Origin of the sequence: Rhodoferax sp. (genome assembly GCF_034520025.1) — a bacterium.
Lineage (GTDB): Bacteria > Pseudomonadota > Gammaproteobacteria > Burkholderiales > Burkholderiaceae_C > Allorhodoferax.
Window position 1 is genome coordinate 57,672 of record NZ_JAXHNZ010000001.1, and the last position, 57,403, is coordinate 115,074.

The window sequence follows — 57,403 nt, forward strand, 5'->3', positions numbered from 1 at the left end:
GCTGATGCTATTGGTCATTCTTCTAGCCGCGATGCTCGATGTACCACTGCAACTTTTCTTGCACAAAGACCAGATGAAGATGTCACATCAAGAGGTCAAAGAAGAAGGTAAAGAGACGGACGGGAACCCGCAGCTGAAAGGCAAGATTCGTCAAAAGCAACGCGAAATGGCTCAGCGCAGCAGCGTGGGCGCGGTGCCTAAAGCCGACTTTATCGTGATGAACCCGACTCACTTTGCGGTGGCTATCCGCTACGACGAGGCCACCATGCGAGCGCCACGGGTGATTTCCAAGGGTGCAGATTTGCTGGCCATGAAGATTCGCGATGTTGCTAAGCAGCACTCTATTCCGGTGCTGCAGTCACCGATGCTGGCTCGCGCGCTCTACGCCAATGCCGAGCTGGATCAGGACATTCCAGCGACTTTGTACACCGCCGTTGCGCAGGTGCTGGCCTATGTTTACAGATTGCGCGCTGCCCTGCGTGGGGAGGGTGTGATGCCGACAGAGGTTCCACAGCCATTTGTTCCCCCAGAACTTGACCCCTTGTCTAAGACCGTGAAGGCATCCACCCCATGAACGCCCAACTCAAATCATTTCAGCAGTGGTATGCCAGCAATGCAGGTGTGATGCAAGGTGCAGCGGCGCCTATACTGGTAGTGGCCATTCTGGCCATGATGGTCTTGCCCATGCCACCTTTGTTGCTGGACATGTTTTTCACTATCAATATTGCAGTGGCATTGATGGTGATGATGGTCGCGGCATACATGATCAGGCCCTTGGACTTTGCCGCATTCCCCTCGGTGTTGTTGCTCACAACCCTGATGCGGCTCTCGCTCAACGTGGCTTCGACCCGTGTGGTCTTGCTTGAAGGCCACACCGGCCCGGGCGCTGCAGGCGCTGTGATTGAGGCATTCGGCCACTTCTTGATCGGAGGCAACTTTGCGGTCGGTCTGATTGTTTTCGCTATTTTGGTGGTGATCAACTTTGTGGTGATTACCAAGGGATCTGAGCGTATCGCGGAGGTTTCTGCGCGCTTCACATTGGACGCGATGCCCGGTAAGCAAATGGCGGTCGATGCCGACCTGAACGCCGGCCTGATTGACGAAAAAGAAGCCAAACGACGCCGGGCAGAAATCGGCGAAGAAGCTGAGTTTTTCGGCTCGATGGACGGTGCATCCAAATTCGTACGAGGCGATGCCATCGCGGGAATCTTAATTCTGCTGATCAACATCTTCGGAGGACTTGCTATCGGCCTGTTGCAGCATGACCTGAGCGCATCCCAAGCAGCTAACACCTACATCCTGTTGGCGGTGGGTGACGCGCTCGTCGCCCAGATTCCCGGCCTGCTGATTTCCGTAGCGGCTGCCATGGTGGTGTCTCGAGTGGGCAAAGACAAAGACATCGGCAAACAAATCGTCGGCCAGATGTTTGTGTCTCCGAAGGTGCTCGGCATCACCGCGGTCATCATGACCATTCTGGGCATGATACCCAATATGCCTCACTTTGTGTTTTTGAGCATTGGCGCGGTGCTGGGCTACGGTGCCTGGCTTCTTGCCCATAAGCCGGTGCCGACAGAAGCTGACACAGCCCCTGTGGCCCCCACCGGCGACGGCGACGCCACCTGGGATGACCTGCAGCCGGTAGACCAACTGGGCTTGGAACTGGGCTACCGCCTGATTGCGCTGGTTGACAAAACCCGCCAGGGCGACCTGCTGAACCGCATCAAAGGTGTGCGCCGCAAGTTCGCCCAGGAGGTAGGCTTCCTGCCGCCTTCGGTACACGTCCGGGATAACCTCGAGCTCAAGCCCAGCGCCTACCGGATCACGCTGCGGGGTGTCATCGTTGGTGAAGGCGAGGCCTTTCCCGGCAACTACTTGGCGATCAACCCGGGAGGAATCACAACCCCATTGATCGGAACCGCGACAACAGACCCTGCTTTCGGACTCCCCGCACACTGGATCGATGAACGCCAGAAGGAAGCCGCACAAATGGCTGGATTTACGGTGGTTGATTCTGAGACTGTCATGGCAACCCATTTGTCACACTTGATGCAAGTCCAGGCCTCCAAGCTCTTGAGCCGGACAGAAACACAACAACTGGTGGAACACGTGGCGAAACTGGCTCCTAAACTCATTGAAGAGGTCGTCCCCAAGATGGTGTCGATTGCCGTCTTCCAAAAGGTGCTGCAGCTGCTTTTGGATGAGTCGGTGCACATCCGGGATATTCGCACCATCATCGAGTCGATTGCGGAGCACGCCCCCTCCACCACAGACCCTGCTGAGCTGGCCAAGCGTGTTCGCGTAGCGCTGTCGCCCGCCATCGTGCAGCAGATTTACGGGCCGACACGTGAACTCAATGTCATCGCCATCGACCCCGGCCTCGAGCGGCTGCTGATGCAAGCCTTGGGCAGTGCATCCGGATCTGCTTTGGATCCGGGCGTAGCCGACATGCTCAGCCGCAACGCAGCAGAAACAGCGATGAAGCAAGAGGAGGTCGGCGTCCCGGCCTGCCTGCTGGTGCCAGACCAGATCCGCGGCGCGATTTCCCGCCTGGTCCGCCGCATCGCGCCCCGCTTACAAGTGCTTGGCCACAGTGAAATTCCAGAAACCCACACCATCCGTATCGGTCCGATTTTGAGAGGCGCCACATCATGAACGTCCAACGCTTTACAGCCGCCACCTCACGCGAAGCGTTAGCCAAGGCCCGTCAGGCCTTTGGTGAAGGCACCCTTATCCTGTCCAACCGCCCCACTGCCAACGGCGTTGAAGTTGTCGCCACAGCTGAAGACAGCTTGGCCACACTAGATGCAGCCGTTAGCCGCACCGCGGCTCGCTCAGGTGGAGGCTCCCAGCAACGCCAGCAGCCCCCTAGCTACCGCGAAGTGGCTAGCAAAGTGGAAGAGGACGCAGAACAGCTGGCGATGAGCACCCTCTCCTTCCAGGACTACGTGCGGGAGCGCATGTTGCGCCGCCGGGCCGAGGCACAGCAGATCCCGGTCTTGCAGCCAGAAATAACGCCCATGCCGATGCCTGCACCGGCGCCCGTGCCGCTCGAGCGCCCGCAACCCACTTTGACTCAGCGCATTGCGATCGACATCGAATCGCAGCCCAAGCGGGCGGTCCCCATGCGGCAAGCTGCACCCGCACCGCAAGCGCCGGCAGTAAACAAAATCGTCATGGACGAGTTGCACGCCATGAAGGAACTGATCGAGGACCGTTTCAACACCCTCACCTGGTTGGGTCAAGCGAAACAAAATCCGATCCAGTCCAACATGATGCTCAAGATGATCCGGGCCGGCTACTCCCCGACGCTTTCACGGGCGATCTTGGAGCGCTTGTCAGATGACATGGATGCACCCGAATCCGTGCGCTGGGTGATGGACGTGTTGGAACGTAACCTGCATACCGATGCCGCCATTCCGGCACTCCACGAAGAGGGTGGCGTGTTTGCACTCATGGGTGCCACAGGGGTTGGCAAAACCACCACAGCGGCCAAGCTCGCGGGCTTGTGCGCTCGGACCCATGGTCCCGGCAGTGTGGGCCTGATCACCTTGGACACCTACCGCATAGGCGCCCACGAACAACTGAGGGCTTATGGAAAGATGCTGGGCGTAGTGGCCCACCTCGCCCATGACAAAGCGGCTCTGCAAGATTTGCTGGGCCTCCTGTCGAATAAAAAAATGGTGTTGATTGACACCACCGGCATCGCACCGCGGGACCCCCGCAAGCGCGAGCTGCTGGAGTTGCTCGACCTTCCAGAAATCAAACGCTTGTTGGTCCTGAATGCCGGAGGCCATGGGGACACCATGGACGAAGCGGTGGCCTGCTTCAAAACCGGAGAAACACAGCAAGTCATCCTGTCGAAGACCGATGAAGCGGTCAAACTCGGACCATCCATCGATGCCTGCATTCGTCACCAATTGATGTTGCGGGGCACCACTACCGGTCAACGTGTTCCCGAGGACTGGGAAGCTGCAGTTGCCAGCAAGTTGGTCCGCACCTCCATGCGCAGCACTGGGGCCTCTGCCTACGACCCGAAAGCGACAGACCTGGGCTTTTTCTTCAGCCAACCTGCCAACACCACTGCACACAAGGGGCGTATGAATGCTTGAAAGCCCCCCGAATCAGGCTGCAGGCCTTATGGACTTTGCCGTCCCTCAAACGCCGAAACTACTGGCCATGGTGAGCCATGGAGATGAACAGGCAGAACTCCCGCTGCTGTTGCGAGTGTGCGCCGCACTCGTCGGATTCGGCTACACCGTGACGGTGCTGGACGGGTCGGTACTGGAAACCACCGACAATCCCGGCTTAGAACAATTGTTGAATTTCACGTTCACCCAGAGTACGGGAACCGAGGCCCCATCCTGGAGCATCCTTCCTGCGGGTTTGGGGCTACAAAGTCTTGCAGCGGCTCACCGACATGGCGGCCCAGGTCTTGGAGACTGCGGTTCATTTTTTCCGCTTGAAAGCGTGGTGATCATTTATGCCAACGCACACAGCCTGACCCCGTTGATCAAGGGAAGTCAGACTCGCCCGCTGCTGGCCATGTCGGCGGCAAAAACTTCATTACTGACCACGTACCTCGCCCTGAAGCGCTTGTTGCTCAAAGCCAAGGTTGAGCCTACTATTGTGAACATGGTGGATCCTTCGAAGCCGGCCCAGGCCCACTCCACCACACCCACCAGCTTGAGCGACTGCGCCAAGTACTTTTTGAACTACGACGTGTTTCCGATTCACATCACAGCACCCATGGGGGATGAGCGCCCGTCACCGTCCATTGAGCGATTGGCGCTTGGCCTGCTGGAAAACGCCATGTCACTCGAAACGGGCTGGGCCTATGCGCCCCCCCAACAGAATCGTCAGTCTTTTAGCAGCCTAGCAGCCTCAGGGAGACATTGATGTACACCGCCAAAGGGCAGCTCGACCGCTCCGCATTGATCAAACAGTACCAGCCCCTGGTACGACGTTTGGCCCATCATATGATGGCCAAGCTACCGGCAAGTGTTGAGGTGGATGACCTGATCCAGGTGGGCCTTATCGGCCTATCAGATGCCTTGTCCCGCTACGAGGCATCTCAAGGTGTTCAGTTCGAAACCTTTGCCACCCAACGCATACGCGGCGCCATGCTCGACGAGCTCCGCGAAAACGATTGGATGTCACGCGGCTCGCGCAAGAGCCAAAAAGAAATTGAAACTGCATTGCGCCGCCTGGAGCACAGGCTTGGGCGCAGCCCTGCAGAGTCCGAGATCGCTGCAGAACTGGGGATGTCTCTCGCGGATTACCAGTCCCTGCTGGGCAAAGTGCGGGGCACCCAGTTGGTATATCTGGAGGACATGTCGCGCCGCAATGAAGACGATGACACCTACCTCGACCGCCATGTGGCTGATCAGGATGCAGATCCGCTCAACATGCTGCGCGATCAGCGCCTGCGGCAATCGTTGGTCGACGCCATCAAGGGGCTCCCCGAAAGAGAGCAGTACATCATGAGCATGTATTACGAACAGGACATGAACCTGAAAGAAATTGCGGCGGTGCTGGACGTTACCGAGTCACGGGTTTGCCAGTTGCACAGCCAATCGATTGCCAGGCTGCGCGCCAAAATGCGGTCCCACTAAGTTGAATGAACTGCATAAAAAAAGGGCCCGTGTGAACTGACCCCAAGAAGTTGGACGGTTGGAAGCTAGGCGCCCAAGGCCTGGGTTCGGTACTCCACCGGGCTCAGGCCTTTTAGTTTGAGCTTAATACGCTGGTGGTTGTAGTAGTGGATGTAGCGGCCTAGTCCCTGTCGTAGCTGCTGGACGTTGTCGAATTTGTTGAGACGGAAGAACTCCGATTTCAGCGTGCCGAAGAAGCTCTCCATCGCTGCGTTGTCCAGGCAGTTACCCCTGCGGGACATGCTTTGCGTCAGGCCTCGCTCGAGTAGCCGCTGTCGGTAGGCCTCCATCTGGTACTGCCAGCCTTGATCTGAGTGCATCATCGGAGCCTCCTGCGCAGTGAGTCGCGACAGCGCCTTCTTGAGCATGTTTCCCACCAGCTGGAAGAGCGGACGCTCGTTCATTTCATACGCCACGATTTCTCCGTTGAACAGGTCCATCACGGGCGACAGGTACAGCTTCTCGCCGCGCACATTGAACTCGGTCACATCGGTCACCCATTTCTCGTTCGGACGCTCGGCCTCAAACCGACGATTGAGTAGGTTGGGCGTCGAGGCCATCTCGCCCCGATAGGAGCGATATTTCTTGGGTCGCACCAGCGACTTCAGGCCCAGGCTCTGCATCAGACGCTGCACCGTCTTGTGATTCACTATTTGGCCGCTGCGTCCGAGCTCGGCCGTGATGCGCCGATAGCCATAGCGCCCCTTGTGGCGTTCGTACACAGCTTGAATGCTGCCCTTTAATCCGGCGTATCGGTCGCCAGCCTGCAGCACCTTGGCTTGGTAGTAGAACGTGCTTCGCGACAGGCCTGCGGACTGCAGTAGTCGACGCAGCAGGAACTGTGGCCTCAGTTCGAGGACGGCTTGCACTTTTTCAGCGCAGCTTGCCGATTGGCTCGAACCAAGGCCTCCAACTTTTTTAGGTAGGCCACCTCCGTACGTAGTTGCTCGTTCTCCTCGTGCAACTCTTGCAGCGAGCGCTTGTCGTCCTTCTGCGCGGGGGCGGCTGGCGCGGATTTGGGCTTGGGGGACTTCATGGGAGGGCGGCCTCGGGGTTTGGGGTGGAGCGCTTGCAGGCCACCCTCATCGTACTGGCGCCGCCACAAACCCACGATGCCTCCACCGCCACGCACGTCAAAGAGCGTGGCCGCTTGCGTGTTCGACAACTCCCGAAGCTTGGCTTGGCGCAGTACGTTCAACTTGAACTCTGCGCTGTAGTAGCCCCCCGGCTTTCTGTGCAGTCCATTCAGACCATGGGCCTTATAGCGGTGCACCCAGTTCGCGATGCTGTTACGACCTATCCCGTACTGCTTGGCCAAAGCCTTGTGGCCCAGCGGTCCGTCCAGATACTTTTGAACAACTTCGAGCTTGAAGCTCTCACTGTGTTTCGTCATGAAAAACACCCCATCGGTTGGATTGATGTCCAACCTTTGGGGTGCAGTTCAGAGGGCCCTATTTTTACGCTCGGCAGGCCTTCAGGCACTTACCGCAGCCAGTCGTCCTGAAGATTTGGGGCCTGCGCCGTAATTGCCGCCACCCGCATAGGTGGGATCCACGGAGGCAGGCACCACCAGACTCAGTGCTTGCTCCACCAACATGGCACGGCGTAACAAACTGGATCGCACTATTTGTAAACCCTCTGCCAACGCTTTGACACGTTCTACAATGGCTGGCTCGACCAAGCCTTGGCGCTGCCATTGCTGCCAAACCCCGGCAAGACTGACGGCTGTTTTCTGGATCTGCTCTGACAAAGCCGGCAAAGTTTCCGCGTCGCCGGTTGCAACCGCTAGTGCAAGGCCGTTGAACTGGACCTCCAGCGCATCGAAGTAAGAATCAGGTTGGATGGTGATCATTGGGTCCCCCTCGTATCAAAAGCGATACGCAGGAGGCACGCACTTACCGGGTCGTTCGGTTCAGCATTTCCTGCGCGTTGGATAACAGCTTGTCGGCGATTGCTTCCGCATTCACGGAAAACGTGCCGTCTTGGATAGACGCCCGCACCGACTCCACTTTGGCGAGATCGACGTCTGAGGCTTCGCTGCGCTCGGGCTTCTCCAAAGCGCGCGCCGCGGTCGACACCGTCACAGCCACGCCGGCGGATCGGGTGCTCTGAGTGGCGTTGGTGTTCGCATTGGCCGCCGCATTGCTGCTCTGCGCAGCCTTTTGGGCAGCACCGGACACCGTAGTAGATACGGAAGCGGGTAATTCTGAGGGTTGACCAATTTTCATCGCGTTCTCCAAAACTACGGTAAGCGTAGCCTCGTACGATGTTTATCGGTCGGGTTCGGGCTAACTTTAGGGCTATTTTCACGATTTTCGCCTCTAAAGGTCTATCTTGACTGTACGCATATCCAGCACAGTCCCCGATGTCACCCGACCGTTGTCCATTTTGACGCGGGCCTGCTGCCCCACCACCCCAGCGGAAAGCGCCTGGGCCTCACTGGAAATATGAAAACCGGGACCCTGCGCCACAATTTTGACGGTAGCCCCGGCCTGAAAAACTTGGGCCGGCCGCAACATGCCTTGGCGCAGCGCTTGTCCGGTCGTCAACGCGCGGGACGCTGTCTGCCCCAACCAGGCAGCCCGGTCCGTGAGGATCGCGCCCTGCTCTTCCGCCCAATCAACCTCGCCGCGTGTGACATCACTCTCCGTGACTGCCGTGCCCGCCGCGAGCTGTGTTTTCACGACCCACGCTTCACCGAGTGCCCGCACAGTGACCGGCAGCGTGACGTTCCAACGGCTGATGCCGTCTACACAACGCACCCCGACGCGACTGCGCCCCCAAAGTCGCGCACCCGGCGGCACATAAGCCTCCATGTTGCCGCATGCCGCCAAGCGCACACGCGCATCGAGCGCACCTACAGTGACGTCCATCCGCAAAGGCGTCGGCTCAGTGCGTTGACTTTTCTGCACCGCCTCGACCGCCCATTGCTGCGCAAGAGCCTGCACGCCCTGCGCCACCGGCTCTTGCGCGAAGACAGGAGCCGCGCAAGCAACCAAACCTATCAACAGGGCGCGCGCGGGTTGAAGAGATGTGCGGATTACGGGCATGGGAGGCTCCAAAAGTTGCCTCAACTTTAGGAAGCAGCGCCCACGAAGAAGCCCGCAAATACACAGCTTTCCGCGCCTTATTCCAAAGCTCAAAAATTAAAGCTTTTCCCATAATTGCCCCACGTCACCAGCCGGCCCACCTGCTGAGGCCCGACGAACAACCGTTGAGGTATCTATGTTTTCGAAACTAACCAATGCTTTAGATTTCCAATCAAAGGGGTTGGTGCTGCGCGCAGAGCGACAACGCGTCATCGCCAGCAACATCGCAAACGCCGATACGCCTGGGTTCTCCGGCCGCGACTTTGACTTCAAAAAAGCCATGGCGGAAGCGACTTCCGGCCCTGCTTTTCCCTTGGCCACTCCCTCTAGTGGCCCCAACAGTGACGGGACTACCAATGCCCGCCACATACCGATCAGCAATATTGACAGCTCCACGCTAGGCGACAACAGCAGGCTTGCCTACACGCTCCAGACACAGCCCGCCATGGACGGCAATAGCGTGGATATGGACCGTGAGCGCGCCAACTTCGTCGACAACTCCGTCCGCTATGAAGCCACGCTCCGTTTTATTAACGGCTCTTCCCGAACAATCTTGAGCGCGATTCAAGGTCAGTAAGCACTGAATTAGCCAGAGGAGACCCTCCATGTCCATGTTTTCCATCTTCAACGTCAGCGGCAGTGCCGTCAGCGCACAGTCCCAGCGCCTCAACGTCGTGGCCAGCAACCTGGCCAATGCAGACGCCGTGGCAGGCCCGGACGGCCAGGGTTACAAAAGTCGCCAAGTGGTGTTTGAAACCGTGCCCATGGGCTCAGAGGCTTCGGCAGGCGTCAAAGTAAACGCTATCAAGGAAAGCAACGAGCCCCTGCGCAAAGTGCACAACCCGATGCACCCCTCGGCAGATGCAGAGGGTTACGTCACCCAATCCAACGTGAATCCCGTCGAAGAAATGGTCAACATGATTTCTGCGTCGCGCTCGTACCAGAACAACGTGGAAGTTATGAACACGGCCAAGAGTCTGCTGCTCAAAACGCTGCAGATGGGTCAATAAATTCAAGGACGTTCACCATGGCCACCGCAGTCAGTAACAACACCGCACTCTCAGGCACCAGCGCCACATCGAGTGGCACCGTCAGCGCCCAAGAGCAAACAGACCGATTCATGAAATTGTTGGTTGCACAACTCAACAACCAGGATCCCATGAACCCGATGGACAACGCCCAGATGACCAGCCAGATCGCGCAGATCAACACGGTCTCGGGCATCCAAGAGCTCAACGCCACCATGCAAAGCATGGCCGCCCAGTTCACCTCCATGCAAGTGTTGCAAGGCGCCAGCATGGTGGGGCATGGGGTACTGGTCGAGTCAAACACCCTGTCGATCGATGGCGGCACAGCCAAGGGCGCTATCAACTTGGCCAGCAAGGCGGACAAAGTCACGATCGACATCAAGACCGCCGGCGGCCAATTGCTCGAGACCATTAACTTGGGCTCTTTGCCGGCTGGGCAGAGCAACTTCCAGTGGGACGCCTCCAAATACAGCGGCCTGAGCAGTGTCAACTTCAAGGTGAACGCGACCCAAGGCGGAAACACCGTCAAAAGCACCGATCTGGCCCAAGACACCGTAACGGCAGTCGGCACAGAAAACGGAGCCATGTCGCTCCAGCTCAAAGGTCGCACGGAAGTCGCCTACAGCGCCATCAAATCCATTCTCTAACCCCCCATTTCCCAAGAGGTAACCACCATGAGCTTTCAAACAGGACTCTCCGGCCTCAACGGCGCCAGCAAAAGTCTGGACGTGATCGGCAACAACATCGCCAACGCCAATACCGTGGGAATGAAATACTCCCGCACAGAATTTTCAGCACTGGTCGCAGGCCAGCTGGGCGCTGCAGGCGGAAGCACCGGCAACACACCGGGTATCGGGGTGGCCGTAGGCACAATTGCGCAGCAGTTCACCCAGGGCAATATCAGCATCACCGGAAACAACCTCGACGTAGCGGTCAACGGCGGTGGTTTCTTTCAACTCACCCAGCCTGACGGCTCCACGGCGTACACCCGTGACGGCCAGTTCAAACTGGACTCCGACGGCAACCTCGTCACCAACAGCGGCGCCAACGTAATGGGCTTCCCCACCGATTTGCTGGGGAACCGTACCAGTATCACGCCCCAGCCCATGGTGATTCCGACCAGCGCCCCCATTCCCGCACAACAAACCACTGCTATCACCGCAGAGTTCAATCTGGATGCCCGGACCAAGCCAGCCATCCAAACCACACCGCCCACGCCGATTTCGACCTACGGCACCACACTCACCGCGTTTGACTCGCAAGGCAACGAAGTCCCGGTGAGCCTGTACTTCGTCAAGCGCGGCCCGGACACCACGGCGAACCCGGCGGTTACGACGGACACATGGGACGTTTATGACGCAAGCACCGTGGCTGCAGGCACCACCGCGCTCAACACCAATGCAGCGGTCTATGCAACGCACCAAGCCAACGTGGCCTACAACACCACCACACCGCCACCGACAGACCTGAAACCCACCTTTGCAGCCGCAGGTACCGGCGCTTTTGCCGCACCTGCGCTCACCACGGTGGCGACCGGCGCGCTGTTTCAGTTGGAATACGACGTGAACGGCAAATTGACTTCGCCGCTGGCCGCTCAAACCCTGACTTTGACCTCTCCCAACACGGCGATCGGCACCTTTAGCACCACGCTGGATCTGACAAAAACAACGCAGTACGGCACCACCTTTGCCGTCTCCAACCTGACCCAAGACGGCTACACCGCAGGGGACCTGACCGGTATCTCGATTGACCCGAGTGGCGTGATTACCACCCGGTACTCGAACGGTGAGACCCAGTCCCGCGGACAACTCCTGCTGGCGGACTTCCGCAACGTGCAGGGTTTGACGCCTATCAGCGGCGGAAACTGGACGGAGTCGTTTGCGTCCGGGCAGCCGGTGCTTGGCAACCCGGGTCTGGGCAAGTTCGGTGGCCTGCGCTCAGGCTCCCTCGAGGACTCCAACGTCGACCTCACGGGTGAGCTCGTCAACATGATGACCGCCCAGCGCAACTACCAAGCCAATGCACAGACCATCAAGACCCAGGACCAGATCCTGTCGACCCTGGTCAATTTGCGTTAATCAACAGCAGGACTGAAGCACCATGGACCGCCTGATATACACCGCCATGACCGGCGCCAATGCGGCGGCGAGCCGGCAGTCGGTCATTGCCAACAACCTTGCCAACGTTTCCACCAATGGCTTTCGCGCGCAGCTGGCAACTTACCGTGCGGTACCCCTGCGCGGCGAAGGCGCCACCACCCGGGTTTTTGCCCTCGAAGCAACCGCCGGACACCTCGATACCCCCGGCCCCGCCATGCGCACCGACCGCAGCCTCGATGTCATGGCCAAAGACGGTGCCTGGTTCGCGGTGCAAGGTCTGGACGGCACCGAGGCCTACACCCGCAACGGGCATGTGGAAGTCGCAACAGACGGCACCCTGACTACGGGCAACGGGCTGCAGGTCCTGTCCAGCGACGGCTCGCCCATCACTTCGCCCGCCGGGGCTGAACTCACCATTCAACCGGACGGCACGGTCAGCGCCAAAGTCGGCAACCAGCCGGCCAACGCCATCGGCAGGCTCAAACTAGTGGTTCCCACCCCGGATGACCCGCTCGTGCGCAGCGGCGATGGTTTGTTCCGCGCCTTGTCCGGCGATCCGCTGAACAACGAAGACACCGCGCGCGTGCAGGCCGGCATGTTGGAAGGCTCCAATGTCAATGCGATCGAAGCCATGGTCGGCATGATCCAAACCGCACGCCAGTTCGAAGCCCAAACCCGCCTCATGCAAACGGCCGAGTCGAATGACCGTTCTGCTGGGCAACTCTTGAACATGCAAGGATAAACACCATGATCAACTCGCTCTGGATTTCCAAAACGGGCATGGAAGCCCAACAAATGCAGTTGGACGTGATCTCCAACAACTTGGCCAACGTGTCCACCAATGGCTTCAAAAAATCGCATGCGGTCTTTGAAGACTTGATGTACCAAAACCTGCGACAGGTCGGCTCCAACACGTCTGAACAGTCCACCCTGCCCACCGGCTTGCAGCTCGGCTTGGGCGTGCGCACCGTAGCGACCAGCCGTTCGTTTGCACAAGGCAACCTGCAACAGTCCAGCAACAATCTGGACGTGGCGATCCAGGGCAACGGCTTCTTTCAGGTCACCATGCCCGACGGCACCACCGGCTACACCCGCGATGGCGCATTTCAGGTCGACAACACCGGCCGCATGGTCACCTCCAACGGGCTGCCGATCTTGAACGGCATCACCGTCCCGGCCAACGCCACCAGCCTGGCGATCGCGCAAGACGGCAACGTGACCGTCACCATCCCCGGTAACGTGGCACCCCAACCGATCGGCACCATCACCCTTGCCAGTTTTATCAACCCGGCAGGCCTGGAGCCCAAAGGGCAAAACATTTACGCCGAAAGCGCAGCATCAGGCCAGCCCAACGCCGGCACCGCAGGCGCCAACGGCCTGGGCACTTTGGCCCAAGGGTTTGTCGAAACCTCCAACGTCAACGTGGTCCAGGAGCTTGTCACCATGATCCAGACCCAGCGGGCCTATGAAATGAACTCCAAGGCCATTCAAACCTCTGACCAGATGCTGCAAAAGCTCGGTCAGCTGTAAGGAACCACCATGACACAGCGAAGCCTACACCGCATCGCGGCAGCCATAGCCACCGGCGTGCTGGCTGCCGGCTGCCAACAAATGCCGCAAAAAGTCGCCGTAGACTTTGTGGAGCCACGGATTCCTGCTGCGCCGATCGTGTCGGTGGCATCCAAACCGGCCAACGGCAGCATCTACCAAACCGCTGCCTACCGTCCAGCCTTTGAAGACCGGCGCGCACGGCTGGTCGGAGACAACGTCACGATCCAGATCGTCGAAAACGTCACTGCCAGCCAGAAGTCCACCTCCACGGTCAACCGCAACACCTCCATCGACTCCGCCATCACCGCCCTGCCGGACCAGACACTGGCAGGCTTGGGCAAACTCAACATTGGCGCTGCAACCAACAATAACTTCTCCGGCAAAGGTGGCACCGAGAGTGCTAACACCTTTGCCGGTTCGATTACCGCCACCGTCATTGAAACCCTACCCAACGGACACCTGATCGTGACCGGTGAAAAGCAGATCGGCGTCAACCAGAATGTGGACGTGCTCCGCTTCTCCGGCACCATCGACCCGCGGATGCTGCAACCCGGCAGCGTCATCAGCTCCACCCAGGTGGCGAATGTGCGCGTAGAGTCCCGCGGACGCGGCGCACAGGGCGAAGCGCAAACAGTTGGCTGGTTATCACGGTTCTTTTTGAGTTTTCAGCCCTTCTAAAGAAATCCAGAATAGTGCCGAGGGGTAACAGATCCAGTCGGATCGCCCCGTTAACCGACTCGGCACATGACACACTGGAACCACTTAGCGAACACCTTCCGCTCACAGCGCTGGGGCGGCTTGTTGGTGGCAATCGCCATGGCCGCAGCACCTGCGGCCCATGGCACAAAACGCATCAAGGAAGTCGCCGCCATCGAGGGCGTGCGCAGCAACCAGTTGACGGGCTTTGGCTTGGTCATCGGCCTCGATGGCACCGGTGACCAAACCACCCAGATGCCTTACACCACGCAAGGCCTCAAAAACTACATGGAGCAGCTCGGCCTCACCCTGACGCCCGCCTCCCAAAACCAGTTGCAAATGAAAAATGTGGCGGCCGTGTTGGTCACCGCGCAGCTGCCGGCATTTGCCCGGCCAGGGCAAATGCTCGACATCAATGTCTCCTCCTTGGGCAACGCCAAATCCCTCAAAGGCGGCACCCTGATCGCCACACCCCTCAAAGGGGCCGATGGCGAGGTTTACGCCATGGCCCAAGGCAATTTGATCGTGGCCGGCGCCGGAGCAGCCGCAGGCGGCAGCAAAGTGCAAGTCAACCACTTGAGCGCCGGGCGCATTCCGGATGGTGCGCAAGTCGAGCGCAGCGTGCCCACCAGCTTACAGGACGGCCCCACTATTAACTTGAGCCTGAGCGCTTCGGACTTTCAGACCGCGCGCAAAGTAGCACAAGCCGTCAACACCCGTTTCGGCCCCGGCGTGGCTCAAGCTCTGGACGGACGGACCGTGCAGGTCAAAGCCCCCACCAACCCGAACGACCGCGTCAGCTTCATTGCCGATATGGAAGAACTGCCGGTCGATAACTCGGTCGCTGCTGCCAAAATCATCATCAACTCGCGCACTGGCTCTATCGTCATGAACCAGGCGGTCACCCTGGGTGCCTGTGCGATCGCCCACGGCAACTTGTCGGTCAGCGTTTCATCCAGCCCCGTGATCAGCCAGCCCAACCCGCTCTCGGGTGGACAGACTGTGGTCGGTGAAAAGGCCAATATCGAGATCAAGCAAGACGCCGGCAAACTCATCCAGCTGCCCCAAGCGGCCCAGCTCACCGATGTGGTCAAGGCCCTGAATTCGCTGGGTGCGACCCCTCAAGACTTATTGGCCATCTTGCAAGCGATCAAATCGGCCGGTGCCTTGAACGCGGAGTTGGAGGTGATTTGACATGAGCTACGGTTCTGCCCTCGGCTCTACGCCGATATCCAGCGCCCAAGACCTGGTCGCTGATGCCCGGTCCCTGAGCGCCCTCAAGGCCGGTGCCGACAAAGCCACGCCGGACACCATTCGCGAAACCGCGAAACAGTTCGAGTCGCTGTTCATGCGCGAGCTCCTCAAGAGCATGCGCGAGGCGAACAGCTCCATGAAGTCCGGCATGCTGGACAACGCCGGCAGTGACCTCGGCACGGATCTGTTCGACCAGCAAATGTCGGTCAGCATGTCCGGGCAGCCCGGTGGCCTGTCCGACCTGATTGCCCAGCAGCTCAGCCGCCAGATGGGCGTAGAAATGCCAGGCTCCACCGTCGGTATGGCTAACAGCAGCAGCCTGCAGCCCGTCAAGGCACCCGACACGCTGACACCGAAAAGCAGCGTCGGCAAACTCACCGCCTCTGATATGGCACTGACTCCGGTCGCCCCCAAGAAGGCGCCCACCAGCACTCAGGCGGAATTCGTGTCCAAGCACACCGACGCTGCCAACAAAATAGAGAAAGCCACCGGCATCCCGGCCAGCTTTATGCTCGGCCAGGCAGGTCACGAAACAGGCTGGGGCAAGCACCAGATCAAGAACAAAGACGGCAGCAACTCCTTCAACCTGTTCGGCATCAAGGCCGGATCCAGCTGGACCGGCAAAGTCGCCGAAATCACGACCACCGAGTATGTGAATGGCGTGGCGCAAAAGAAGGTCGCCAAATTCCGAGCCTACGACTCTTTTGAAGACTCTTTCAAAGACTACGCGCGCCTGATCTCAGACAGCCCGCGCTATGCCAAAGCACGCCAGCAGACGCAGTCCGTCACAGCCTTTGCCACCGGCCTGCAAAAAGCTGGCTACGCCACCGATCCCGAGTACGCCGCCAAACTGAGCCGCGCCATCAACACCACCCTGCATCTGCGCCGTGCGCAAGTGCAGGCGTAACCGAGCCAGCAGCAGACTATGAGCGTCCTCAATATCGGCACCCGCGCCCTGCAGGCCAACCAGATTGCCTTGCAGACGGCCGGCAACAACATTGCCAACGTCAACACGCCCGGCTATTCGCGTCAAAGCGTGGTGCACACCGCGGTGGAGGGCCAGTTCACCGGAGGTGGCTACATCGGCAAAGGCGTGGATGTGCAAACCATCCAGCGCAACTTCAGCGCCTTCCTGACCCGCCAGGCCACGCTGGCCACTGCGACCCAAAACGCGGATGTCGCCCGCTCCAACAAGCTCAACCAGCTCCAGGACATCTTCTCAGGCGGCAGCACCGGTTTAGGGGCCGCGGTCAGCGACATGATGAACGCGTTTTCTGACGTCGCCAGCGCCCCGACCGACCTCACCGCCCGCACTGTGGCACTCACCCGTGTGGACGAAACAGCGGGCCGCTTCCGCGCAGCCTCGCAAGCCATCCAGGACTTGCAAGCCGGCGTGGCGCAAGAGATCAGCCAAAAGGTCAACAACATCAACACACTGGCCCGCAATATTGCCGATGTGAACCAGGAAATTGCCCGCGCACAAGGCAAGGGACAGCCACCTAACGACCTGCTGGACCGCCGCGACCAATTGGTGCGCGAGCTCAACCAATTTGTACAAACCACCTCCATCCCTGCAGATGACGGCACGGTCGGCATCTTCCTGGCGGGTAGCCAGCCGCTGGTGTTGGGCACAAACGTGTCCCCTGTCACGGTGGTGAGTGATGACTTTGGTGATCCGCTCAAAACCAAACTCTCGATGACCCGGGACGGACAGCAGGTCTTGCTGGACGAAAACGCCCTGGGCGGCGGCGAAGTCTCCGGCCTGCTGCGTTTCCAGAACGCCGATCTTGCCGAGGGTCGCAACCTGCTCGGGCGGCTCACGCTGGCGATTACTACAGAAATGAACGAGCAACATGCGCTCGGTCTGGACCTCGATGGCAACGCTGGCGGACCTTTGTTTTCGACAGCAGCGTTCAAGGCGCCGGACAACATCCGCACGCCCACCGCACCGGCAACACCCAACTCCAACCCCTTGGTGGAAGTCACTATCGCCATCAGCGACTCCACCCGTTTCGCCGCGTCGGACTACACCATCAATTTCAACTCGGCCACAAGCGGCAGCATCATCCGGCTCTCGGACGGCCAAGTCACCAATTTCAACCAGACACTGCCCGACACCACACTGGCCACTGTAGACGGCATCACCTTCGGAATGCCCAGTGCAATCGCCGGCCCACCCGCCCAAGTGCCGGCCGCAGGCGACCGCTTTTTGATTCAACCGTTTGCCACCGCCGCGAGCAACGTCGAACGGGTGTTCTCCACCCCCCGCCAACTGGCAGTTGCCAGCCCGATTGCCGGCGCCATGGGCACCACCAACAAAGGCAGCTTGCAACAGGTGTCGCTCATCGCGTTAAGCAACGTCCAAACCGCGACCCCTCAAGCACCCGTCACCCTCACATTTGCGGTGGACGCTGTCACCAATGCGGTCACCTACACCCGCTCTGACGACGCGGGTGTTCCCCCTACGTCGTTCGCCTTTGACCCCAGCACGGCGATCACATCTTCGGCATGGAGCCTCAAACTCACCGGCACCCCCAAGAATGGGGACACCTTCAAAGTGGTGGATATCAAAGACCCGGCCTTCAAGCTCGACCTCAAGCTCAACGGCGGCAATGCCACGGCCATGATGAACCTGCGCGACAAGGCCATGTTCGATGGCTCGGTCATGACCGACGGCTATGCCAGCGCGATCTCGCAGATCGGCATCCGCACCCAAAGTGCCGGCTACTCCGCTACGGTTTCGAGCACGATTGCCGCTAACCTAGAGCAGGACCGCAGCGCGGTCTCCGGCGTCAATCTTGACGAAGAGGCCGCCAAACTCATCCAATACCAGCAGGCCTACCAGGCCTCTGCCAAGATGATCCAGATTGCACAGAACATTTTCGACACCCTGATTCAGGGCCTGGGCCGTTAAGGCCTGAAGGAGTCACCACATGGCCGTCAACCTCTCCCGCCTCGCATCTGCCAACACCTACGACAACGCGATCAGCAACCTCGCCAAGCGGCAAACCGCGTTGTCGAACCTGCAAGAAAACCTTACCTCCGGCAAAAAGGTGGTGCGCGCCAGCGACGACCCCACGGGCGCAGCCCAAGCCGAACGCGCACTCACCCGCCTGGCCCGCATTGCGACCGACCAACGCGCCCTCGAATCCCAGCGCAACACGATTGCCAACGCCGAAAGCACCCTGGGCGATGTAGTGGACGCGATTCAACAGTTCCGCGAACTGGTGGTCAGTGCCGGTAACGGCAGCCACACCCCCGCAGAGCGTAAAACCATTGCCAACCAACTGCAGGGGCTACGCGAGCAAATCCTGACCTACGCCAACCGCAAGGACACCAATGGCCAACCCCTGTTCGGCGCATTAGCCAGCGCCGCGGAGCCGTTCACCGGCCCCACCACAACCGTGCCTGACTACACCTACAACGGCCTGCCGGGTCAAACCGCCACCAGCGAAATCGCGATTGCCAGCACCCTGGATGGCGAAAGCGCATTCATGCACCAGACCTCGCGCGATGGTGTCTACAACGTCAGCACCAGCACCATCCCCAGCGACCGGGCACTCACCACCAGCAATGTGACCGTGGCCGACTCCAGCCTGGTTAGCCGCGCCAGCTACAAAATTACTTTCGGCCCGGTGACCGCCGGTGCCACTGCCGGAACCAGTTCCATCAGCTACACCGTGGAAGAGATTCCGGCCACCGGAGACCTGCCCACCTTCCCCGGCCCGCCTTATCAGGTCGGCCCCTTCACCGTGCCCGACTACCCCACCGGCAAACCGGTCTCCGTGAACCAGGCGCCTGCAATCAACGGCATGCCCGGCCTGTCGCTCACCATTACCGGTACACCTGCCGCCGGTGATGTGATCACGGTCGACCCGAACCCCAGCATCTTCAGCGTCATGGACGACGCCATCCGCGACATCGGCGGTGCCGCCAACTCAAATGCCGCCACCCAAGCTGTCGGCCAGGCGATCTACAACCTCGATATCGGCATGAACCGGGTGTCCGCCATCCGGGGCCAGGCCGGTGACTTGCTGAACCGGGCCGACCGCATTACCTCGAACCAGGAGAGCAAGAGCATTCAGCTCGAAGCCGACCGCTCACGCGCGGAAGACCTCGACATGATCAAAGGCATTGCCGACTTCCAGAACCAGCAAACTGGCTACCAGGCCGCCTTGCAGTCGTACGCGCAAGTGCAAAAGCTCTCGCTGTTCAACTTCATCAGCTAAGGCCATGAGCAGCTCGGTCCTTGGCAGCATCACCATCGGGTACGAAGCCCTGTGGGACCAATGGCGCAAGCGCCTGGGGGTGAGACTCTGGCTGGACCCGGACAGCAGCAGCGCGGTCGATGCCACCCACCTGATCGAGTCCCTCCAGGAGCTCTGGCCGGCGTCCCGCGAGATTTGCCTGCTCCATGCGCGCACCCCCAGTCTGCTGGCCGACTTGCTGGACCACAGCAGCGCGCCCAACATCTGGGTCGAAGTGCCCGAGCACTGGCTCAACGACGCCCTGTTGGCCGGGCGCGTGCGCAAGGCCCAACAACGTGGCGTCAAGCTGGTGTGGTGTGGCGAGCCGGGCGAGCGCCCGCAGGCTGACATGGCGCAGTGGTTCCACTTGAGCGTGCTTTCGCTCACGCCAGCCCAAGCGCTGGGTGCCCTGCGCGCAGCCCTGCAACGCAGCCAAGACGGCAGCAGCGCTGTGTCGCGCCCGCCAGAGAGCCCGGTGCAAAGCGGTCAACTGTATGAATCGCTGGCCAGCCAAGCCCTGATAGAGCACGCGCTCGACCAGCAGCATGTGCGCGCGGTGTCCGGCTGGCCAGCCGAAGAGGTGCTGTACGCCTACCGCTACCGCCAGATCCAGCCTGCCCGCCAAGCGCTGCTGGACTTGGTCAAGGCGATCGATGCGGACGAATCCCTCGACGCCCTGGAACACGCCATGGGCCGCGAGCCTTTGCTCTGCTACCGCTTCATGCGCTTCGCCAACTCGGCCGCCTTGGGCCTGCGCAACGAAATCGGCAGCCTGCGCCAAGCCTTGATGACCCTCGGCTACAGCCGCCTACGGGCGTGGCTGATGGAGCACCTGCCCCACGCCAGCGCCGACAGCAACATCGACCCCATCCGCCATAACATGGTGCTGCGCGCCCGCATCATGGAGCACCTGGCAGATGCCGGTGTCGAAGACGAGCTGCGCCGGGAGGTATTTTTGTGCGGTGTGTTTTCGCAAGTCGATGTGCTGCTGGGCGAAAACCTGGGCGCAGCACTGCACCGCTTGCCCCTGCCGGGGCGGGTCGCGTCAGCGGTGGTGGGCCAGACTGGCCCTTACGCGCCGTGGTTGGAAGTCGCAGCTGCCCTGGAGGGCCGCAATACCAAGGTCATCCGCGAGGTCTGTCGCGCCCACCAGATACCGGCCGACGAGGTCAACCGCGCACTCTTGCGGGCACTGGCGCAGCACTAGCCTACACCGCCAACTGCCCATCCAGCTTGAAGATAGACACGGTCTGGACCAGCGCTCGGGTTTGGGTTTCCAGGTTCTGGGACGCCGCAGCGCTCTCTTCTACCAAGGCTGCGTTTTGCTGGGTGGTCTGGTCCAGCTGGGTAACGGCCTCGCCGATTTGGGCAATCGCACGCTCCTGCTCCGCGCTGGCGTGGCTGATTTCTTCCACCATGTGGCCGACCCGCTGCACCACCTCCACCACGTCGCGCATGGTGGCGCCCGCCTCGGTCACTAGGTTGGTTCCGGAGTTGACCTGAACCACACTGTCCTGGATCAGCTGCTTGATCTCTTTGGCCGCCTCGGCGCTGCGCTGGGCGAGGTGGCGCACCTCACTTGCCACCACCGCAAACCCGCGGCCCTGCTCGCCGGCGCGAGCCGCTTCGACTGCGGCATTGAGGGCCAAGATATTGGTCTGGAAGGCAATACCATCGATCACGCTGGTGATTTCACCAATACGCCGTGAGCTCGCGCTGATGCCTTGCATCGTGTCCACCACCTGCGCCACTTGGGCACCGCCCCGCTGCGCCACCGCGCTGGCGTTGCTGGCGAGTTCGTTAGCAGCATGGGCGCCCTCGGCGCTCTTGCGCGCCGCGCCATTGAGCTCCTCCATAGTGGCGGCGGTTTCCTCCAGGGCACTGGCCTGCTCCTCGGTGCGCTGGCTCAGGTCCATACTGCCGGTTGCGATCTGCTGCACACCGGTGGCAAGGTTGTCACTCGCGGAGCGCACCCGCCCCACGATTTCCACAAGGCTCCCCTGCATCGCTCCCATGTAGGCCAGCACACTGCCTTGGGGTGCACGGGCAAATTGCGCTTTCGTGCTCAAGTCGCCATGGGCCACGCTCTCGGCAGTCGCCCGCAAATCCGAGGGTTCAGCGCCCAGCGCCCGACCCAGGTAGCGGATGATGGCGGCGGCCATGATCACCGCTGCCAGCAGTGCCACCAGCGCAATACCCGCCAGTAACTGCAGGTTGCGGTGGAAAGAAGCCTCCGCATCAGCAACCATCATTTGCGAGCGCTCGGTCGCATACGCGGCGTATTCCTCCGACTTACGCACCAAGGCCACCAGCAGCGGGCGGCACTCGACATTGATTTTTTCGATAGCTTGGTCGCGTTGCCCTTTCATCCCGAGGTCCACTACCGCCAACGCTACCGGCTCGTATTGAGCCTCCAGCTTGGCGATGTCTGCGGCCAAGGTGCGCCCGCGCGGGGTTTCGTCGGCGTCTTGCATCCGTGCGGTCAACGCAGCCAGCTTGGCACCCACTTGCTTGTTGGCCGCCACCACCAACGTGAACTCTTGTTGCTTGTCAGACTCGTTGGCCGCATTGACCAGGTTTCTGGCGTGCACTGCGCGCTTGAACACTGCGGCTTGCAGTTCCTCGGCCAACGTAGAGCGCGCGTTCACGCCCTGCACAAAGCTGGACATGTCGGCATGCATCGCATTGGTTGAGCGATAGCCCATCCACGACACCAGCACCAAGAAGCCGATCATCAGTCCGAAAGCAAGACTGAGTTGGGCGCGGATCGTGAGTGGAGAAGACATGGCAACACCTTGTAAAAGCAGGTGCCATAACTTTACGCCCAAATTACCGTTTTAGTCAAATTTATGGTTTATTGATTAAATTTACCTAATTCGACTTTTGTTTGAAACGCAGTGATTCATCGCGCAAACGGGCAAACGTCTTCCAAAACTGCGCTTCCTGAGTGCTCGCAAAGTTAATACGCATCAGGCTACTGGGTGTACGCTGCGCATGAAACAGGGCACCCGGTGCGAGCAGGTAGCCCTCGTCCAACATGCGCTGACTCAGCGCATCGGTGTCCACCCCGGTTTCCACCCAGCCGAACAGGCCTACCGGGTCCGCTGCAAAGGTGCAGCCGTGGGCGAGCGCCAGTTTTACGCTGCGGGCGCGGGCCGCGTCCAGCTGGGTGCGAATGCGCTCGGCGTGCCGGCGCAGCTGGCCCTGGTCGATGCACCAGGCCATCGCTTTTTCCAGCAAGGCGGGCGTGGTCAAGGTGGAGAGCAACTTGGTGTCGAGCAAGCGCTCGGCCAAGTCTTTGGGTGCGGCCAGGTAGCCCACGCGCCAGTTGGGCGCGAGGATTTTGGCAAAGCCCGCCACGTAGATAGTGCGCTGCAAGCCATCAAGCGCGCACAGCCGGGTGGCGTGCTCGGGCGCGAAGTGGCTGTAGGTGTCGTCTTCGACGATATGAAAATCGTGCTGGTTCGCCAACTGCAGGATGCGATACGCACTGCTGGGCGAAAGGCAAAACCCCGTGGGGTTGTGGAACACGCTCACGCTCACAAAAAGCTTGGGTTTGTGCACCTCGCAGTATTTGGCCATGACCTCCAAGTCGGGCCCGTCGGCGCGGCGCGGCACTGGCAGGATGCGCATGCCCAAGGCATCCAACCGCGCAAACTCCACGGCCCAGCCGGGCTCTTCGACCATCACGTAGTCGCCCGCGCGCAGCAGGGTGCGGCTCACCACGTCCAGGGCATGGGTCGCGCCCATGGTGGTGATGATCTGCTCCGGCGCGGCGTGCACCGCCAGCCCCGCCAGCTTGGTCGACAAGGCGCGGCGCAGCCCGATGTCGCCGGCCGGCTCGCCGTATTGCAACGAAAAGGCGTTCAGCGCCTCCACACTGCAACTGCGGCGCACCGCGGTGGCCAAAAAGGTAGTCTCCAGCCATTCTTTGGGCAGCACGCCCATGCCGGGCTGGGGCTTGTTGCTCACCCCGTGGAACATGCCGCGTATCAGCGCCGTGGCGTTGAGCGGCGCGCGCTGGCGGGGCATGGTCAGCATCAAACTGCCAGCTTCAGCGCCGGCCTCATTTGCTCCTGAAATAGTAGCTACTTGCGCACTATCCATGGGCGCCAGTGGCACTTCTCGCACATAAAACCCACGGTTGCGGCGCGCCTCGATCAGGCCCTGCGCCAGCAGCTGGTCATAAGCGGCCACCACGGTGGACGGGCTCACCTTTTGTTGCTGTGCACACAGACGCACCGAGGGCAGACGCGCGCCGGGCGCCAACAAGCGGTCGCGAATCCGTTGGGCGAACACAGCGCAGAGCTGCTCGGCCAGGGTCTGGGCGGCGGTTTTCATCAACATAGGGAGGCTCTCAGGGCAAGGCTGTAACGGTCGTGCCAGCAATACAGATTGCAGGCTGTTTAGCAAAACTGTACTGTAAGTGTGCTGTTTTTCAAAGTACAGTGAATCGCATGAATTCCAAAAACGAAACACGCGGCCTCTGGCTGGGCCTGCTGGGCGTGGCGATCTTTGCTGTCACTCTACCCATGACCCGTCTGGCCACTGGTACCGCCGATGCACCCCAGCTTTCGCCCTGGTTTGTCACGCTGGGCCGCGCAGCGCTGGCTGGCGGTTTGTCGATCGTGTTTCTGCTGGCTACCCGCTCCCGCTGGCCCACCCCCGAGGAGTGGCGCCCACTCAGTATTGCCACGCTGGGCAATGCGCTGGGCTTCCCGGTGCTCATCGGCTATGCGCTGCGCACCATCAGCGCCAGCCATGCCGCCGTCATCATTGCGCTGCTGCCCTTGGCGACCGCTGTGGTGGCGGCCCTCGTCATGCACCAGCGTGCGCGGCTGGGCTTTTGGCTCAGTGCCTGCATAGGCGCTGCGCTGGTGATGGGCTTTTCGCTCTGGCGCGCCATGCAGCATGGCCCGGGCTTGGGCTTGGAGTGGGGCGATGTGCTGATGCTGGGCGCTGTGGTGTCTGCCGCGCTGGGCTATGTGTACGGCGCCAAGGTCACGCCTACGCTGGGTGCAGAGCAGGTCATTTGCTGGGTGTGTGTGCTGGCGCTACCCGTCACCCTGCCGGGAGCTTTGCTGACCTGGCCGGAGCAGACTATTCGTGCCAGTTCCTGGTGGGCACTGGGCTACGTGGGCGTGTTTTCCATGTGGGCGGGATTCTTTGCCTGGTACCGCGGCCTGGCGTTGGGCGGCACGCTCAAGGTCAGCCAGGTGCAGCTACTGCAACCGTTCTTGAGCATTCTGGCGGCCATTCCGCTCCTGGGTGAGTCGCTCGATCTGGTGACCGTGGGCTTCTGCTTTGCAGTGGTGGCGACCGTGTTCATCGGCAAACGTTTTGCCTCCAGCCCGGTACCGCCGCCGCTGCGCGCCACCCCCACCCACCTGCCGGGGGCTGCGCCATGAACACCGAAACCCTTGTGGCCGCCGGCGTTTTTGCGGTGGTCAGTGCGGTCACCCCGGGGCCTAACAACACCATGCTCATGGCATCGGGGGTGAACTTCGGCTTCCGGCGCTCGCAGCGTCACTTGTGGGGCGTGAACCTGGGCTTTACCTTCATACTGCTATGTGTGGGCTTGGGGTTGCATTCGGTGCTCGACCGGTTTCCGCAGTTTTACGATGTGCTGCGCTACGTGGGCTCCGCCTACATGTTGTGGATTGCCTGGAAACTGGCCAGTGCCCGACCGGCAGCACCCGCGCATGGCACCCAAGGCACCGAGCCCGCAGCGATTCACCAGCCCATGGGTTTCTGGGCGGCAGCAGCGTTTCAGTGGGTGAATCCTAAAGCGTGGGTCATGGGCATTACCTGCATGAGCACCTACCTCGCGGCCGACGCACCGGTCAGTCAAGTGGCACTGCTGGCTGGCGTGTTCATGGTGCTGGGCGCCCCGTGCTCGGCCTTCTGGCTCGGCTTTGGCCAAGCCATGCGCGGCCTGCTGCAAGACCCGCTGCGCCTGCGCATCTTCAACATCACCATGGCGCTGGCTTTGGTGGCCTCGCTCTACCCTATGCTCACGGGTTGACCCGGAATTTTTCAAGAGACGACAACCATGACGAATACCACCCACTGGACCCTGGCCGAACGTGCCGCCAAGATGAACCCCTCGGTGATCCGCGAGATCCTCAAAGTCACCGAGAAGCCCGGCATCATCAGCTTCGCCGGCGGCCTGCCCAGCAGCAAAACCTTCCCCGTGGCCGAGTTTGAAGCGGCGTGTGCCAAGGTGCTCCAAGACGACCCTGCAGGCGCACTGCAGTACGCGGCCTCTGAAGGCTATGGTCCGTTGCGCGAACTGGTGGCCGCCCAGTTGAAGGCGCAAAGCGCCGCCGCCGGCGTGACCTGGAATGTGGACCCCGCGCAAGTGCTCATCACCACCGGCTCGCAGCAGGGCCTGGACCTGGTCGCCAAAATCTTGATCGACAAAGACAGCAAAGTGCTGGTCGAGTCCCCCACCTACCTGGGCGCGGTGATGGCATTCACGCCCATGGAACCGAACGTGGTGAGCGTGGCGAGCGACGCCGAAGGCATTGACATCGCCGACCTGGCCGCCAAGTCTGCCGACGCCCGCTTTTTGTATGTGCTGCCCAACTTCCAAAACCCCACCGGCCGCAGCATGACCGAGGCGCGCCGCGCGGCACTCAGCGCAGAAGCCGCCCGCAGTGGCCTGCCCATCATGGAAGACAACCCCTATGGCGACCTGTGGTTCGACCAGGCGCCCCCTGCGCCGCTGACTGCGCGCAACCCCGAGGGGGGCATATACCTTGGCTCGTTCTCCAAGGTGCTGGCACCGGGTTTGCGCATGGGCTTTATCGTGGCGCCCAAGGCGGTGTACCCCAAGCTGCTGCAAGCCAAGCAAGCGGCGGACTTGCACAGCCCCGGCTTCAACCAGCGCCTGATTTTTGAGGTGATGCAAAACGGTTTCCTGGACCGCCATGTGCCCACCATCCGCGCACTCTACAAGTCGCAGCGCGACGCAATGCTGGAAGCGCTGGCCAAGCATTTCCCCGAGTCGAATGGCCCGGACTCTGTCAATGCCGACAGCACCTTCACCTGGAACACCCCGGCCGGTGGCATGTTCTTGTGGGCGCGCCTGCCTGCCGGCATGAACGCCGTGGACCTGCTGCCCCACGCGGTGGACAAGGGCGTGGCCTTTGTGCCCGGTGCGCCGTTCTACGCGGGACAGTCGGATGCCCGCGCCATGCGCCTGAGCTTTGTGACCCCCAGCGTGGAAGAAATCCACCGCGGTGTGGCCGCCCTGGCCGAAGCCATCCACGCCCAAAGGAGCTGAACATGACGGTCCATATCTGGGGGCGCCTGAGTTCGCTCAACGTACGCAAAGTGGTGTGGGCCGCGCAAGAAACCGGCGTCGCCTTTACCCGCAGCGATGCGGGCATGGCCTTCGGGGTGGTCAAAACCCCCGAGTACCTGGCCATGAACCCCAATGCCCTGGTACCCACGCTGCAAGACGGCGACTTTGTTCTGTGGGAAAGCAACGCCATCGTGCGCTACCTGTGCGCCAAGTATGGCAATGACCATCTCTACCCCCAGGACCTAGCCCAACGCTTCAACGCCGAGCGCTGGATGGACTGGCAACAAACCACCCTGAATCGTGACAGCGGCGCAGCGTTTTTGCAGTGGTTCCGCACCCCGGAAGACAAGCGCGACGCGGCCGTGATTGCCCGATCGGTGGCCGCCACCGAACCCGCCATGGCCCAGCTCAACGACCATTTGGCCACCCGCACTTGGATGTGCGGCGAGCGTTTTAGCATGGCCGACATTCCGGTGGCATGTGATGTGCACCGCTGGTTCGCCTTGCCCCAGCCGCGGCCTGCTTGGCCGCACCTGGAGCGCTGGTTTGCGGCCATCCTGGCGCGCCCGGCCACGCGCGGTGTGCTCGACCTCCCTATTTCATAACGCTCCACCCTAGAAAGGCTCCTCGTGCCCCAGCTTCGCCCCTTCGCCCAAGTCGATGTGTTCACTGCCCAGCCGTATCTGGGTAACCCGCTCGCCGTCGTGCTCGACGGCAGCGGCCTGAACGATGCGCAGATGCAGGGCTTTGCACGATGGACGAACTTGAGCGAAACCACCTTTTTGCTGCCACCCACGCCAGAGGCGGCAGCGCTTGGTGCGGACTACCGGGTGCGCATCTTCATCCCCGGCGGCGAAATGCCCTTTGCCGGTCACCCCACGCTGGGCAGTTGCCACGCCTGGCTGGAGGCCGGTGGCACGCCCCGAGCCAAGGACCGCATCGTGCAAGAGTGCGCCAAAGGCCTGGTGCAAATCTGCCGCGATGGCAGCCGCCTGGCCTTTGCGGCCCCCTCGTTCCAGCGCAAAAACCCCAGCCCCGGCCTGCTGGCACAAGTAGCCCATGCACTGGGCCTGACGGCCAAGCAAATCATCTCGGCCCAGCACTTGAGCAACGGCACCGACTGGCTGGGCGTGCTGGTGGACGACATGCAGTCCGTGCTGCAGCTGCAGCCTGACCGCCCCGCGCTCAAGAACTTAGGCGTCAAAGTGGGTGTAGCCGCCGTAGATAGTGCGCGGGCAGCTCCTGATTCCATAGCAGATAGGCTAGAGGTGCGCGCCTTTGCCGCACTCAACGGCATCAACGAAGACCCGGTCACCGGCAGCCTGAACGCCAGCTTGGCCCAGTGGCTGATTGCGGACGAATACATGCCCTCCAGCTACGTGGTGCACCAGGGCACCTGCATCCAGCGCGAAGGCCGCATCCACATTCGCCAAGACGCCAGCGGCCAAGTCTGGGTGGGCGGTGACTCGGTCACCTGCATCCGTGGCACCGCCACGCTCTAAAACCCCACTTCCGTTTCCGGAGCTTTTATGCGCCAACGCCTTTTCAAGCAGGTGGACGTGTTCACCGCCCAGCCCTACCTCGGCAACCCACTGGCCGTGGTGCTGGACGGGGGCGATCTCAGCACCGAGGACATGCAGTCCTTTGCCCGCTGGACTAACTTGAGCGAGACCACGTTTTTGCTGCCCCCTACGCCCGAAGCCGCTGCCCAAGGCGCGGACTACCGGGTGCGCATCTTCACCCCCGGCAGCGAACTGCCGTTTGCGGGTCACCCCACATTGGGTAGCTGCCATGCCTGGCTGCAGGCCGGTGGCATGCCCAAGGCGGCTGGCACTATCGTGCAAGAGTGCGCCAAAGGTTTGGTCCAACTCAAGCGCGACGGCACCCGCCTGGCCTTTGCCGCCCCCAGCCTGGAGCGCCGCACGCCTAATGCGGATTTGCTGGCCCGCGTCGCCCAAGCCCTGGGGCTGCAGGCCCAGCAGATTCTGGCCGCGCAGTGGCTCAACAACGGCCCCACCTGGCTGGGCCTGCTGCTCGACAGCATGGACACCGTGCTCAGCCTGCAGCCGGATGCTGCCGCGCTCAAAGGTTTGGTGCCTGGAGTAGGTGTAGCCGGCGTGGACATTGCGCTAGCCGCTCCTGATTTGATAGTACGCAGTAACCGCGAGGCGCGCGCCTTCATCCACCCGGACGGTGCCCGCGACGCTAGCGCCAGCACCGCAGATGACGACACGCCCTCCGTGGAGGTGCGCTTTTTCGCGCCCGACATCGGAGTGCTGGAAGACCCAGTTACCGGCAGCTTTAACGCCAGCCTCGCCCAATGGCTCATAGCCGATGGCATCACCCCAGCCCGCTACGTGGCCGCCCAAGGCACCTGCATTGGCCGCGCCGGTCGCGTGTTTATTGAGCAAGACGCGCAGGGCCAAGTGTGGGTGGGTGGCGACTCGGTCACTTGCATTGAAGGGAAGGTCACCCTGTGACTACGCCGCTGGATGCCTGGCTGCACGCCCCCATGGCCGCGCAACTGGCGCTGGCGTGGACCACCTACCTGATAGGCACCGCCAGCCCCGGCCCCAGCAACATGGCCATCATGGGTATGGCCATGAACGCCGGGCGCCGCCCCGCGCTATGGCTGACGCTGGGCATTTTGAGCGGCTCCTGGTTCTGGGGCGTGCTGGCGGCACTAGGTATTTCGCAGCTGCTGGCCAGCTTCGGCGCCGGGCTGATCGCCATGAAAGTGCTGTGCGGTTTGTACCTGCTGTGGCTGGCCTTCAAGTCGGGCCGCTCGGCCTTGCGGCCTCACGCCTCTGCAGTAGCGGCCACATCGCAGGCGGTGGATGCCCGCAGCCTCTATTTGCGTGGTTTGGCCATGCACCTCACCAACCCCAAAGCCGTGTTGAGCTGGCTGGCCACGGTCACCGTGGGCATTCCTGCCGGCGCTTCGCCCCACATGGCATGGGTGGTGGTGGGCGGCTGCATGGTCATGGGGGTGGGCATCTTCGGCGGCTATGCGCTGGCGTTTTCTACCCCGACCGCGCGCCGCGTCTATGCCCGTGCCCGCCGCGGGCTGCAAGGCCTGCTGGCCGCCGTGTTCGGCATGGCCGGGCTGCAGCTGCTGCGCACCAGCACCCACGCACATTGAATTTCACACTGCTTCAGGATCCACCATGACAGCCAACGCCCTGCTCCCCACCCTGCAAGACATCGAAGCCGCGGCCCAGGTGGTGTACCGCGAATTCGGCCCTACCCCGCAGTACCGCTGGGGCCAGCTCTCCAGCCTGCTGGGCGCGACCTGCTGGGTCAAGCACGAGAACCACACACCGGTGGGCGCCTTCAAAATTCGTGGTGGCCTGACCTACTTTGACCAGCTGGCCCAACGTGGCGCCATGCCCGCCCAAGTAGTGGGTGCCACACGCGGCAACCACGGTCAGAGCGTGGGCTGGGCCGCACGCGCCCACGACGTGCCCTGCACCATCGTGGTACCGCACGGCAACTCGGTGGAAAAGAATGCCGCCATGCGCGCACTGGGCGTCAACCTCATCGAACACGGCACCGACTTTCAAGAGAGCCGCGAATTCGCCATCCAGCTGGCCCAAGACCGTGGCGCCCACATGGTGCCCAGCTTCCACCCCGACCTGCTGCGCGGCGTAGCCACCTACTGGTGGGAACTGCTCAAGGCGGCGCCGGAGTTGGATGTGATCTATGTGCCCATCGGCCAGGGCTCAGGCGCCTGCAGCGCCGTGGCCGCCAAGCGCGCGCTGGGCCACCGTGCCCGCATCGTCGGCGTGGTGAGCGCGCACGCCACCACCTATGCCGATTCATTCGCAGCCGGCAAGGTCATTGAGGCGCCAGTCACCACCCAACTGGCCGACGGCATGGCCTGCCGCGTGGCTGACCCCGAGGCGCTGGAGATATTGATGGGCGCCATCGACCACCTCGTACAAGTGACCGACGCCGAAGTCGCCCAAGCCATGCGCGACATCTTCGCCTGCACCCACAACGTGGCCGAAGGTGCGGGGGCTGCCAGCTTTGCTGCCGCCATGCAAGAGCGGACAAGCCTGCAGGGGCAGACGGTGGGAGTTACCTTGTGCGGAGGGAACGTGGACTCGGCGGTGTTTGCCGGGGTGCTACGGAATTAATAGCTGCTTGCACAGTGTCTATGAGCGCTGGGGGCTTTAAGCTATAGAAATCCACACCAATTTAGCTCAGGAAAAAACCGATTCAGACAGATAAACTGGGCGGCATCGTCGGGGTGTACTGTGACCACTTGAACAGCCGGAATGCAACAGAAGCTAACGTTTAAAAGAATCACCCGATTGGGGGATGTTCAAACTGGTTCCTAGACGGAACAATCCACCTGAAACCTGTTAATTCTTTCCTTTCTATCGGGTGTCTTCGTTATGCATCTACTCGCAGCCTACCAGACCATTGCCCTATTGATTTTTTGCTTAATTGTTTGCGGGTTTTGGCAACCGAACCAAAACAGAAGTAAAGCGAATCTAGCAATTTCCCTAGGGCTTGTTGTCTTGGCCTGTTTACATGCTCAATACATGGTCGACCTCTCTGAATTGATGGACGTGCTAGCTTCAGCAGGCAAAGCCACAGCAGAAGAGACCGCCAAAGCAAAGGCAATAACGAGCATTTGGGCTGGCATAGCATCCTTGATTGTTGGCGGTATAGGTGTGAACTTAATGAGTAGTTGGTTCGACTCTTGAACTCATCATCGCCTCGACCGAAAATTCCTTGTTGTCATACCCGATTCCGCTTAATTGATTGCTCAAAGGCTATGCAGTAGGGAAACGCTTATGGAACTAAAAGATTTCGTCAGAGAAACTCTCGCACAGATCGCAGCAAGTGTTGAGGCGGCTCAAACTGAAGTGAGAGATGCCGATGGTTTTGTCAATCGCGCCGCATCGGTCTGGAACGAGCAGGAGCAGGACAAGTCACGGTTTCTGCGCGCTAGCTTCTGGGCAAAATATCTTTCTTGTCGATTTCGATGTAACCGTGACTGTGATTGAAGCTACAGAAACTGAAGGCAAAGCGAAGCTAAATGTGGCAGGCCTGCTCAATATGGGCACTGGCGGCCAGTCAAATGCCTCAAGTACGGCTACCAATCGCATTTGTTTCAAGGTACCACTTGCAATGCCCGTAGATGCCGTCTCGCTGGAGGAATTGCAGCGGCAAGATCAAGCGCTTGCTGAAAGGCGTCGCCGACAAACAGAGCAAATTCGGGCGCACAACCAAAGCATTTCTGCACGGTGGCCGTAAGGCAGAGCCTAACGTGTGAGATGGACGCAGCAGAAGCGCAGGGCCCCTCAACTTTATGTTGCCGGTTACTTCAAAGCGCACCTGGTGTCTTCAAGCAGCCTACTTCTGCCCAAGCTGCCTAAAGTCGCTTCAGAGCAACTCGCTAGCCGAACCCCTTCAGATCAAAGGCCGAAAAGCAAACGGCCAGCAAGTGGCACCCCCCGTTCTGGGTGCTGACCATGGTGACTTCGCGGCTCTCGGTCTAGCTCCTTGACGCAATTTGTGCTGCGTAAGGCTTTTGAGGTAGCTGATGGGTTTGATGTGGGTATGAAGTTGCATAGTTCGGCGTCCTGGAACACTTGAGTGGGCTTGCCAGACTGATTTTAGTTCTTTTATAGTTCGACTCAATTGCTCTTAATTTCATAGCTGCTGTCGCACATTTAACAAGCGCCAAGTGCCGATTGGGCTTAAATCCACCCCATGGGAAATCTCTATCTGGTGCGCCACGGGCAGGCCTCTTTCGGGGCGGCTGATTACGACAACCTGAGCGAACTCGGCCACCGGCAGAGCGTGCGGCTGGGTGAGTACTTGGCGGGCAAAGGCTTGCAGTTTGAGGCGGTGATCACCGGCACCCTCAAGCGCCACGCCCAAACCTGGGCGGGCATTGCCCAAGGCGCGGGCTACACCCACCAGCCGCTCGCATGGCCGGGCCTGAACGAGTACGACAGCGAAGCTGTCATCAAAGCAATTCATCCCGCGCCCCTCGAAAAACCCGATACGCCCGAGATGTACCGCCACCACTTCCGGCTACTGCGCGACGGCCTGACCCAGTGGATGAATGGGGTGGTCAGCCCGCAGGGCATGCCCAGCTACGACGACTTTGTGCGCGGGGTCACCAGCGCGCTGGAGCATGTGCGCAAGTCGCACACCGGCAATGTGCTGATCGTCAGCAGTGGCGGACCTATCTCTACCGCGGTGGGCCACGTGTTGGGCACTACGCCCGAGACCACGATTGAGCTGAACCTGCGTATCCGCAACAGCTCGGTGACCGAACTGGCCTACACCCCCAAGCGCCACATGCTGGTGACCTACAACACCCTGCCCCACTTAGATGACGCAGCCTATGCGGATTGGGTGACTTACTCCTGAAGGTGTCGCGCTCGCGCCGCTGAAGAAGCCCTTGGCGGCTCTGGCATAGCTCGTGCTTGGTGACCTGTGTTGGAAAACACAGAGGAACACAATGCACCAAAAAGGTCTGCCCTCCATTGCGCTATGGATGGGCATCGTCGCGCTGAGCTGGTCGTTAAACACCCACGCACAAACAACAGCGTCCATTCCAGAGGTAGCACCGGTTGCCACCGTTGCCACAGAACCTTCTCCGGCACCCGTGCCACCAGTTGCGGCACCCACACCCACCCGGCCCTACATGGCCAAGCAAGACAGCATCAATGCGGCCGACACCGCCTGGATGATGACCAGCACCGCACTGGTGTTGCTGATGACGCTGCCCGGTATTGCCTTGTTTTACGGCGGCATGGTGCGCAAAAAGAGCGTCATCAACACCATGGCCAGTGTGGTGGCGGTGGCGGCCTTGCTGAGCCTGCTCTGGTTTGCAGTGGGCTACTCGCTGGCCTTTACGCCGGGCACGGCCTGGCTGGGCGGGACCGAGCGACTGTGGTTCAGCGGGCTGGGCTACCTCAAAGAGGCCGGCATGGTGGCCGTGAGCCATGTGGCGCCGAATATTCCGGAGTCGGTGTACGCGATGTTTCAGCTCACCTTTTTCATCATCACCGGGGCACTCATTGTGGGCGCGCTGGTCGAGCGCATGCGCTTCTCGGCCATGCTGCTGTTTATTGGCATGTGGTCGGTAGTGGTGTACGCCCCGATAGCCCACTGGGTGTGGGAGCCGGGCGGCTGGCTGGTGCAAATGGGCGTGCTCGACTTTGCGGGCGGCGCGGTAGTGCACATCAACGCGGGGGTTTCGGGCCTGGTGTGCGCCTACATGCTGGGTGCCCGCAAGGGCTATGGCAAAGAGCCGTTTGAGCCCTTCAACCTGGGTCTGACCATGGTGGGCGCAGGCCTGCTGTGGGTGGGCTGGTTCGGCTTCAATGCCGGCTCGGCGGTGGCGGCCGATGGGCGGGCGGGCCTGGCCATGGCGGTCACGCACCTTGCGGCATCCGCCGGCGCCATGAGTTGGATGCTGGGTGAGTGGGTCATGCGTGGGCGCCCCTCTTTGCTGGGGCTGTGCTCGGGCTTGGTGGCCGGGCTGGTGGCTATCACCCCGGCGGCAGGTTTTGTGTCGCCCAGCGCGGCGGTGATCATCGGCCTGGTGGCGGGGGTGACCTGCTACTGGGGCGCGACCGGCCTGAAGCGCATGCTCAATGCCGACGACTCACTGGATGTATTCGGGGTGCACGGCATAGGCGGCATCGTGGGGTCCTTGCTCACCGGGGTGTTTGCCAGCAAAGGCATTTCAGGCATGAGCGGCAGTGTCGCCACCCAAGCGCTGGGCGCGGTGGTGGTGGTGGTCTACAGCGGTGCAATGAGCTTTGCGCTGCTCTGGCTGACCAAGGTGATCGTGGGCCTGCGGGTCGATGACAACGCAGAGTTGGTGGGCCTGGATGTGTCGCAACACCGTGAGCACATCGGGGGTTGATCGGGTGGTTTGAAACAAGTTGCGGCCCTCAGCGGCTGCCAAGGAGTGTTGCATGTTGAACAGCGAGAAACTGGCGATTGCCGCCCATTTGCACGTGCTGCTGCGCCGCAAAACCGGCCGGGTGACCGATACCGAGTGGATGGCCAGCAACACCGAGTACGCCGCTGAAATCATCCGCTTTGCGCGCGCAGCCGCCAAAGACGACGGCCATGCCGACCTCGGCGAATGGGCCGCCAAACTGGAGCTCGCCATGGAGCCGCAGCACCCCCACCGCACGACCAGCCGCGACAAGCTGTTCGGCATGCTGGGGGGCAACACCCGCCCGGCACCACTGCCCGGCGCATCCGACTCGCTGCTGGGCGCTGCTGATGCGGGTGGGCACCGGTACATACGCGGCATCCGCTAGCGGCTGTGGCCCAGCCGGGGCCTATCACCGGCACAATCGGCGCATGCTGTGTTTATCCTTTCGCCTGTTGGCCTGTGCGGCCATGGTGTGCGCCACCACTCTGCACGCCAGCCCCATGCTCCGCTGCGAGCTGACCTACGCTGGCACCACCCAAACTCTGGAGGCCACGCCGGTGGACGACCCGTACCCGGTGGCATCGGTCGATGTGGGTGGGCGCTTTTTCTTTAAGGCAGTGGTGGTGGGCCGTGGCGCGCAGCCCGAGTACATCAAAACCTATGCCTACCTTGATACCCGCACCCAGCCGGTGCTGGTGCAGCAGGCGAGCTAATTCCCACCATTCATGGCAACACCGGGTGGCCAACGACTGACCGGCCGGCAGTTTGTCTATGCAGGCCCGGTCGAGCGCGAGCTGCAATACGAATGTGTACTGCACGGGGTGCAACCATGAAGCGCCTCAGCATTAACAACATGCTCGGCCTGCTGCTCGCGGGCACTATCGCTTTGCTGGGCCACAGCGCGACTTTTGCGCAAGCGGTGCAGCAGGCCAAGAACACGGCGGACGAGGTCACGCTCGTGTTTGCCGGAGACATCGTGCTTGACGATGTGGCGGGTGCCATGATCGAGTGGGGGCAAGACCCGTTTGGCGGATTCAAAGACTTTTTTGCGCAAGCCGATATCCGCATTGGCAACCTGGAATGCGTGGTGGCCACCACCGGCTCGGCGGGCGATAAAAACTTCACCTTCCGTGCCCACCCGCGGACCTTGCCAGTGCTCAAGCGTCACTTCGATGCGCTGGCCCTCGCCAACAACCACTCGGGCGACTATGGCCGCGAGGCATTTGCCGAAATGCTCACCCTGCTGCCTGCGGCCGGGCTGCAGTACTTTGGTGGTGGCCGCAACTTGAAAGAGGCCCATGCGCCGTTGATATTGGAACGCAAGGGCTTGCGGATTGCACTGCTGAGCTACAACGAGTTCATGCCGCGCAGCTTTGAGGTGGACTTTGATGCCCCGGGCATCGCCTGGAGCGAAGACGAGCAGGTGGTGGCCGACATACGCGCCGCCCGAACCGTGCACCGCGCAGACTTGGTGATACCCGTCATGCATTGGGGGTGGGAAAACGAGTTGGTGGCCAACAGCCGCCAACGCAGCTTGGCTCGCCGCATGGTGGATGCAGGTGCCGACGCGGTGATCGGCGGGCATCCGCATGTCACCCAGGATATTGACTACCACCAAGGCAAACCCATCGTCTACAGCGTCGGCAACTTTGTGATGAAGGAAACCGACAACGACAACCAACGCCGCGCGTGGGTGCTGAAGTTGCGCCTGAGCGCACAAGGTGTGCAGGCCTTTGAGACCCGGGCTGTCAAGATTGACCTGCAGGGCATCCCCGCCCCGGACCCGACCCGCGCCACCCCGTGCTGGCGCCGTGGCGAGGCGGGTACCCGCCTGTGCACCCCCGCCGACTGAGCTAGGCCCGCGACCTTACGGTGTCGCCGGGCAGTGCGTGAATTTCGGCCAGCAGGGCGGCAAGGGCGCGACCTGCGGCAGACAACACCGCCTCGCCCTTGGCGGCTGTAGCGGCAGCTGCGTTGCCGACGGCGCCTGCGGGGTTGTAGTCCTGCATTTGCCAGCCTAGTTTGGCGCTTTTGCCGTTGCCGAGAATCGGAAAGGCCTTGGCCCGGTCTTCGGAGGTCGATGCGAAATTTTGAGCGTGCGCCATGTCCACCAAATCGGACCGCAGGGCGCGCATCATCGAGGTTTCCACGTCCCCCGCGTGAATGCCAAACCGGTGCTCGTGGGCGCTGAATAGTGCATTTACATCGGTACCGTCGGGCGCGGTGAGGGGCAGGCCGAACCAATTGACGCTGTACACCAGCATGCCGAGCCGGGCGCGCAGGTCACGCGCCACCACATCCATCAGCCCGACTTGGCCGCCGTGGCTGTTAAACAGTACCAGGCGCTTTACCCCGGTGGCGGCCACGCATTCGCCGATTTCTGTCCAGATGCGGATCACGGTTTCGGCTCTGAAGGTCAGCGTGCCGGCAAACTCCGCGTGTTCAGGGCTGTAGCCCACGGCCTGGGTGGGCAAAAACAGGGCGGGCACCTCGGGGGCGATATGGGGAAGCGCATGCGCCACCACGCCATCCACCAGCGCACTGTCCACCTGCAGGGGCAGGTGCGGGCCATGTTGTTCGGTGGCGGCCACTGGCAGCACAGCAATCAGATGGTCGAGGGTACCGGCCGCGCGGGCAGCTTCAAATTGCGGGCTGGTCCAGTCAGCCCAGAAACGGGAGGGAGGGTGCATCACTCCATCTTAACCAGCGGTATTTTCAGTTGCGATCACCGGGGCCACAAGCGGCATGCGGATACGGAAGCACGCCCCCGAGTCCGGCAGGTTGCTCACATCGATGCTGCCGCCCAGGGTTTTGGTCACCAGGTTGTAGACGATATTGAGCCCCAGACCACTCCCGCCTTGGCCCAGACGGGTGGTGAAGAAGGGGTCAAACACCCGGGCGAGGTGCGCTTGGGGGATGCCGCGTCCGTTATCCGACACCAGAAGTTCGAGGCGGCTGTCGCCATCCAACCGGGCAGTAATTTGAATCGTGCCGGGTGGGCCGTTGTCGTCGAACGCATGAATCAGGGCGTTGTTCATCAAATTGGTGAGCACCTGCCCCAAGGGGCCGGGGTAGCTATTGAGCTCGACGTCGTGCGGGATATCGGTAAGTACTTTGTGCGGCGATTTGCGGATGGTGGGCCCCAGCGTCAACAAAATTTCGGCCACTGTGTGATGCAACTCAAAACTGCGCCGGTTCAGGCTGGTCTGGTCGACCGCCACTTGCTTGAAGCTAGACACCAGCTCTGCCGCATGTTGCAGGCCACGCATCAATATGCCGGCACCTTGCTGGGTGTTGGCCACAAACTCGTCCAGCCGGCTGCGGGTCAAGCCTTTGCTCATGCTTTGCGAAAAACTATCCGCATGGTCTTGCAGGGTGCTGGCCACGGTCAGGCTGTTGCCAATCGGTGTATTGAGCTCATGGGCAATACCTGCCACCAATGAGCCCAGTGCCGACATTTTTTCGGCCCGCACCAGCTCAGACTGGGCCGCGCGCAGTTGCCCCAAAGCATCGGTCAGCTCTTGGGTGCGCTCTTGGACACGGTGCTCGAGGGTGGCGTTGAGCTGGAGAATGTTTTCGTCGTAACGGTGCTGCTCGGTGATGTCGTCAAACGCCATGATCAGCACCTGCTGCCCCCCCAGCGTCACCACTCGGCCGGACAGGTCGCAATAGATCTCGGCCCCATGCAAGCCGCGGCTCATCCACGCCTGAAAGTTGGACAGCTCCCCGGTTTTGCGCACGATCTCCAGTGCGTTCTGGCGCACGCTCAGGTCTTTCCAGATGCCTACCCGCTTGCCGTTGGTTCCGATCACGCTGGCGCGGTCCATGCCGAACACACGGCCCCACGCGGAGTTGACATCGAGGGTCCGTACCTCGTCGCCCATGCTCGACACTGACATGGCCACCGGCGAGGCATCAAAAATCGCGGCAAATTTGGCCTGACTGTCGCGCAGCGCCTGCTCGGTGCGGGCCCGCTCTTCGAGCTCGCGCTGCAGCGCCAGTGTTTTTTGCTCGCGCTCGCCGAGCAGAGCGCCGAGGTCTACCCGCATGGTGTCGAGCGCGTTGGAAAGCTGGCCCATCTCGTCATTTTTGGGGCTGGATACCGACTCGGACAGATCGCCGCGGGCCAGGCGCAAGGCACTCTCCCGCAAGCGCAGCATGGGCTGCACGATGCGGCGACTGAACAACGGCCAGATAAAAGCAAACGCCAGCACTACCTGCAACAATAGTGCACCAACAAACCGCAGGAGCTCATCACGGGACTCCGCCTGCACCTGCAGCGTGGACATGGTGACGCGCAAGTTGCCGACCCGGGAGCCGTTGTAGATGATGTCGCGCTCTTCTTGCCGTTGGTTGTCGATATCGCCTGAGGCGTCGCCTCGCTTGACGAAAGGCTCACCGAACTCGTCGGTCACGGTGACGCTCACCACGTCGGGGTTGCGCATCACGGCTTCGACCAGCTCGATCGCGACACCCCGGTCCAGATTCCACACCGCCACAGCCATACCGCGCGACAGTACGTCGGCATATTGCTTGAGGGGAGCTTCGACTCGCAGTGCGACCTCGGTCTCCAGCTTGCTGGTGACCTGAAAGCCGGCGAAAAACAAGGCGGGCAACAAAATGCCGGCAGCCACCCCGAGCATCAGCGTTTGGCGCAGCGAAAAACTCGGGAACTTCACGCGGAACGGGCCTTTCCGAAGGTTGTACAAAAGTGCTGACGCAGTATGGCCGCGGGTAGGGTACGGGTCAAGCGCACAAAGCGCAGGTGCAACAACCGTGCCTGTTTGCACTGCCTGTTATAACCCAGCGCAAGTACCCCAACCCTCGCAAGCCAACCCCACGGCCCGCCCCGCGCGAGGAACTATTGCCCGCCTTTGTGGCTCTGACCAGCAGATGAACGACTCCTCTTTTTACGCCCGCGTGCGCCGCCTGCCTGCCGCTCTCTTTTTTATAGCTGCCTGCGCACTGTTCCCGGGGGCTCATGCCCAATTGGGGCCCGCAATCAGCCCGACGCTAGGTGGGCCGACTGCAAGCGCAGCTGCAGGAGCCACAGTGCGCACCGAGCAAGTGAGCGCTGAGTTGCTGGTGCATGCACCCGACGGGCTGACACCGGGCAGCACCCTCTGGCTGGGTTTGCGACTACAACACCAGCCGCATTGGCACACCTACTGGAAGAACCCCGGCGACTCTGGCCTGCCCACCCTGCTGCAGTGGACGCTGCCGCCTGGCCTGAGTGCCGGCGAGATTGCCTGGCCGTCCCCGCAAAAGATCGCCATCGGCACCTTGGCCAACTTGGGCTACGAGGGCGAGGTGCTGCTGCCGGTACCCGTGCAGGTAAGCCGCGACTTCCAGGCCACCGGGCTGCCCCCGGGCGCTGAGGTGCAGCTGGCGGCTAGCTGGCTGGTGTGCCGCGAAGAATGCATTCCCCAAGAAGGCCGTTTCAGCTTGCGGATACCGGCCCAAGGCTCCACTGCGCTGCACACCGGCCTTTTCAAGGCGGCGTGGGCCGCCGCGCCTCAGGCATTTACAGGCAAGTTGCAAGTCACTGCCGAGCCCGAAGGCCTGCGCCTGCAGGCCAGCGGCCTGCCCGCTGCGTGGGTGGGCCAAGCCCTCCAAGCTTTGCCGGAAACTGCCGAGATACTCGATACCCCGGCTCTACCATCGCGCGCCGACCTGCTGCACACAGGCACGCTAAAGCTCCGCCAGCAGGGCTGGGATGGCACCACCTGGCAGGCATGGCTGCCTTACGCAGCCCAGCGATACACCGCCCCCGAACGCTTGGCGTGGGTGTTGAGCGCAGGCGGCGCAGGCAGCCTGCGCGCTGAAGTGCCAGTGGCCGGCACCTGGCCGCCCGTCGCGACAAGGGCAACGGTGTCTCCCGTCTTGCTGGAGGCGCTGGAGACCAATGCGCGCAACACAGCCACACCACCCGCCGCTCCGGCCAACTGGGCGTGGATGGTGGCTGGCGCGCTGCTAGGCGGCTTGATTTTGAACTTGATGCCCTGCGTGTTCCCGGTGCTGGCACTCAAGGTGCTGGCTTTTGCCGGCCAAAGCGCCCAGCCCCGAAGCCAACAGCGCACCCAAGGCGTGGCCTACACCGCTGGAGTGGTGCTGTCGTTCATGGCGCTCGGTGGCTTGCTGCTGGCACTGCGCGCCGGAGGCGAGCAGCTGGGCTGGGGCTTTCAGCTGCAGTCCCCTGCCGTGATTGTGGGGTTGGCCTTGTTGTTCACCCTGTTGGCGATGAACCTGGCCGGCTGGCTGCACATCGGCAGCGTGGTGCCTGACCGCTTGGCCGGGCTGCAACTGCGGCACCCGGTGGCCGAGGCATTTTTGTCGGGCGTGTTGGCGGTGGCAATTGCCTCGCCCTGCACCGCGCCGTTCATGGGCGCGTCGCTGGGCTACGCCATTACATTGCCGGGCGCGCAGTCTTTGGTGTTGTTTGCGGCACTCGGCTTCGGCATGGCCTTGCCCTATCTGCTGGCGAGCTGGTGGCCCGCCGTGGGCCGGATACTGCCGCGCCCCGGTGCCTGGATGGAGACCTTCAAACACTTTCTGGCCTTCCCGATGGCGGCTACCGTGGTGTGGCTGGTGTGGGTGCTGGGACATTTGGCCGGTGTGGACGGTGCGGCCAGCTTGCTGTTACTGCTCTTGAGCGTGGGCATCGGGGTCTGGGCGCTGCGGCAAACCGGTCGTGCCAAAGCGACCTTTACTATCATTTCAATAGCTGCTTGCGCAATATCTATGAGCGCTACATGGCAATTTGGCTTAAAAGTCGCGGAAGAACCCGCCGCGCGCACCACCGGTACCGCACCGGCAGGCGGCAACTGGCAACCGTGGTCCGATGCCGCAGTGCTAGCCGCGCTGCAGCAAGGAAAGCCGGTGTTTGTGGATTTCACGGCCGCTTGGTGCATCACCTGCCAGGTCAACAAGAAAACCACCTTGGGCCAAGCCGAGGTAGAGGCCGCATTTGTTGCCAAACAAGTCACCCTGCTGCGGGCAGATTGGACCCGGCGTGACCCTGCCATCACCCGCGCGCTGGAGCAACTCGGCCGCAGCGGCGTGCCGGTGTATGTGCTGTACGCCCCGGGGCGCAGCCCACAAGTGCTGACTGAGTTGCTGACGCCCGGCGAGGTGCTCGGCACCCTGGCCACCTTGTAAGCGCCCACACACCTTCGCCCGACCGACCACCATGCCCTCCATCGACACCGACACCCTTCACTCGCTGCTGTTCCCGCCCCGCACCGTAGCGGTGGTGGGCCTGTCGCCCAAGCCGCACCGCGAGAGTTTTAAGGTCGCGGCCTATATGCAGCGGCAGGGCTGGCGCATCGTGCCGATCAACCCGAACGCCGCCGAAATTTTGGGCGAAAAGGCCTACCCCAGCCTCACCGAGGCCGCGGCGCATGAAACGATTGCCATGGTGAACGTCTTCCGCAACAGCGAGGATGTGCCGCCGGTGGTGGATGAGGCGATTGCCATCTGCGCTCCGGCGATCTGGCTGCAACTGGGCATCCGCCACGACGATGCCATGGCCCGCGCCCGGGCGGCTGGTATGCAGACGGTGCAAGACAAATGCCTGTTGGTGGAGCACGCGCGCGCGGCCCGTTGAGGCGCTTGAACTGCGACAATCGGTCCATGACCGACATCACCCCCACCAACGCACCTTTCGCAGTCGAGGCCACCACCTTTGACGGCCTGCACAACCCGACCTTTCTGCAGGCTTGCATGCGCCAAGCGACGCCTCACACCCCTGTGTGGTTGATGCGCCAGGCCGGCCGCTACCTGCCGGAATACGTGGCCACTCGCGCTACCGCCGGTAGCTTCATGGGCTTGGCTACCAACCGCGACTACGCCACCGAGGTGACCCTGCAGCCGTTGGAGCGCTACCCACTAGATGCGGCTATTTTGTTCAGCGACATCCTGACCGTGCCGGACGCCATGGGCCTGGGTTTGTCGTTTGCTCAAGGTGAAGGCCCGCGTTTTGCCAGCCCCATCAAAAATGAGGCTGACGTGGCCAAGCTCGAAGTGCCCGACATGGCCAAGCTGCAGTACGTGTTTGATGCGGTGAGTAGCATCCGCAAGGCCCTCACGGTGGACGGCAAGGGCCGCGTGCCGCTGATTGGTTTTAGCGGCAGCCCCTGGACACTGGCCTGCTACATGGTCGAAGGCAAGGGCAGCGACGACTACCGCCTGGTCAAAACCATGCTGTACAGCCGCCCCGACCTGATGCACCGCATGCTGGCCATCAACGCGGACTCGGTGGCTGCTTACCTGAACGCACAGATCGACGCCGGTGCCCAAGCGGTGATGGTGTTTGACAGCTGGGGCGGCGTGCTGGCCGATGGCGCGTTCAAAGAGTTCAGCCTGGCCTACACCGCACGGGTGTTGAAGCAGCTCAAGCGCTTCGGCACCGATGGCAAAGTGGTGCCACGCATTGTGTTTACCAAAGGCGGCGGCTTGTGGCTGCAAGACATGCAGGCGCTGGACTGCGAAGTGCTGGGCCTCGACTGGACGGTTAACCTTGCCAAAGCCCGCGCTTTGGTGGGCGGCATGGAGAACTGCTCTGGCAAGGCACTGCAAGGCAACATCGACCCCAATGTATTGTTTGCGCCACCGGCTGCTATCGAAACCGAAGTGGCCAAGGTGCTGGACAGTTTCGGCTCACCTTATCAAGGCAGCGGCACCGGCCCCACCCACATCTTCAACCTGGGCCACGGCATCAGCCAGTACACCCCGCCGGAGCATGTGGCGGCACTGGTAGCGGCGGTACACAGCCACTCCAAAAGTTTGCGCGCTTGATCGGTTACCACGTTTTTTTTGAAAAAACAAAGTTTCTAGTTCTTAGTTATGCACAAAAATGGCGATTTAGGGTTAACCCTTAACCCCCTTGGTAGGAGCAGCGCTACAAAACCGATAGCGCTCCTAAGTGATTGATTTATATAGATTTCTGTTTTTGCTTTTTTTCTGGGCAGCGTAAGAAAAACCTTGATTTATAAGGCCTGAAGCGCGGCTCAAGGCACATATCAACAAAGTTATCCACAGAAAACCTGAATCAAATGCAAATCACTTGTAAATCAAGCACTTAGCCTTCATTCCGCAAGTTCACCTCAAGAAGACGCCCCAAGTGACATTCCGTATCACGAGAAGTCAGATGACCTCCGGACCCTACCCATGAGCCATTGGCTGCCCGTTTTGGTGCACACGCCGGCGCATGCGGCGCTCGGGCCGGTGCTCACTTACCGCAGTGAACAGCTTCTGCTGGCCGGCACCTTGGTGCGGGTGCCCTTGGGCAAGCGGGAGACACTGGGTGTGGTGTGGGACGCGGCAACGGCAGAGGCCACCGGCGAGTTTGACCCTGCCAAGGTGCGTGACATAGCCGGTGTGCTGGAGGGCATTCCGCCCTTGAGCCGCGCCTGGCAGCAACTTTTGAGCTTTACCGCGGCCTACTACCAGCGTTCTGCTGGCGAAGTGGCGCTAGCGGCCCTGCCCCCGCAGCTGCGCGAGCTGAACCCTGAGCAAATGGCGCGCCGCCTCAAACGCAAGAAAGTGGATGCAGGCGCCGGCGGCGCCGTGCTGGTTGCACCGGCACTCACGCCCGAACAAGCCGCTGCGATTGCGCAAATTGACACCAACCCCGGCCCTTTTCTGCTCTTCGGCGCCACCGGTAGCGGCAAGACCGAGGTGTATTTGCACTGCGTACACAAGCTGCTGGCCGCCGACCCGGATGCCCAAGCCCTGGTCATGGTGCCGGAGATCAACCTCACCCCCCAGCTCGAAGAGCGCTTCAAGGCGCGCTTTGCGCCGCTCTACGGCGAGCAAGCCGTGGTCAGCCTGCACAGCGGCATGACCAACCCGCAGCGCCTCAAAAGCTGGCTGAGTGCGCACGGGGGTGCGGCTCGCATCGTGCTGGGTACGCGGATGGCGGTGTTTGCCAGCCTGCCCAAACTGCGACTCATCGTGGTCGATGAAGAGCACGACCCCAGCTACAAAAGCGGCGAAGGCGCACGCTACTCAGCGCGCGATCTGGCGGTTTACCGCGGCAAGTTGGAGGGTGCCAAGGTCATCCTCGGCTCGGCCACGCCCTCGCTAGAGAGCTGGCACCACAGCCGCCCGGCCGAGGAAGGCGGGCGCTACCTGCGCCTGCACATGCCCAGCCGGGTGGGCCAGTCTTCCAGATTACCGCTGGTGCGACGGGTGGACATGAACCACCAGCCCCGGCGCGCCATCTTCTCGACCCCGCTGATTGCGGCCATCACCGAGCGGGTGGCGCGTGGCGAGCAGGTCATGGTGTTTTTGAACCGGCGCGGCTACGCCCCGGTGCTCACCTGCGAAGACTGCGGCTGGAAAAGCGAGTGCCTGCACTGCAGCGCCTTCCGCGTGTTCCACAAGATCGACCGCACCCTGCGCTGCCACCACTGTGGCTTTACCGAGCGCGTCCCGCGCGCCTGCCCGGACTGCGGCAATGTGGACATCGCCCCCTTCGGGCGCGGCACCGAGCAGCTGGAAGAGCACTTGGCCGAGTTACTGGTGGATGTGCGCCGCCACGGCTCCGTGACCCCCGAGAACCCGGACGGCGAACATGTGCGCATTGCGCGCATCGACGCCGACAGCACAAAACTTAAAGGGCAGCTGGCAGAGCAACTGGCCGCCGTGCACGCAGGCGATGTGGATGTGCTGGTCGGCACGCAGATGATTGCCAAGGGCCACGACTTCCGCCGCATCACGCTGGTCGCAGCGGTGAACCCCGACGGCGCCTTGTTCAGCAGTGACTTCCGGGCGCCCGAGCGCTTGTTCAGTTTGCTGATGCAGGCCGCAGGTCGCGCGGGGCGGGATGCATCTCTGGGCGCGCAGAGCGAGGTGTGGCTGCAAACCTTCCAGCCCGAGCACGGCCTGTACGCCACCCTCAAAAAACACGACTACCCCGCCTTCGCAGCGCAGCAGCTCAAAGAACGCGAGCAAGCCAACATGCCGCCCTTCAGCGCGCAGGCCCTGGTGCGCGCCGAAGCCAAGACGCAGGAGGCTGCACAGGCGTTCTTGAACGCCGCCCGCACCTTCGCTCAAACCGAGATGGCCGCGTGGGACGGCTGGGCCGAAGCGCTGGCGCAAGTCTTCCTCTACCCCGCCGTGCCCATGGCCATCCAGCGGGTGGCCAATATCGAGCGGGCACAGATGCTCATCGAGTGCCCCTCACGCGCCACGCTGCAGCAGTTCCTGACCGCCTGGCAAAGCGTGCTCCACGCGACCCGCAGCCAGCCCGAATGCAAGGGTCTGATCCGCTGGGCGATTGATGTGGATCCGCTGGCGATTTGAAGCAAAAAGCGGGCTTGGCGCACATCCACTATGCACAAGCCACTACTTTTTACATAGCAAATCACAATGCTTGGACGAGACAAAGCGCCCTTTCCACGCTGTCTGCGGCCACACGAGTTCCGGGGAGTTTTCAAGACTTTTTAGTCCAGACGGCCTATTGCCCACCCCCTCCCCCACAAATATAGTCAACCCGTCAACTAGGGATGCTCATGAAACTCCAAAAAACCATCGCCGCCATGGCCATCGCGCTCTCCGGCGTAGCGGCACAAGCCACGGTTACCACTTCCGTCATCGGTAACACCACCACCTATACTGAAAATTTCAACGGCGGAACCAGCTTCAGCGCTGGCGCGTTCAACGCGCCGTTCACTTCGGACGACTACCTTTTGTTGACGTGGCCCGGCACCAGCACGGCAAGTTACAGCTTTTCCACACTGTCGGCCGTCCAGTCCCTGACCGTGAGCTTCTGGTACTCCGCAGCATCGATCGCCGCGTCGTGGAGCCTGTCCGGACCTTCCCAGACATTGGCGAATACCGGCCTTGGCTTTTTGCTGAACAACCCCGGCTCAGGCGGCCTGCCGGGTGCGGACCAGCATGTGTCCTACACTTGGAATAATCTGGCAGCCGGCCACTACACACTGGCTTTTGCGACCAACTTGGGCGCCCTCAAGGTAGACGATGTTCAGGTAGCCGTGACTGCGGTGCCCGAGCCAGAAACCTACGCCATGATGCTGGCCGGTCTGGGCCTGATGGCGTCCGTGGCACGCCGCCGCAAGACCAAGCAAGCTTAACAAGGTTTCGTTAACTGGAAAAAAGGGGAGCCGAGGCTCCCCTTTTTCGTTTCTATCCCGTAAGCGATAAGCACTTGGCTTTAGTGATCTAGCGGCAAAGCGCCCCTGGCCTTTTGCGCTTGCACCTCATGCGCCTGCACATCCACCACGTCGTCCGACGTAGGACGGACAAAGCCAGGCCCACTACGTGTCGGCCAATCGCCGCGCTTGAATTGCTGACGCGCCTGGTTGAACCGCTGAAAGGTGGTCACAAATGCCGGCTTGCGGCCGGTCAGCAAGGCTTTGAGCAGCACCCACACGACGCTCAGCAGCGCCACCACGATCAGGCTCAGGGCAAAGACGGCGGCTGCAGCGATGAGCACCAGTTTGAGTGCGGTGCGGAAAATGGCGGATACGAAATTCATCAAAGTGTCAATGTGTTTATTGTGCGCGCCGGAACAAAGCCACCAGCCTTTCCAAGGATTCGCCTCTGACGGCTGCAGATCAGCATCTTTTCAGGCACTGGCGCCCATAAAACCTGCGCGAGTAGCTATCAATTCAGTAGCAACTAAATTCCTACCATCAGCGCCACTGCACCCGAAAAGGTGAAAAAGGCCGCGGCGGTAGACACCAGAATGATGCGGGCAATGCGCCCATTGTCCGCACCGAAGCGCTCTGCCAGCAGCGATACATTGCTGGCGCTCGGGAGGGCCGCCAGCAGCACCAGCACGGTGAGGGCAAATTTGTCGATGTGCACCCCGAGGCTCACTGCCGACACGCCGACTAGCAGCACTAGCAAGGGGTGCAAAAAGAGCTTGATCAGTGCCACTGGCACATATTCCTGCCAATGCACTTCGTGGGATTTATCGTCCTTGGCCAGCATCTGCGAGCGGGCCAGCACCGCGCCGATGGTGAATAGCGCGACCGGCGACGCTGCATCGGCCAGCAGGCCCACCGTAGCAGCAACAGGCTTGGGTAACTCTAGCTGCAGCGCAGAAAACAAGGCTCCGAGCAATATGGACCAAGGCATGGGGTTGGCAGCGACCCCTTTGAGCGCATTTTTGGCAGCCTGCCCCGCCGATACGCCGCCCTGCGCAGGGTCACCGCCAAGGCGCGACAGCGCAATACACAGAGAGGAGGTGATCACCATGTCCACCAGAATCGTGACGATGGCAGGGCCCGCTGCCTTGGCCCCCAAGAGCGCGACCAACAGCGGCACCCCCATGAAGCCCGTGTTGGGGAAAGCGCCCACCAGTGCGCCAAAGGCCGCGTCATTCCAGCCGATGCGACCGTGCAGCGTAACGGCCACCACAAAAGCCACCATCACCAAGGCACACAGCAGGTAGGTGAGCGCGAGACTCACGTCTAACAGCTCACCGATGGGCGTGCTCGCACCGAAGCGGTAGAGCATGCACGGCAACGCGAAAAACAGCACAAAGCCATTGAGCCCGGGGATGGCCACCAGCGGCAGCATGCCCCGGCGGGCGGCCAGATAGCCGCAGAGCACCAAGGCAAAAAAGGGGAAAGCCACTGTCAGGATTTGCAGCATGGGGGACATTGTCGGGGAAATGCGGATGCACTCCGGTCACCGGGTGGTCGAGTGGCGGCGAGCCGTTAAGATGGCCCGCTCTTTGCACGCTACACCTGCCCGCTCCATGTCCTCCTCTTCCGCCAACCACGGCATGAACCCCGCCCAGCAAGAGGCGGTGAACTACCTCCACGGGCCCTGCCTGGTGCTGGCCGGGGCAGGCTCGGGCAAAACGCGGGTGATCACCCACAAAATCGCCCGTCTGATCCAAATGGGCATGCCCGCCAACCGGATTGCGGCGATCACTTTTACCAACAAAGCAGCCGCTGAAATGCGGGAGCGCGCCAAGCACCTGATCGGCAAAGCGGCCAAGGATGTGGTGGTGTGCACCTTTCACGCGCTGGGCGTGCGCATGCTGCGGGAAGACGGCTCGGTGCTGGGCCTGAAGCCACAGTTCAGCATTCTGGACAGTGACGACGTGACCAGCATCATCAAAGATGCGGGTGGCACCATCGACACGGCCACCGCCCGCCAATGGCAGTGGACCATCAGCGCCTGGAAGGGCGCAGGCCTGAACAGCGATCAAGCGCTTGCTGCTGCCGAGGACGACAACGAACGGATCATCGCCACCGCCATGGCGCGCTATGAAGAACGCTTGGTGGCCTACCAAAGTGTGGACTTTGACGACTTGATCAGCCTGCCGCTCAAGCTGCTGCGGGATTTTCCTGAAGTACGCGCACGCTGGCAGAACCTGTTGGGCCATGTGCTGGTCGACGAGTACCAGGACACCAACGCGACCCAATATGAGGTGCTGAAGTACTTGGTAGGCGAGAAGGCCCGCTTCACCGCGGTGGGCGACGACGACCAGTCCATCTACGGCTGGCGCGGCGCCACGCTGGACAACCTCAAGAAGCTGCCGGTGGACTTTCCCACCCTCAAGGTCATCAAGCTGGAGCAGAACTACCGCTCCACCAGCGCCATCCTGCAGGCCGCCAACAATGTGATCGGCCCCAACCCCAAGCTGTTTCCGAAAACCCTGTTCAGTGAACTCGGCGAGGGCGAACCGGTGCGGGTCGTGGACGCTGACAACGAAGAGCACGAGGCCGAACGTGCCGTTGCCCGGATACAGAGCCTGCGAGCCAACGGGATTGGTGGGGGCGTCCCGGACGCCCAGGGCAAGCAGTACAAGGAGTTCCGCGACTTTGCGGTGCTGTACCGCGCCAACCACCAGGCCAAACCCTTTGAAAAGGCGCTTCGCAAGGCGGGCATTCCGTACAAAGTGTCGGGCGGACAAAGCTTTTTTGACCGTGCAGAAATCCGCGACCTGTGCGCCTGGTTCCGCCTATGGAGCAATAACGACGATGACCCCGCGTTTTTGCGCGCGGTGACCACACCTAAGCGTGGCATTGGCCACACCACTTTGGGCACCCTGGGGGTATTCGCGACCCAATACAAGCTGAGTCTGTTTGAGTCGCTGTTTTCGTCGTCACTGGCGAGTGTGCTGAGCGCCAAGGCACTGGGCAGCTTGCATGAATTCGGCCGGTATATCAACGACCTTGAGTACCGCGCACGCCGCACCGAAGGCGCCGAGGCGGCGCTGGCGTTCATCATGGATTGGCTCAAAGAGATCGGGTACGAAAAGCACCTCTACGACGGGGAAGACAGCGAGGGCGCTGCCTCGGCCAAGTGGAGCAATGTGATCGAATTCTGCGAATGGATGGCTCAGCGCTGCGGCGGGCAGATTGACGATGCGGCCGGTGTAACCAACACGCGGGAAATCAAAAATTTGCTCGAAGTCTCGCAGACCATCGCCCTGCTCTCGACCATCAGCGAGCGAGAAAAAGACCAGAACGTGGTGACGCTCTCCACGCTGCATGCCTCCAAAGGCCTCGAGTGGCCGCATGTGATGCTGGTGGGGGTGACCGAGGGCATGTTGCCCTTCAAGCTGGGGGACGGCGCAGACACCTTGGGTGGCTCTAGCCTGGACCATGAGTCTGCCAATGAAGATATTGCCGCCCGTCTACAGGAGGAGCGCAGGCTGATGTACGTGGGCATTACCCGCGCGCAGCGCAGTTTAGCGGTGAGCTGGACCCGCCGTCGCAAAAAGGGGCGCGAAATGGTGGCTGCCTTGCCCAGCCGGTTTATTGCCGAAATGGCGCTGGACTCTGCGACTGCGAAAGAAGACCCGCGCGAAAAACTGCGGGCCTTGCGTGCAGAGTTCGCTGCCAAAGCCCTTGCCACAGCCGCCACTGCGGCAGAAAAACCATGAAAAATCGCAACTATCTCGCTGTTGGCTTACTCGTACTCTACGCTTTCTCAGCGGCTAGCCAGGCGCAACAAAAGCCTGAACCGGCCACCGCCGGCACTTTGCTGGTGGAGTCTGTGGCGCCTGTCGAGACTCCGGTGCCCCTGGAGGTGGTGAGCTGCAAAAATCCCTCTGCAACGCCGCTATCGCGCTTCTGGGAGCTGGAGCCTGCCAGCGACTGCGGCACCTTCGGCTTGAGGGGGTATCGGCCAGTGAGTCTTGCAGTGATCGGCTCCGACAGCGTCAATACGGCACCCAGCTCGCCGGCAAGCGAACACACGGGTACCTTTCAGGCCTACACCAAGACCGAGACCCGTATCAACCTCTCCGTGCGAACCAAAGTGGCGCAGGGCCTGCTGACGGGCGGCGACCCTAACCGCTTGGATTCCTTGTGGTTTGCATACAGCCAGCAGTCGTATTGGCAGCTTTTCAATGCTGATTTGTCGCGCCCTTTCCGCGCAACGGACCACGAGCCCGAGTTGATCTACATCTTCCCGATCGCCAGCGCCCTGCCCTCAGGCTGGCGCTTGCGCTACGGCGGTATCGGCGTAAACCACCAGAGCAATGGCCAGAGTTTGCCGCTTTCCCGGAGCTGGAACCGGATCATCGGACGGGCAGGCTTGGAGTTCGGAAATGAAATCTCGATCACCGGCGCGCTATGGCAGCGCATTCCCGAGGACAGTGCCAGCGATGACAACCCCGATATCGTGGACCGTATTGGTCGTGCGGAAATCTCTGCCGTCTGGAATGTAGACCCGCACAACGCATTGGCGCTGACCGTTCGCCATTCCCTGCAGTCCAGCGATAGCGGATCCCTGCGTTTTGCCTGGTTCAAAAAAATCGGGAGCGCAACGGAGAATGCCAACCGAAGCAGTCTTCGCCTCCACACCGAACTGTTTACCGGCTACGGTGATTCCTTGATGGACTACAACCGCCAGCGCACGGTACTCAGCCTAGGGCTGACCCTGCTGGATTGGTAGGGACGACTGGCGCAGCCCGCTGAGACTGGAATGCACCGACGGTGCAAACCCTGAGTCAGCGGGGGGCTCTGCGGGGCCGAACAGCAGGTCGTGCAAATCCGCCAGTTGCAGCATGGCCTCGACCGCTTCAGGCTTGAATCCGATACGAGCATTCCCCATACCATCACCGCCACTCATGATGAGTTGGTTGATGTAAGCGCTGCACTCTTTGTAGCCCCACAGCGTACGGATCGTTTGGGCAATCCGGTGGTGGTGCAGTTCGACCCGCTCCAGAGCCTCTGCGGCGAGTACTTCAGGCTCTTTTTCGTCAAGCCCCATCGGACGGGTGGGGGCATCATCAAAATCCAAAGCACGATGAGCGGGATAGAGCCCGGGCATGCGGTGTTGCGCCACCTGACCGGACGGGCGCGTATGGCCCCCGGCATCCAGCATGCTGTGTTGGGAATCCTGCGCAGCCAAGGCGTTGTCCCACAAACTCCAGGAAGTTTCAGGATCATCCTCAACTACTTCGAGCCCCCTAGAGTCTTGGGCCTCAGATCGCTGGGCCCCTCCGGACGCACTTTTGCCGAAAATTTTGCTGAACATGTGATACCCCAGATTGTTTTTTTATGTCTGTGAAGCGCGGCTTATTGCCTGTATCGCCTCCCCTCTCCCGCCGCGTGAATAACCTACTCACACGACACCTGCAGGTTAAACCCTTCATTGCCGCAAGACAAGTGCCCATAGGAACTAGTGGCAAATCCAGAGAAGCCATAAGTACCGACAAAAAAAAGCGGCATCTCTTAATAAGAAATGCCGCTTTATATCTGGTGGCCTGGGGCGGAATCGAACCACCGACACAAGGATTTTCAATCCTCTGCTCTACCGACTGAGCTACCGGGCCTAAGCCTTGAATTCTAGCATTAAATTTAGCCGTTATTTCGTTTGCCGCGAGAAAGATCAACTCCAAGTTGTTTCAGCTTGCGGTACAGGTGGGTTCTTTCCAGCCCGGTCCGTTCGGCGACCCGCGTCATAGAACCATTTTCTTTGACCAAATGGTATTCAAAGTAAGCCTTTTCAAACTCATCGCGAGCTTCCCGCAAAGGCTTGTCCAATTCGAAATCCTGATGCGCTTGTGGACCCGTTTCAACGAGACTCACCACCGAGAGGGAATCGACAGCGATGGGTTCTGGCAATGCGCTGTATTCGACAGGTGATGGAGCCGGCTTGCGCACCGCGCCACGCGTGAGCCCTTGCTCGACCGCTTTCAAAAGCTTTTGAAGTGTGACAGGTTTTTCGAGGAACGCGAGTGCTCCTATTTTGGTGGCCTCGACCGCAGTGTCGATGGTCGCGTGGCCGCTCATCATGATCACCGGCATCGTGAGGGCACCAGTGGAGGCCCACTCCTTCAACAGGGTGACGCCGTCGGTGTCCGGCATCCAGATATCCAGCAAGACGAGGTCCGGGCGCTCCCGCAGGCGCGCTGCGCGGGCTTGCGCTGCGTTTTCGGCGAGCTCTACCGTGTGTCCTTCATCATTAAGGATTTCGGAAAGAAGCTCACGGATGCCGTGCTCGTCATCCACCACCAAAATATTCGCCATATTGCTTGCGCTGTCCCTTGTGAAACCCGTTTAGCGTTCAGGCCGCTACGTCGGGTGCAATTGCCAATGATAACGACACTTGCGCACCCAAGATGACGCCGTCTTTTTGTATGTTGCCTATGTCAATCCGCGAGCCATGCTCGTCAGAAATCTTTTTCACTACAGCAAGTCCCAGGCCAGTTCCTCGGGTTTTGGTGGTGACATAAGGCTCGAACGCCCTTTTCAAAATACTCTCGGAAAATCCGTCGCCTTGGTCTCGTATTGACAGACGGACCCTGCGGTTGGTGGACTGCCATTGGGTGCGAATGGTCACGGTGCGCACGGTTTCAAGCGGCGTGGTTGCAGACAAGGATGCGTCCTGGGCGTTTTGCAGCAGGTTGTGAATGACCTGTCTCAACTGCTCGGCGTCGCCCAAAACGGGAGGGCATTCGGGGTCCAACTCGAGGACTACAGGTACTTTGGTGTTCTCTAAGTCATATAGGTGGAGTACGTTTTTCACGAGGCTGTTGAGCAGCAGTGGCTTGAGTTCGGCCGCAGGTAGGCGGGCGTAGTCACGAAACTCGTTGACTAGGCGCTTCATCGAGTCGACCTGATCCACGATGGTTTTTACGGACTTGATCAGGATTGCGTGCTCAACCGCTTCCAATTTGCCGGTCAGCTTTTTTTCTAGGCGTTCGGCGGAGAGTTGAATCGGCGTTAGCGGGTTCTTAATTTCATGGGCCAACCGACGGGCTACCTCGCCCCATGCTTGCGCGCGCTGGGCCGACACGATTTCCGTAATGTCATCAAAGACCAATAACTGATGATGCGAAGGAAGCTCAGCACCCCGCGCTACAAGGGTTACGGGTCCCTCGAAAGGGCTGTTGACGGAGGATACCGAGCCCGACAACTCAAATGGCTGTTGCCAATGGTCTATGGCTTGGTCCTGATTGCCTTCAACCAGAATGTCGAACTGCTTTTTCGCCCCAGCGCCAAACAGTTCCAAGCCTTGGATTTCGGATAGGCGCTGCCCTTCAAACTGCACCAAGTCTTTCTTCAGGATCCGCGAGGCTCCGGGGTTGGAGCTCACGATGGCGCCGGTTGGGTCCAACACAATCACGCCTGACGTGAGGTTATCAAGGATTGTTTGCAGATGGGCCCGGGCCGAATTAACCTGCGACATACTGACTTCGACAGCCTGCCGTGCATCTGAGAGCTGCTGCGTCATGGACGCAAACGCGCGCGTGAGCCCGCCCAGCTCGTCGCGTCCCTGCAAAGCCAGCTTGGGCGTCAAGTCGCCTGCCGCCACCTGATTCACGCCTTCTGTCAGCAGCAACAAGGGGCGTGCAATCTGGTTTCCCAGCACGACTGCCAGCAAAATTGCAGCAAACACCGCCAAGAACAAGCTCAAGGTGAGTGTTCCGATGTACATGCGTTTAAGACCTTCCCGACCCAACGCACGTTCTTGGTACTCACGGTTTGCACGGTCAACAGCCAAAGCATTGCTGACGAGGCTTGTAGGGAGTGCTTTTGTGACCAACATGTAGCGCGCTTCGGACGCCAAGCCGAGGTTCGGGTTTGATATGGGCACCAATGCTTTTATCCGGGCGGTTGTCAAACCATCCATCGCAACGTCATCCAAGCCCTCTACCCATGCCAATGATCTCTGCTGTCTCGCACTTCGAAACTGACTATTGGTTGGTTTATCCGGGCTCAGTTGAAACTTGGATTGACCGGTGCTCGCGATCAACGCACCTGAGCCACTCCAGATCGTGATGTCGGTCGCCCCTAGTTGGTCCAACAACTTCTCTGCGATTAGGGCAGAAGCGCCCTCCGGACTTTCGGCCAGTAGACCGGCCGCCGCTTTGGACTTCCCGGCAAGGTCAACGGTCAGCGTATCTAACGTGACCCGCCCCAAATTCAAACCCGCTTCGAGCGCACCTTCGACTTTCACGTCAAACCAGGTTTCGATCGAACGCGATACAAATTGGTAAGAGACGACATAGATCAACAGCCCTGGCGCGACCCCCACCAAAGCGAAAATCGTGGCTAATTTCAAGAGCAGCTTGCTCCCGAATCGCCCCTGCCGAAGCCGCGTGACAAGCCGGTAACTCACCCATGTAATTGCACCCACCAAGAGGCTCGCAACCACCACATTCACCATGAAAAGCATTTGGTAGCTGCTTTCGTAGAGTTCACGGTTGTTCGTGGCCTGCGTCAGGAGATACAGCAAAGTAAGGCCAATCAGCACCATGACCGTGGAGCCAATCGCAATCGCGCGGCGCATCGGGCGCGATGTGTGCTGGACTTTCGTCGGATCAGCCCCTTCAGCGTGGGCCATGGCGCTCACTTGCTGAACTCCGGCAACAGGGGCTGCGAGCGGAGGATGTTGATGTCCCAGTCCGTTTGCCCCAATAGCCCGATCTGGAAGGGGCGCGGCAATTGGCTTACATCCAAATTGAACCGGAAATCTAAGCGATAACGCCCGGTTGGCTCCAACTCACCGGGCCCGGCTACTCGCCAGCGGCTGATTTTTTTCACCGACGACATCGCAGCAGCCAAGGTGTCATAGGACTGACTCAGTGCCAAACCCTGACCGGCTGCGCTGGAGGGACCTGCACTGATGCTCACACGCCACCGCCTGGTCAGCGGCTGATAAGCGAGCTTGTAGTGCCTAGAGACGGTGGAAAGGGATTTGTCATACCAGTACCAGCGCTCTCTGAGCACTTCGGCTTCTGCCCGGAAATACACGGGGATGCCCCGCAGCAGGGCATCTTCTACGGAAGAGGAGAGCTCGAATTGCACTTGTGCATTGAGTACAACTTCTTCGATAGTGCGCTCCACTTCGAACTGCGTGACTTCCACTTGCGTTTGTGCGAAGCAAGGCCACAGCGCGGAGACAAGCAGCAACGCGCACAGTCTGTGCAGGAGCTTTTCAAACCCTCGTCTTTTCGAACAGTGCATAAAAGAAGCCGTCATGGTCACCGATTTGATTGTCGGCCATCACGGATGGAGTGGGCACTGCAGCGGGAATTAAATGCCCGGGAGACTGAAGAAGGCGAGCGTCCTTGTTGTTATCTAGAAACGCTTTGACTTGTTCATCCCCCTCGGCCCTGAAAATGGAGCAGGTGCAGTACAGCAAGCGCCCACCCTCTTTCACCAAGGGCCATAGACCCTTGAGGATCCGCCGCTGCTCTGCGGCAAGCTGTGCCACATCTGTGGGGCGGCGCAGCCAACGTATGTCGGGATGCCGCCGAACAATGCCCGAAGCAGTGCAGGGGGCATCCAGCAAAATGTAATCAAAAGGACGGCCATCCCACCAAGTGGGCGGCTCAGCGGCATCGGCGCAGAGCACCGTCGCAGTCAGGCCCAAGCGGTTCAAAGTTTGCTCGATTCGCTGTGCCCGCGAGGGATCAATTTCCAAAGCAAGGACATCTGCCTCGACGAGCTCCAAGAGGTGCGCAGTTTTTCCGCCCGGCGCAGCACATGCGTCCAAAATGCGTGGGCGCTCTTGAGGAGTAGCCGCCTCAAGTAAGAGTGTCGCAGCAACTTGGGCGGCACCGTCTTGCACGGAGACCCACCCCTCTTGAAAACCGGGGAGCTGGGTTACCGCGACTGGTTTTGTCAGTTCGATACACGAGCCACAGGCGCTACTGACCTCAATACCGGCAGTTTGCAGTGATAGTGCGTATTGCGCGCTGGTCACCTTGCGGAGATTTACGCGCAGCGTCATTGGGGGATGGCGATTTGCTGCCGTCAGCACCGCTTCCCAACGGTCGGGATGATCCTGCTGCACTTTTTTGATCCACCAAAGGGGATGGTTCCAACGGGCCTCCAAGCGCTTGTCTGCCTCTGCAAGGAGCTGGGGAGCCTCTCTCAAATACCGCCGCAAGCAGGCGTTGATGAAATTTGCCTGGGATCGGGTACGCGGACATTGTTTGGCCGCCTCTACCGCTTGGTTCACCAAAGTAAATGCGTCATAACTGGCATCTGCATCGTTCGCAAGGAGGCCCAAAGCGAGGCACAACAATGCGTCAGCGTGTGGGGCTGGTGGCTTTTTTGCAAGCAACGAGCGAATCGCAGTCGATCTGCCTTGATTCCGCCAC

General features: G+C 60.9%; 55 protein-coding genes and 1 tRNA gene (2 of these 56 only partly in view). 40 read left to right on the forward strand and 16 right to left on the reverse strand.

Annotated elements, in window-relative coordinates; all coding sequences use genetic code 11:
* The 5 genes in view from U5L73_RS00210 to U5L73_RS00230 are tightly spaced (at most 28 nt apart) and all read left to right on the forward strand, a layout consistent with a single transcriptional unit that may run on beyond the window.
* Positions 1-574 carry the 3' portion of an EscU/YscU/HrcU family type III secretion system export apparatus switch protein gene (locus U5L73_RS00210; protein WP_322560484.1) on the forward strand. It extends 581 nt beyond the left edge of the window, so the window shows 574 of its 1,155 coding nt (coding positions 582-1,155); its start codon lies off the left edge, out of view; the stop codon is at positions 572-574.
* Entirely contained in the window at positions 571-2,652 is a 2,082-nt protein-coding gene (flhA, locus tag U5L73_RS00215) for a flagellar biosynthesis protein FlhA (protein WP_322560485.1), read from the forward strand. The genes U5L73_RS00210 and flhA overlap by 4 nt, the downstream gene beginning before the upstream one ends.
* Positions 2,649-4,109 (forward strand): flagellar biosynthesis protein FlhF, encoded by a 1,461-nt coding sequence (flhF, locus tag U5L73_RS00220; protein WP_322560486.1) that lies wholly within the window; start codon positions 2,649-2,651, stop codon positions 4,107-4,109. The genes flhA and flhF overlap by 4 nt, the downstream gene beginning before the upstream one ends.
* Positions 4,110-4,137: 28 nt before the next feature.
* Complete coding sequence (locus tag U5L73_RS00225; RefSeq protein ID WP_322560487.1) at positions 4,138-4,896, forward strand: hypothetical protein; 759 nt, start codon at positions 4,138-4,140, stop codon at positions 4,894-4,896.
* Complete coding sequence (locus U5L73_RS00230; protein WP_313874190.1) at positions 4,896-5,612, forward strand: RNA polymerase sigma factor FliA; 717 nt, start codon at positions 4,896-4,898, stop codon at positions 5,610-5,612. The genes U5L73_RS00225 and U5L73_RS00230 overlap by 1 nt, the downstream gene beginning before the upstream one ends.
* A 65-nt stretch (positions 5,613-5,677) precedes the next feature.
* Here the strand turns inward: U5L73_RS00230 and U5L73_RS00235 are convergent.
* The 4 genes from U5L73_RS00235 to flgA form a co-directional block, all read right to left on the reverse strand.
* Positions 5,678-7,044 (reverse strand): IS3 family transposase gene (locus U5L73_RS00235; protein ID WP_322560488.1). Its coding sequence is split into 2 segments (ribosomal slippage): positions 5,678-6,555 and positions 6,555-7,044, totalling 1,368 coding nucleotides; the frame shifts between segments, so codons are not numbered across the junction.
* Between the two features lie 81 nt (positions 7,045-7,125).
* Positions 7,126-7,503, reverse strand: a complete 378-nt coding sequence (locus U5L73_RS00240) for a hypothetical protein (protein ID WP_322560489.1) — start codon at positions 7,501-7,503, stop codon at positions 7,126-7,128.
* A gap of 43 nt (positions 7,504-7,546) precedes the next feature.
* On the reverse strand, positions 7,547-7,879 hold the full coding sequence (gene flgM / locus U5L73_RS00245; RefSeq protein WP_313874192.1) for a flagellar biosynthesis anti-sigma factor FlgM: 333 nt from the start codon (positions 7,877-7,879) through the stop codon (positions 7,547-7,549).
* Between the two features lie 93 nt (positions 7,880-7,972).
* Positions 7,973-8,701, reverse strand: a complete 729-nt coding sequence (flgA, locus tag U5L73_RS00250) for a flagellar basal body P-ring formation chaperone FlgA (RefSeq protein ID WP_322560490.1) — start codon at positions 8,699-8,701, stop codon at positions 7,973-7,975.
* A 175-nt stretch (positions 8,702-8,876) separates the two neighbouring features.
* Between flgA and flgB the strand changes: the two genes are divergently transcribed.
* The 12 genes from flgB to U5L73_RS00310 all read left to right on the forward strand — a co-directional run bounded on the left by flgB (position 8,877) and on the right by U5L73_RS00310 (position 20,822).
* Positions 8,877-9,317, forward strand: coding sequence for a flagellar basal body rod protein FlgB (gene flgB, locus U5L73_RS00255; RefSeq protein WP_322560491.1), 441 nt, complete (start codon positions 8,877-8,879; stop codon positions 9,315-9,317).
* Positions 9,318-9,345: 28 nt separating this feature from the next.
* Positions 9,346-9,750: a flagellar basal body rod protein FlgC gene (flgC, locus tag U5L73_RS00260; protein WP_313874195.1), complete on the forward strand. Its 405-nt coding sequence runs from the start codon at positions 9,346-9,348 to the stop codon at positions 9,748-9,750.
* A 17-nt stretch (positions 9,751-9,767) separates the two neighbouring features.
* Positions 9,768-10,415, forward strand: coding sequence for a flagellar hook assembly protein FlgD (locus U5L73_RS00265; protein WP_322560492.1), 648 nt, complete (start codon positions 9,768-9,770; stop codon positions 10,413-10,415).
* Positions 10,416-10,442: 27 nt separating this feature from the next.
* Positions 10,443-11,846, forward strand: a complete 1,404-nt coding sequence (locus tag U5L73_RS00270) for a flagellar hook protein FlgE (RefSeq protein WP_322560493.1) — start codon at positions 10,443-10,445, stop codon at positions 11,844-11,846.
* 22 nt (positions 11,847-11,868) lie between these two features.
* Entirely contained in the window at positions 11,869-12,609 is a 741-nt protein-coding gene (locus U5L73_RS00275) for a flagellar basal body rod protein FlgF (protein ID WP_322560494.1), read from the forward strand.
* A gap of 5 nt (positions 12,610-12,614) precedes the next feature.
* Positions 12,615-13,397 carry a flagellar basal-body rod protein FlgG gene (flgG, locus tag U5L73_RS00280; RefSeq protein WP_313874199.1) on the forward strand — a complete coding sequence of 261 codons (783 nt, stop codon included), beginning with the start codon at positions 12,615-12,617 and terminating at the stop codon, positions 13,395-13,397.
* Between the two features lie 9 nt (positions 13,398-13,406).
* A complete protein-coding gene (locus tag U5L73_RS00285) occupies positions 13,407-14,096 on the forward strand; it encodes a flagellar basal body L-ring protein FlgH (RefSeq protein ID WP_322560495.1) in 690 nt (229 codons plus the stop codon).
* A 66-nt stretch (positions 14,097-14,162) separates the two neighbouring features.
* Entirely contained in the window at positions 14,163-15,308 is a 1,146-nt protein-coding gene (locus U5L73_RS00290; protein ID WP_416221246.1) for a flagellar basal body P-ring protein FlgI, read from the forward strand.
* Between the two features lies 1 nt (position 15,309).
* On the forward strand, positions 15,310-16,275 hold the full coding sequence (gene flgJ, locus U5L73_RS00295) for a flagellar assembly peptidoglycan hydrolase FlgJ (RefSeq protein ID WP_322560496.1): 966 nt from the start codon (positions 15,310-15,312) through the stop codon (positions 16,273-16,275).
* A gap of 18 nt (positions 16,276-16,293) precedes the next feature.
* Positions 16,294-18,282 (forward strand): flagellar hook-associated protein FlgK, encoded by a 1,989-nt coding sequence (gene flgK / locus U5L73_RS00300; protein ID WP_322560497.1) that lies wholly within the window; start codon positions 16,294-16,296, stop codon positions 18,280-18,282.
* Positions 18,283-18,301: 19 nt separating this feature from the next.
* The gene (gene flgL, locus U5L73_RS00305) at positions 18,302-19,597 is read left to right on the forward strand and encodes a flagellar hook-associated protein FlgL (RefSeq protein ID WP_322560498.1); all 1,296 of its coding nucleotides are present in this window, start codon (positions 18,302-18,304) and stop codon (positions 19,595-19,597) included.
* 4 nt (positions 19,598-19,601) lie between these two features.
* Complete coding sequence (locus U5L73_RS00310) at positions 19,602-20,822, forward strand: HDOD domain-containing protein (RefSeq protein WP_322560499.1); 1,221 nt, start codon at positions 19,602-19,604, stop codon at positions 20,820-20,822.
* Between the two features lies 1 nt (position 20,823).
* Here U5L73_RS00310 and U5L73_RS00315 read toward each other — a convergent pair whose 3' ends face one another.
* Together U5L73_RS00315 and U5L73_RS00320 are read right to left on the reverse strand one after the other, a co-directional pair.
* A complete protein-coding gene (locus tag U5L73_RS00315; protein ID WP_322560500.1) occupies positions 20,824-22,401 on the reverse strand; it encodes a methyl-accepting chemotaxis protein in 1,578 nt (525 codons plus the stop codon).
* An 85-nt stretch (positions 22,402-22,486) separates the two neighbouring features.
* Positions 22,487-23,962, reverse strand: a complete 1,476-nt coding sequence (locus U5L73_RS00320; protein WP_322560501.1) for a PLP-dependent aminotransferase family protein — start codon at positions 23,960-23,962, stop codon at positions 22,487-22,489.
* A 110-nt stretch (positions 23,963-24,072) separates the two neighbouring features.
* Between U5L73_RS00320 and U5L73_RS00325 the strand changes: the two genes are divergently transcribed.
* The 16 genes from U5L73_RS00325 (at position 24,073) to U5L73_RS00400 (ending at position 36,700) form a co-directional block, all read left to right on the forward strand.
* Entirely contained in the window at positions 24,073-25,023 is a 951-nt protein-coding gene (locus U5L73_RS00325; protein WP_322560502.1) for a DMT family transporter, read from the forward strand.
* Positions 25,020-25,640 carry a LysE family translocator gene (locus U5L73_RS00330; protein WP_322560503.1) on the forward strand — a complete coding sequence of 207 codons (621 nt, stop codon included), beginning with the start codon at positions 25,020-25,022 and terminating at the stop codon, positions 25,638-25,640. The genes U5L73_RS00325 and U5L73_RS00330 overlap by 4 nt, the downstream gene beginning before the upstream one ends.
* A gap of 27 nt (positions 25,641-25,667) precedes the next feature.
* Positions 25,668-26,903, forward strand: a complete 1,236-nt coding sequence (locus tag U5L73_RS00335; RefSeq protein WP_322560504.1) for a PLP-dependent aminotransferase family protein — start codon at positions 25,668-25,670, stop codon at positions 26,901-26,903.
* Positions 26,904-26,905: 2 nt separating this feature from the next.
* Positions 26,906-27,529 (forward strand): glutathione S-transferase, encoded by a 624-nt coding sequence (locus U5L73_RS00340; protein ID WP_322560505.1) that lies wholly within the window; start codon positions 26,906-26,908, stop codon positions 27,527-27,529.
* Between the two features lie 24 nt (positions 27,530-27,553).
* Positions 27,554-28,426 (forward strand): PhzF family phenazine biosynthesis protein, encoded by an 873-nt coding sequence (locus U5L73_RS00345; RefSeq protein ID WP_322560506.1) that lies wholly within the window; start codon positions 27,554-27,556, stop codon positions 28,424-28,426.
* Positions 28,427-28,453: 27 nt separating this feature from the next.
* Positions 28,454-29,404, forward strand: coding sequence for a PhzF family phenazine biosynthesis protein (locus U5L73_RS00350; protein ID WP_322560507.1), 951 nt, complete (start codon positions 28,454-28,456; stop codon positions 29,402-29,404).
* Entirely contained in the window at positions 29,401-30,066 is a 666-nt protein-coding gene (locus U5L73_RS00355; protein ID WP_322560508.1) for a LysE family translocator, read from the forward strand. The genes U5L73_RS00350 and U5L73_RS00355 overlap by 4 nt, the downstream gene beginning before the upstream one ends.
* A 25-nt stretch (positions 30,067-30,091) precedes the next feature.
* Entirely contained in the window at positions 30,092-31,063 is a 972-nt protein-coding gene (locus U5L73_RS00360; RefSeq protein ID WP_322560509.1) for a threonine dehydratase, read from the forward strand.
* Between the two features lie 261 nt (positions 31,064-31,324).
* Complete coding sequence (locus tag U5L73_RS00365; protein WP_322560510.1) at positions 31,325-31,639, forward strand: hypothetical protein; 315 nt, start codon at positions 31,325-31,327, stop codon at positions 31,637-31,639.
* 90 nt (positions 31,640-31,729) lie between these two features.
* On the forward strand, positions 31,730-31,942 hold the full coding sequence (locus U5L73_RS00370) for a hypothetical protein (protein WP_322560511.1): 213 nt from the start codon (positions 31,730-31,732) through the stop codon (positions 31,940-31,942).
* Positions 31,929-32,192, forward strand: coding sequence for a hypothetical protein (locus U5L73_RS00375; protein ID WP_322560512.1), 264 nt, complete (start codon positions 31,929-31,931; stop codon positions 32,190-32,192). The genes U5L73_RS00370 and U5L73_RS00375 overlap by 14 nt, the downstream gene beginning before the upstream one ends.
* A 459-nt stretch (positions 32,193-32,651) precedes the next feature.
* Positions 32,652-33,320 carry a histidine phosphatase family protein gene (locus tag U5L73_RS00380; protein WP_322560513.1) on the forward strand — a complete coding sequence of 223 codons (669 nt, stop codon included), beginning with the start codon at positions 32,652-32,654 and terminating at the stop codon, positions 33,318-33,320.
* Positions 33,321-33,597: 277 nt separating this feature from the next.
* Positions 33,598-34,827 (forward strand): ammonium transporter, encoded by a 1,230-nt coding sequence (locus U5L73_RS00385; protein WP_322561901.1) that lies wholly within the window; start codon positions 33,598-33,600, stop codon positions 34,825-34,827.
* A gap of 52 nt (positions 34,828-34,879) precedes the next feature.
* The gene (locus U5L73_RS00390) at positions 34,880-35,233 is read left to right on the forward strand and encodes a hypothetical protein (RefSeq protein WP_322560514.1); all 354 of its coding nucleotides are present in this window, start codon (positions 34,880-34,882) and stop codon (positions 35,231-35,233) included.
* 43 nt (positions 35,234-35,276) lie between these two features.
* A complete protein-coding gene (locus U5L73_RS00395) occupies positions 35,277-35,561 on the forward strand; it encodes a hypothetical protein (RefSeq protein WP_322560515.1) in 285 nt (94 codons plus the stop codon).
* 116 nt (positions 35,562-35,677) lie between these two features.
* On the forward strand, positions 35,678-36,700 hold the full coding sequence (locus U5L73_RS00400; protein ID WP_322560516.1) for a CapA family protein: 1,023 nt from the start codon (positions 35,678-35,680) through the stop codon (positions 36,698-36,700).
* A gap of 1 nt (position 36,701) precedes the next feature.
* Here the strand turns inward: U5L73_RS00400 and U5L73_RS00405 are convergent, their stop codons facing one another.
* Entirely contained in the window at positions 36,702-37,538 is an 837-nt protein-coding gene (locus tag U5L73_RS00405) for a creatininase family protein (RefSeq protein ID WP_322560517.1), read from the reverse strand.
* Positions 37,539-37,547: 9 nt separating this feature from the next.
* A complete protein-coding gene (locus tag U5L73_RS00410; protein ID WP_322560518.1) occupies positions 37,548-39,527 on the reverse strand; it encodes an ATP-binding protein in 1,980 nt (659 codons plus the stop codon).
* A 214-nt stretch (positions 39,528-39,741) separates the two neighbouring features.
* On the opposite strand from U5L73_RS00410, the gene U5L73_RS00415 reads away from it, so the two are divergent.
* From U5L73_RS00415 to U5L73_RS00435, 5 genes are all read left to right on the forward strand, one after another.
* Positions 39,742-42,006, forward strand: a complete 2,265-nt coding sequence (locus U5L73_RS00415; RefSeq protein WP_322560519.1) for a protein-disulfide reductase DsbD family protein — start codon at positions 39,742-39,744, stop codon at positions 42,004-42,006.
* A 31-nt stretch (positions 42,007-42,037) separates the two neighbouring features.
* On the forward strand, positions 42,038-42,454 hold the full coding sequence (locus tag U5L73_RS00420; RefSeq protein ID WP_322560520.1) for a CoA-binding protein: 417 nt from the start codon (positions 42,038-42,040) through the stop codon (positions 42,452-42,454).
* A 26-nt stretch (positions 42,455-42,480) separates the two neighbouring features.
* Complete coding sequence (hemE, locus tag U5L73_RS00425) at positions 42,481-43,644, forward strand: uroporphyrinogen decarboxylase (protein ID WP_322560521.1); 1,164 nt, start codon at positions 42,481-42,483, stop codon at positions 43,642-43,644.
* 372 nt (positions 43,645-44,016) lie between these two features.
* Positions 44,017-46,155, forward strand: coding sequence for a replication restart helicase PriA (priA, locus tag U5L73_RS00430; RefSeq protein WP_322560522.1), 2,139 nt, complete (start codon positions 44,017-44,019; stop codon positions 46,153-46,155).
* Between the two features lie 209 nt (positions 46,156-46,364).
* Positions 46,365-46,946, forward strand: a complete 582-nt coding sequence (locus tag U5L73_RS00435) for a PEP-CTERM sorting domain-containing protein (protein WP_322560523.1) — start codon at positions 46,365-46,367, stop codon at positions 46,944-46,946.
* 80 nt (positions 46,947-47,026) lie between these two features.
* Here U5L73_RS00435 and U5L73_RS00440 read toward each other — a convergent pair whose 3' ends face one another.
* Positions 47,027-47,350: a hypothetical protein gene (locus U5L73_RS00440; RefSeq protein ID WP_322560524.1), complete on the reverse strand. Its 324-nt coding sequence runs from the start codon at positions 47,348-47,350 to the stop codon at positions 47,027-47,029.
* Between the two features lie 143 nt (positions 47,351-47,493).
* Entirely contained in the window at positions 47,494-48,474 is a 981-nt protein-coding gene (locus U5L73_RS00445) for an AEC family transporter (RefSeq protein ID WP_322560525.1), read from the reverse strand.
* A gap of 106 nt (positions 48,475-48,580) precedes the next feature.
* Between U5L73_RS00445 and U5L73_RS00450 the strand changes: the two genes are divergently transcribed.
* Positions 48,581-50,722, forward strand: coding sequence for an ATP-dependent helicase (locus U5L73_RS00450; RefSeq protein WP_322560526.1), 2,142 nt, complete (start codon positions 48,581-48,583; stop codon positions 50,720-50,722).
* Positions 50,719-51,738: a phospholipase A gene (locus U5L73_RS00455; protein WP_322560527.1), complete on the forward strand. Its 1,020-nt coding sequence runs from the start codon at positions 50,719-50,721 to the stop codon at positions 51,736-51,738. Before U5L73_RS00450 ends, U5L73_RS00455 begins: the two co-directional genes overlap by 4 nt.
* Here the strand turns inward: U5L73_RS00455 and U5L73_RS00460 are convergent.
* The 6 genes from U5L73_RS00460 to rsmB all read right to left on the reverse strand — a co-directional run.
* Complete coding sequence (locus tag U5L73_RS00460) at positions 51,712-52,323, reverse strand: hypothetical protein (protein WP_322560528.1); 612 nt, start codon at positions 52,321-52,323, stop codon at positions 51,712-51,714. The two genes, U5L73_RS00455 and U5L73_RS00460, sit on opposite strands and share 27 nt — an antisense overlap.
* A gap of 222 nt (positions 52,324-52,545) precedes the next feature.
* Positions 52,546-52,621 (reverse strand) — tRNA-Phe (locus U5L73_RS00465).
* Positions 52,622-52,646: 25 nt separating this feature from the next.
* Positions 52,647-53,318, reverse strand: a complete 672-nt coding sequence (locus tag U5L73_RS00470; protein ID WP_322560529.1) for a response regulator — start codon at positions 53,316-53,318, stop codon at positions 52,647-52,649.
* Between the two features lie 37 nt (positions 53,319-53,355).
* Positions 53,356-55,638 (reverse strand): sensor histidine kinase, encoded by a 2,283-nt coding sequence (locus tag U5L73_RS00475; RefSeq protein WP_322560530.1) that lies wholly within the window; start codon positions 55,636-55,638, stop codon positions 53,356-53,358.
* 5 nt (positions 55,639-55,643) lie between these two features.
* Positions 55,644-56,207 carry a DUF4390 domain-containing protein gene (locus U5L73_RS00480; protein WP_322560531.1) on the reverse strand — a complete coding sequence of 188 codons (564 nt, stop codon included), beginning with the start codon at positions 56,205-56,207 and terminating at the stop codon, positions 55,644-55,646.
* Between the two features lie 25 nt (positions 56,208-56,232).
* On the reverse strand, positions 56,233-57,403 hold the 3' portion of the coding sequence (rsmB, locus tag U5L73_RS00485; protein WP_322560532.1) for a 16S rRNA (cytosine(967)-C(5))-methyltransferase RsmB. It continues 155 nt past the right edge of the window; 1,171 of the gene's 1,326 nt are visible here — the last part of the coding sequence; the start codon falls outside the window, past its right edge — the gene reads right to left on this strand; it ends in the stop codon at positions 56,233-56,235.

Coding starts and splice junctions, on each gene's coding strand:
- flhA (WP_322560485.1), top strand. CDS start 571: ATGAACGCCCAACTCAAATCATTTCAGCAGTGGTATGCCAGCAATGCA.
- flhF (WP_322560486.1), top strand. CDS start 2,649: ATGAACGTCCAACGCTTTACAGCCGCCACCTCACGCGAAGCGTTAGCC.
- U5L73_RS00225 (WP_322560487.1), top strand. CDS start 4,138: ATGGACTTTGCCGTCCCTCAAACGCCGAAACTACTGGCCATGGTGAGC.
- U5L73_RS00230 (WP_313874190.1), top strand. CDS start 4,896: ATGTACACCGCCAAAGGGCAGCTCGACCGCTCCGCATTGATCAAACAG.
- U5L73_RS00240 (WP_322560489.1), bottom strand. CDS start 7,503: ATGATCACCATCCAACCTGATTCTTACTTCGATGCGCTGGAGGTCCAG.
- flgM (WP_313874192.1), bottom strand. CDS start 7,879: ATGAAAATTGGTCAACCCTCAGAATTACCCGCTTCCGTATCTACTACG.
- flgA (WP_322560490.1), bottom strand. CDS start 8,701: ATGCCCGTAATCCGCACATCTCTTCAACCCGCGCGCGCCCTGTTGATA.
- flgB (WP_322560491.1), top strand. CDS start 8,877: ATGTTTTCGAAACTAACCAATGCTTTAGATTTCCAATCAAAGGGGTTG.
- flgC (WP_313874195.1), top strand. CDS start 9,346: ATGTCCATGTTTTCCATCTTCAACGTCAGCGGCAGTGCCGTCAGCGCA.
- U5L73_RS00265 (WP_322560492.1), top strand. CDS start 9,768: ATGGCCACCGCAGTCAGTAACAACACCGCACTCTCAGGCACCAGCGCC.
- U5L73_RS00270 (WP_322560493.1), top strand. CDS start 10,443: ATGAGCTTTCAAACAGGACTCTCCGGCCTCAACGGCGCCAGCAAAAGT.
- U5L73_RS00275 (WP_322560494.1), top strand. CDS start 11,869: ATGGACCGCCTGATATACACCGCCATGACCGGCGCCAATGCGGCGGCG.
- flgG (WP_313874199.1), top strand. CDS start 12,615: ATGATCAACTCGCTCTGGATTTCCAAAACGGGCATGGAAGCCCAACAA.
- U5L73_RS00285 (WP_322560495.1), top strand. CDS start 13,407: ATGACACAGCGAAGCCTACACCGCATCGCGGCAGCCATAGCCACCGGC.
- U5L73_RS00290 (WP_416221246.1), top strand. CDS start 14,163: ATGACACACTGGAACCACTTAGCGAACACCTTCCGCTCACAGCGCTGG.
- flgJ (WP_322560496.1), top strand. CDS start 15,310: ATGAGCTACGGTTCTGCCCTCGGCTCTACGCCGATATCCAGCGCCCAA.
- flgK (WP_322560497.1), top strand. CDS start 16,294: ATGAGCGTCCTCAATATCGGCACCCGCGCCCTGCAGGCCAACCAGATT.
- flgL (WP_322560498.1), top strand. CDS start 18,302: ATGGCCGTCAACCTCTCCCGCCTCGCATCTGCCAACACCTACGACAAC.
- U5L73_RS00310 (WP_322560499.1), top strand. CDS start 19,602: ATGAGCAGCTCGGTCCTTGGCAGCATCACCATCGGGTACGAAGCCCTG.
- U5L73_RS00315 (WP_322560500.1), bottom strand. CDS start 22,401: ATGTCTTCTCCACTCACGATCCGCGCCCAACTCAGTCTTGCTTTCGGA.
- U5L73_RS00320 (WP_322560501.1), bottom strand. CDS start 23,962: ATGTTGATGAAAACCGCCGCCCAGACCCTGGCCGAGCAGCTCTGCGCT.
- U5L73_RS00325 (WP_322560502.1), top strand. CDS start 24,073: ATGAATTCCAAAAACGAAACACGCGGCCTCTGGCTGGGCCTGCTGGGC.
- U5L73_RS00330 (WP_322560503.1), top strand. CDS start 25,020: ATGAACACCGAAACCCTTGTGGCCGCCGGCGTTTTTGCGGTGGTCAGT.
- U5L73_RS00335 (WP_322560504.1), top strand. CDS start 25,668: ATGACGAATACCACCCACTGGACCCTGGCCGAACGTGCCGCCAAGATG.
- U5L73_RS00340 (WP_322560505.1), top strand. CDS start 26,906: ATGACGGTCCATATCTGGGGGCGCCTGAGTTCGCTCAACGTACGCAAA.
- U5L73_RS00350 (WP_322560507.1), top strand. CDS start 28,454: ATGCGCCAACGCCTTTTCAAGCAGGTGGACGTGTTCACCGCCCAGCCC.
- U5L73_RS00360 (WP_322560509.1), top strand. CDS start 30,092: ATGACAGCCAACGCCCTGCTCCCCACCCTGCAAGACATCGAAGCCGCG.
- U5L73_RS00365 (WP_322560510.1), top strand. CDS start 31,325: ATGCATCTACTCGCAGCCTACCAGACCATTGCCCTATTGATTTTTTGC.
- U5L73_RS00370 (WP_322560511.1), top strand. CDS start 31,730: ATGGAACTAAAAGATTTCGTCAGAGAAACTCTCGCACAGATCGCAGCA.
- U5L73_RS00380 (WP_322560513.1), top strand. CDS start 32,652: ATGGGAAATCTCTATCTGGTGCGCCACGGGCAGGCCTCTTTCGGGGCG.
- U5L73_RS00385 (WP_322561901.1), top strand. CDS start 33,598: ATGGCCAAGCAAGACAGCATCAATGCGGCCGACACCGCCTGGATGATG.
- U5L73_RS00390 (WP_322560514.1), top strand. CDS start 34,880: ATGTTGAACAGCGAGAAACTGGCGATTGCCGCCCATTTGCACGTGCTG.
- U5L73_RS00395 (WP_322560515.1), top strand. CDS start 35,277: ATGCTGTGTTTATCCTTTCGCCTGTTGGCCTGTGCGGCCATGGTGTGC.
- U5L73_RS00400 (WP_322560516.1), top strand. CDS start 35,678: ATGAAGCGCCTCAGCATTAACAACATGCTCGGCCTGCTGCTCGCGGGC.
- U5L73_RS00405 (WP_322560517.1), bottom strand. CDS start 37,538: ATGCACCCTCCCTCCCGTTTCTGGGCTGACTGGACCAGCCCGCAATTT.
- U5L73_RS00415 (WP_322560519.1), top strand. CDS start 39,742: ATGAACGACTCCTCTTTTTACGCCCGCGTGCGCCGCCTGCCTGCCGCT.
- U5L73_RS00420 (WP_322560520.1), top strand. CDS start 42,038: ATGCCCTCCATCGACACCGACACCCTTCACTCGCTGCTGTTCCCGCCC.
- hemE (WP_322560521.1), top strand. CDS start 42,481: ATGACCGACATCACCCCCACCAACGCACCTTTCGCAGTCGAGGCCACC.
- priA (WP_322560522.1), top strand. CDS start 44,017: ATGAGCCATTGGCTGCCCGTTTTGGTGCACACGCCGGCGCATGCGGCG.
- U5L73_RS00435 (WP_322560523.1), top strand. CDS start 46,365: ATGAAACTCCAAAAAACCATCGCCGCCATGGCCATCGCGCTCTCCGGC.
- U5L73_RS00440 (WP_322560524.1), bottom strand. CDS start 47,350: ATGAATTTCGTATCCGCCATTTTCCGCACCGCACTCAAACTGGTGCTC.
- U5L73_RS00445 (WP_322560525.1), bottom strand. CDS start 48,474: ATGCTGCAAATCCTGACAGTGGCTTTCCCCTTTTTTGCCTTGGTGCTC.
- U5L73_RS00450 (WP_322560526.1), top strand. CDS start 48,581: ATGTCCTCCTCTTCCGCCAACCACGGCATGAACCCCGCCCAGCAAGAG.
- U5L73_RS00455 (WP_322560527.1), top strand. CDS start 50,719: ATGAAAAATCGCAACTATCTCGCTGTTGGCTTACTCGTACTCTACGCT.
- U5L73_RS00460 (WP_322560528.1), bottom strand. CDS start 52,323: ATGTTCAGCAAAATTTTCGGCAAAAGTGCGTCCGGAGGGGCCCAGCGA.
- U5L73_RS00470 (WP_322560529.1), bottom strand. CDS start 53,318: ATGGCGAATATTTTGGTGGTGGATGACGAGCACGGCATCCGTGAGCTT.
- U5L73_RS00475 (WP_322560530.1), bottom strand. CDS start 55,638: ATGGCCCACGCTGAAGGGGCTGATCCGACGAAAGTCCAGCACACATCG.